This is a genomic window from Erwinia tasmaniensis Et1/99, assembly GCF_000026185.1.
GTDB lineage: Bacteria > Pseudomonadota > Gammaproteobacteria > Enterobacterales > Enterobacteriaceae > Erwinia > Erwinia tasmaniensis.
This window is the reverse complement of record NC_010694.1, coordinates 2,819,145-2,876,337: the sequence shown is the minus strand read 5'-3', so window position 1 is coordinate 2,876,337 and position 57,193 is coordinate 2,819,145. Positions and strand designations below refer to the sequence as shown.

Sequence of the window (57,193 nt, the reverse complement as noted above, 5' to 3'; positions counted from 1 at the left end):
GACTTAGCGAGAAGTGGAAATCCCCGCGGATATGCCAGTGCCCAAACGTCAGTTCCCTGGTTCCCCCGCGCAGCCCGTTTTCACAGGGGAAGACATAAGGTGTGCTCAACGCCCCCAGCGGCAGCTGCCAGCGTGAGAATTCTGCCGCCAGTCGACGATCCGGGTAGTTTTCATGCGGGCCGAGGCCCAGCCAGCACACCTCTTCCGCTACCTCCGCCAGCTGGCAGTGCAGGCCGATACGCGCCGGCTCGGGCAGTCCGGCCGCAATATCCACCTCGACTTCCAGCAGCATCTCACCCTGTCGATTTATCCGATAACATTTGCGGCTGAGGAAGCGTGGCTCGCCATCAGCCAGCCAGGCCTGCTCGCTGCGGATCTGTACGCCATCGTTCAGGATGTCTGTCTGTAGCCGCAACAGCTGACTTTCAAGCCGGTAATAACCCGCCCGCTGCCAGCGTTCTGCCCACGCATGTGGGTCGATGCGGTTGGCTTCACTGATGCCGATATCATTGTCCAGCGGCGCACGCACGAACAGATCGCGCAGCGGGGATAGCAACTGCGGTTTGTCCGCCTGTAGCCACTGGATAAGTTCACCGCTCTGACGGCAGAATTGCCAGCGTTGCCCGGCTTGTACCACCTCAATCAGCTGTGACTGCGGGTGCAAACGAGGTTGCTCACCCGGTACGTCAGGCTTCGGCAGTGATAGTGCCGCAGGGAGTTGCCAGCCATCCCACGCCACGCGATGGTTGGCCGGTGACCACGCGGTGGCCGCGGGCTGGATCACTTCGACCCGCAGCCACAGTTCTCCTGCCAGCGATGGAAGTTCACCCAGCATCAGGCTGACGGTGCCTTCCGGGGGAAGGTTCAATGTTATCTGCCCCCCGGCAACCTGTTCCCCATGATGCTCAATGCGCCAGCATAGCCGCTCGTTGTCGCTGTGACGGAACAGATACTCGCTGGTGATGCCCAGAGTTATCGGAGAGGTGTTTTCCAGCTGAAACTGGAAAAACTGCTGGGCGCGCTTAGCCTCAAACAGGGCGGGATGTGGGCTGCGGTCGGCGAAGACCAGCCCATTCATGCAGAACTGTCGGTCATTCGGCATGTCGCCAAAGTCACCGCCGTAGGCCTGCCAGCTGCTGCCATCGGCGGCTTGGCGCGTGAGGTTCTGATCGGCCCAGTCCCAGACAAACCCGCCCTGTAGGGGAGGATACTGGCGAAAAGCCTGCCAGTAGCGGCTGAAACCGCCCAGACTGTTACCCATAGCATGGGCATACTCACAGAGGATCAGTGGGCGAGTCTCTTCCGGCAGGGCGATCCATTTTTTAATCGACCATTTTGGCACGGCTTCAAAAGGTTGATCCCGATCGACCCTCGCATACATCGGACAGATGATATCGCTGGCGGCAGTGTCGGCTCCGCCGCCTTCATACTGTACCGGCCTGCTGGGATCGTCACTCTTTATCCAACCATAAAGGGCATCGTGGGTGCTGCCGTGACCAGACTCGTTGCCCAGCGACCAGATAATAATGCAGGCATGGTTGCGGTCGCGTTGCACCATGCGGGTTACCCGCTCGCTGAAAGCAGAAAACCAGCTGGGATCGTCCGCAAGCCGGTTCATCGGTTGCATTCCGTGCGTTTCAATATTCGCTTCATCAACCACGTACAGTCCGTAGCGGTCGCACAGGCGATACCACAGCGGATGGTTCGGGTAATGGGAGCAGCGCACCGCGTTGAAGTTATGCTGCTTCATCAGCAGAATATCGGCGATCATTGCTGGCTCATCCATGACCTGACCGCGATCCGGATGATGTTCGTGACGGTTGGTGCCGCGGATCAATAGCGCTTTGCCGTTGAGCTTAAGCAGACCGCCGCTCACCTCTACCTGACGAAAGCCAACGTCGCAGGCTTCTGCTTCAATCAAGGTACCGTCGGCATCCAGCAGCGCGATCACCGCCCGGTAGAGATGCGGGGTTTCGGCGTTCCACAGCAGGGGCTGATCAATTTGCAGGGACAGGCGCGTGCGGTCGAGATAGCGCCCACGTTCGTCAACCACCGGCGTACCAAACGGCTGCTGATGCTGCGCAATGAGCGTATCGTCGCGCCACAGCGTCACCTTGAGTTGATAAGCGCTGGCATCAGTCAGGGAGCAGAGTGCCAGCACCCGGAGCTGTGCGCTGCGGTATTCAGGACTGAGACGAGTATCAATGTGAATATCGTCCAGCCTGACGTGCGGTTTATGCAGCAGGCTGACGCTGCGGAAAATCCCGCTCATGCGCCACATGTCCTGGTCCTCCAGATAGCTGCCATCACACCAGCGGAGCACCATCACGGCAATGCGATTTTCCCCCTCGAGCAGGCGTTGACTGAGGTCGAATTCGGCCGGCAGCCGACTGTCCTGCGAGTAACCGATAAACTCGCCGTTGCACCACAGGTAGAAAGCCGAATTAACCCCGTCAAAGATAATTCGCGTTTGGCCACTCTGAAGCCATGCGGGCTGGCAATGAAAGGTGAGTGAATAACAGCCGGTCGGATTGTCGTCAGGAACCCGTGGCGGATCTGTCGGTATAGGGTACTGCACGTTGGTATAAATCGGGGCGTCGTAACCTGACAGCTGCCAGTTAGAGGGTACGCTTAAGCGGCCAACCTGCGGCAGGTCGCCGTTAATCCAGGCGTCCGGAACAGCCTGCGGGCGGTCGAAATAGCTAAAGCCCCACTCCCCGTCCAGCAAACGTTGACTTGGGCTGGCCAGGTCGCCGCGCGCCGCATCCGCATTGCGCCAGCTGGCAAGCGGTGTGTGGGCTGGCAGACGGTTAAGCTGGGTGAGTGCCGGGTTTTCCCAGTGACGCTGGGCTAATAACTGCTGCAAGGTCAGGGGATCGGTTTTTGCCATCGTTTACGCCTCATCAAAGTTATGCGACCAGATTGAGGCTGGAACCGTTTGATAGAAAGGCAAAAGGGATCAGGATGTGATGGCTATCGCAACATTGAGGATAAAGATAATCTGTAAAACAGGGTGTTAACACAGGTTTTTCCTGGGAAATTAGCAGAAAAGCGTTAAGCATGTTCACTAAAAGTAAATAGCGCCTGAAAGCGGATAATTCTGCATTGTGAGCGGCACGCAGCGCGCTTAGTATCAGCGCGAAATGTCATTCATGTTGTTACGAGGTTTATTATGGCGAGTATGATTAAAGCAGTGAGCGTGATTGCACTGGTAGCGACCTTAAGCGGATGTCTGTTTCCGCCTCCGGGTGGTGGTGGCGGCGGTGGTGGTGGAGGCTGGGGCGGGGGAGGCCCACGCGGTGGATTTATGCAGCAGGGGCGCTAGACGATGTCTGCCAGGGCCAGCCGCTGGCCCTGAAAACGCCGTCCGCACGATGAACACGCAGCGCAACATCCAGATACCAAGTGGTCCTCCATCCCCCGGTGCCGACTTACTCAGCGCGCGATGAACGGGACAATCCGTTCATATCTCGGTGTTATTTCGTTATTTCATTGCGAATCGGTCAAACCCCATCTTTCTACTCGCCGAAAAGAAAATTTATGCCACACTCAATTATGGACTTATAACCATTGTGGAAAGGGATAAAAATGAAACTTCAGCTATTAATGGCGACAGCTTTGCTGTCAATGACGGTTGCGGGCTATGCAGGAGCCGCAGAGAAAACCGCCCAACAGCAAAAGATGACCGTATGTAATCAACAGGCGGGAGAGAAGTCGCTGAAAGGCGGTGACCGCAAGAGCTTTATGAGCAGCTGTTTGAAAAAAGACAGCAAGGCTGATGGCATGACGCCACAGCAGCTCAAGATGAAAACCTGTAATTCTCAGGCCGGTGAAAAAATGTTGAAAGGCGACGCACGTAAAACCTTTATGAGCAGCTGCCTGAAAAAAAGCTAAAATAATGTGGGTCAAACGACCCACTCATTTATCCCGCCGTCAACGGGTTATCCGGACTTAGCTGAATCTGGTACTGATTATCGTGCCGCTACGGCATACGCCGACGGGCCGGGCAGGGTTCTCCGGATTTACGGCTTGCTCATCCGTTCTGACTTAGCCATACATTGCTGCATGGCTTCAATCACCGCAGAACGTAACCCTTTTTGCTCCAGCACTTTGACCGCTTCAATGGTCGTTCCGCCCGGCGAGCACACCATATCCTTGAGTTCACCCGGATGCTTACCGGTTTCCAGCACCATTTGTGCGGCACCTTTTACCGTCTGGGCAGCAAACTGATAGGCCTGGGCGCGGGGCATTCCGCCTAGCACTGCCGCATCGGCCATCGCTTCGATAAACATAAAGACGTAAGCCGGAGCGGAGCCGCTGACGCCAACGACCGCGTGGATCAAATATTCAGGCACCAGCGCCGCCTGGCCAAAACCGCTAAAGATTTGAACCACCTCATCCGCTTCTTCCTGGGTCACCAGCACATTCGGGGTAACCGAGGTCATCCCCGCATTTACCAGAGCCGGGGTATTTGGCATAACGCGCACGATTTTACGGTCATGTCCAAGAACGGAAGCCAGCGAATCTAATGTGATCCCCGCCGCGATAGAAACCACTACCGTCTCTTTATTCAGGCTGCCGACAATATCCTTGAGTACTGACAGCAGCATATTAGGCTTTACCGCACCAAACAGAATATCGGCCTGTTCTGCCACCTGGCGTGCGCTGTCTGCCGGGGTGATGCCGTACTGCTGCTGCATCGCCTGATTCGTCGTCGGCTTGTGGTCAAACACCCAGATATTTTCTGCCTTAATCTGCCCGGCCTTGATCATGCCGGCAATAATGGCTTTGGACATGTTGCCACAGCCAATAAAACCAATTTTCTTTTCCATATCATTCTCCCTGCTTAACATTGTCGTGAATAGCTAACGGATGCCATAACGTCACCTTAACCCAGCCGCCGGGATGCTTAAAGCCTAAAAGCGATCGTCTATCCCTTGAGCAGCTTAGCGGGTCGGGGAGCACTTTGTGGGATCGCGATCAGATTAAGTTTGCCATTCTGCTAAAGAATGGGAAGATCGGTCCGATCCCCGACTTTAAAAAAGGAAATACTGATGCCAATCTGGGTGGATGCCGATGCGTGCCCGAAAGTGATCAAAGAGGTGCTGTACCGTGCTGCGGACCGCGAGCAGATGATGGTGACGCTGGTGGCTAACCAGTCTCTTAGCGTTCCGCCGTCGAAGTTTCTGCGAACCCTGCGCGTGGCGGCCGGTTTTGACGTGGCGGATAACGAAATTGTCCAGCGGGCGCAAAGCGGTGATTTGGTGATCACCGCCGATATTCCCCTGGCGGCAGAAGTCATGGAAAAAGGGGCGATAGCGCTTAATCCACGCGGTGAGCGCTACAGTGTGGCAACCATACGCGAGAGGCTGACGATGCGTGACTTTATGGACACCATGCGGGCCAGTGGGGTGCAGACCGGCGGGCCGCCGGCGTTGAATCAGCGCGATCGTCAGCAGTTTGCTAATGAGCTTGATAAGTGGCTACAGCAGCAGCGCAAATAGTGATAACAGACTCCCCTCCCGCCGGGTGGGAGAGGAGCGGTCGGCGTTATACGAAACTGTCGTCGTCGAAGTCGTTGTCGTTAAAACCGTCGTTACCGTTGTCGTTAGCGTAATCCTGCTGTCCGCTGTCCTGATCCAGGAAAGAGGCGTTGTCGCTGCCGTTGAAGGTATCCAGATTGTTACTGAAATCCGTTTCGGGCATTGCAGGTTCATTAATGATATTGACGATTTCTTCCGGCTGAGAATGGTGGAACATGCTGGTCAGCATGTCTGCCAATACCACGCCACCCGCTACGCCCGCAGCGGTTTGCAGCGCGCCGCCGAGGAAACCTCGTCCGGCGGAAGGCGCCGCCGCCGCAGGCTGCTGTTGAGGCGTCTGTGCAGGTTGAGAGCCCCAGCCAGAAGAGGGCGCGGGTGCCTGCTGCTGTGGCTGAGAACGACTGCCGCCGCCGAACAGCCCGGAAAGAAAGCCGCCGCTGCTTTGTTGCGGCTGCTGAGGCTGATTAAGTCGGGCCTCCAGCTCGCTGATGCGGCTGTTCAGCTGCTTCAGCGCCGCTTCCTGGATCAGGATTGTTTGTGCCATGTAGTAGGGCGCGCCGGGCTGTTGCTGCACCTGTTGTTGAATTAATTTTTCTGCCGCGGCGTCACGCGCGGCGGACTGAGATTCAGCCTGTTTCAGTCGGCTAAACAGGTTTTCAATTAATTGTTGTTCCTGGCTCTGCATAAAGATTTCTCCGAAAACGTGCGATGGACACCATAGTGTCAATACCGTCAGGAAAGTAAATAATCCTGGAGTAAGGAAATGTTGCGGCAATACTGAATGATGTTAATCAGCGTAAACAAATGATTGCCACCAAACTTTAGCAGTTAAATCTAATTTTAATCGCTATCAGATCCTATCCACCTGTAAATAAATCCTTACTGCTGGTTCTGATAGAAAATGTCCGGTAGTATGTTATCTGCTGGATTATTTTTCTCCCCTCTGCTATGCGATTGGCGTTAGCAGCATTCGCTTAAGGAAGCGCCTGATATGTCATTACCCATTTATCTAATCGGCGCACGCGGCTGCGGGAAAACCACCGTTGGCCAGGCACTGGCTCTGGCATTAGGGTACGACTTTTGTGATACCGATCATTACTTACAGCAGGCCCGTCAGCAGACCGTTGCTGATATTGTGGCTATCGAAGGCTGGGCGGGATTTCGTGCACGCGAAGCCGAATCCTTAAAGGCGGTGACCGCGGCCAGTAAAGTGATTGCCACCGGTGGCGGCATGGTCCTGGCAGAAGAAAACCGACTGTATATGCGCGAACACGGCAGGGTCATTTATCTGAATGCCAACGCCCTGGTGTTGGCGGCTCGCCTTGAGGCCTATCCGCTGGCAGATCAGCGCCCAACCCTGACAGGCCGACCCGTTGCCGAAGAGATGGTTGAAGTGCTGGCGGCCCGCGATGCCCTGTATCAGCTGGCAGCACACCATATTATTGATGCGATGCAAACGCCAGATGCGGTTGTTAATCAAATCGTTAGCTCTCTTTCTCTCGCCCGCGCCAGCTAAATCCTGTCTCTGCCTGCGCCCGGTTTTACCGGGTGCCCGGCTACATTTGTGCCTTTCAGCAAGATAAAACGCTGTGATTGTCTATACTTGACCTGTTTGGCCACGGGCCATGAAAGACACTGACACTGAAGAGGGAACCATTATGCCAGGCAGACCGCCATATCCACGCCAAGCCTATATTGTACCGGTTGAAAAGGGAACACCTGAGAAAGCCGTCACATGGTATGAGTTACGTGCCGACCATCCCAAACCCAACTCGCTGATTAGCGAACATGAAAGCGAGCAGGAAGCTCTGGATGCGAAAGAGCGGTACGAGGATGAATCCAAAGGATAACGCGATGGCAGGGAGGCCATTTTTAATGACTAACAAATAAATCATGCATTATTTCATGTTTTCTTCTACAGAATAATTAACTGTAGGCGGATCTCTTTTCCACTAAACGTTTTTTATTAATTTAATGGATAAGGGTTTTTAATTCTGAAATTGTGTTTTCCCTCTGGTTTGCTACTTCGTTTTTAATTAATTTCGTGAGCTGACGAAAAATTATCTCTTGACCTTAATGTGGCCTGTCTTTATTTTTAAATAAATTAAACGGGAACACGATTTCCTTATAATGGAACTTGTCGATATGACCACATTGGAAAATTCTGTTGCAATTCTCAAATTATTTAAGCATATCGATCTGACACAGGAACAGCCTGGCCTGACTTTTACTGATATTGCTGAAGCGTTGAGTCTCCCTAAAAGCACCGTTTCCCGCCTGCTGTCGACGATGGAAAGTGAAGGCTTGCTGGAGCGCGATCCCCAAAGCCGCTGTTTTCGCCTCGGTCGTATGTTGTTGTCTCTGACCAGCCGTTATCTTTCCACACCGCTGGTGGATTGTGCTTCGCCAATGATGGTGAGACTGGCGGCGGAAACAAGTTGTACGGGATATATTTCGGTGCTGGACGGGCGCGAAATTATGGTTATGCGCCTTTTTCAGGGGCGAATGTTTATTCAGTTAGTGACGCCCCCCGGTAGCCGTATGCCTGCAGCCCATACGTCCGTAGGTCGGGCGTTGCTGGCACGGCACGGCGATGACTTCGTGCGTAACTTGTATCGGGATGACTGGCAGGTGAGTTCGCCAAACTCCCCTCAGACGGTTGAGCAGCTGCTGACAGAGCTGGACCGTATTCGTCAACGGGGATGGTCGCTGGCACGAAATGAAACGTTGCACGGTATCAGCTCACTGTCGACCACCGTGACGAATAAAATCCTGGGGGAAACCGTGGCGCTGTGCCTGTCGTTTCCTTCATTAACCTAGGAACAGCCTTATTTACCCGCCACGCTGGACGCGCTCCAAGTCGTCACACGCAAACTGTCTGGTCAATATAGTGACCACGGCTGGCCCGGAACTGCTGTTTCTTCCATCGAGCAATAATGGCCTTATATTCTTAAATGATATGAGGAACGCCTCACCAGGGCAATTGTAGTGCTGTTTTCAATATTACTATTTTAAAAGCCCAAAAGAGGCTAAATAAAAAATATCCCCCTGAAAGGTTCGGGGGGATATTTCTATTATAGGTATAAATTAAACGTTTTTGATAAGGATATCCAAAGGAGAAAATATGAAAAAGGAAAATCCGTTAAAAGACTTTAGCATTGTGGTGATGCTGATCCTGCTTTCAGTGCTGGGTGCCATTATTGGCATACAGCTATTAACAACCCTGGGCATGACGCCGAACACATCTATCATTGGCGCACTGTTAGCGATGCTACTGGCGCGAATACCTTTTCAGGCCTTCCAACGTTATCGTTCCGTCCATACGCAAAACCTGGCTCAAACGGCCATTTCTTCCGCCACCTTCGGTGCGGCCAACAGCCTGCTGATGCCGATTGCCGTACCCTGGGTAATGGGCCAGCCGCAGCTGATTTTGCCTATGTTTGTCGGTGTCAGTGCGGCCATGTTGCTGGATGCTTATCTGTTATACTGTCTGTTTGATACCCGTGTATTTCCTGCCAGCAATGCCTGGCCGCCGGGGGTCGCTGCCGCGGAGGCGATTAAGGCGGGGGATAAGGGCGGCAGCCATACCCGGCTGCTGCTGGTTGGTGTGGCGGGCGGCATTGTTGGCTCGGTGCTGAAAGTTCCGATGGCGGCGCTGGGTACCGCATTCATCGGCAATATCTGGGCGCTCGGCATGTTTGGCATTGGCCTGCTACTGCGCGCCTATGCGCAGCCGGTTGCTGGCGTGGATATTAATGCGAACTATATCCCTCATGGCGTGATGATGGGGGCAGGGCTGGTGGCTCTCATCCAGGTGGTACGGGTTGTTCTCGTTAAGAAGAACGACAGCGCGCGTTTTTCCAGCCCGGATAGCGAAGTGCGCACAGCGCTTCGCTTAGGGTCGGTAAGTTACTTGCTTATCGCCGGGCTGCTGGCGCTGGGCGCTGGGCTTTGGGCCGAAATGTCATTCCCTGCGCTGCTGGCCTTTGTGGTTTACGCCGCCTTTGCTGCATTTGTTCACGAACTGTTGGTGGGCATTGCGGCCATGCACTCCGGCTGGTTTCCTGCGTTTGCCGTGGCGTTGATTACCCTGATTATTGGTATCCTGATGGGCTTCCCGCCACTCGCACTCTGCGTACTGACAGGCTTTACCGCCGCTACCGGTCCTGCATTCGCCGATATGGGTTACGATCTCAAAGGCGGTTTTGTGTTGCGCGGTTATGGTCAGGATCTGTGCCAGGAGCTTTGGGGGCGACGGGTCCAGCTGTTTACTGCGCTGATCGCCTTTGTGGTGTCCATTCCTGTGGTGTGGTACGCCCACGCCAGTTTTTTCAGCCAGGAACTGATCCCGCCGGTGGCACGCGTCTACGCCAAGACTATCTAGGCCGGCGTCGATCCGGGGATTGCATACCGCCTGCTTTTATGGGCGATCCCAGGGGCGCTGCTCCAACTTATCGGCGGGCCTCAGCGTCAGATCGGCGTACTGTTAGCGACAGGACTACTCATTTTCAATGCGATGGCAGGCTGGGCCGTCGTGGTGGGCATCATTTTGCGACTGATTATTTCGCGTATCTGGGCTGGGCATGGGCGTACGCCGATGGAGGTGATGGCGGCAGGATTTATTGCCGGTGACGCGCTCTACAGTTTCTTCAGTTCCCTTCTCATCAGCAGCGTTAAAAAATAATGACCGACGGGAGCAGAGACGGATGAGTTTGCAGCAGACTTTGCAGGTTTTCGAACTGTTTGATAGTGCCAGCGTCACCGGTGCCGACGTGGTCGAACTGTTTGCCGATTATCCCGCGGTCGATGTGAAAACCTGGCGCGTAAGCGGGCCCAAGGGTTTTACCGACTTTATTCGTATCACCCTGCCCGGCAGACAGGGAAAAATCCAGGGGGGAAGTGCCGCAACTTTGGGCATCATCGGACGGTTGGGCGGCATAGGTGCCCGCCCCGCGCGTATCGGGTTGGTTTCCGATGCCGATGGTGCGATCGCAGCCGTCAGCTGTGCGCTGAAGTTAGCAAAGATGCAGCGTCAGGGCGATATCCTGCCCGGAGACGTGATTATCTCTACCCATATTTGCCCCCATGCCCCAACACGCGCCCATCATCCTGTGGATTTTATGGACTCGCCCGTGGATGACGCCATTATCCATCAGCATGAAGCGATGCCGGGCGTGGACGCTATCCTTTCTATCGACACCACGAAAGGTAATCGCATCCTTAACCATAAGGGCTGTGCGCTGTCGCCAACGGTTAAGCAAGGGTACATTCTGCGCGTGTCGGAAGATCTGCTGCGGATCATGGAGATGACAACCGGCCGCCCGGCCGTCACCTTCCCTGTCACCACTCAAGATATTACGCCGTATGGCAACGGCGTGTATCACCTGAACAGTATTATGCAGCCAGCCACGGCAACGGATGTGCCGGTGGTGGGGCTGGCAATCTGTAGCGAGTCGGTGGTCCCCGGCTGCGGTACTGGCGCGAGCCATGAGATCGATATTGCCGTGGCCGTGAAGTTTGCGCTGGAAGTGGCAAAGGAGTTTGGAGCAGGCGGCTGCGCCTTCTACAACGGTGAGGAGTACGCGCGCCTGCTGAGCCTGTACGGAAGTCTTGGGCATTTGACGACACGGAAATCAATGTGATGAAGACAAACCTGGTCACCTTAACCATCGGACAATCGCCGCGCATCGACATTCTGCCGATGCTATTAACGTATTTACCAGAAGCACAGATAGCCCACGCCGGGCTTTTGGATGGCCTTAGCCGCCAGCAAATTGAACAAGAATTCGGTAAGCAGGATGGCGATCGGACTCTGGTATCCAGGCTTAACGACGGCAGTCAGGTTTTGCTGGCATCACATAAAGTGGAGCGCGGCCTGCAAAAGTGTATTTTGCAGCTTGAGGAGCAGGGTTTTGAGACTATCCTACTGTTGTGTACCGGCGTATTCGATCGTCTGCACACCAACCGGGCCATGCTGCTAAAGCCGGATCGCATCGTTCCACCACTGATCGCAACGATCGTTGGCGATTTGCAGGTCGGGGTGGTGGTGCCGGTGGTGGAACAAACGGCAGAGCAGGCCAGCAAGTGGAAGGTACTGTCCCATCCTCCCTGTTACGCCGTTGCCAGCCCCTATCAGGCCGGCGATGGATCGTTGTTGGACGCGGCGCTGTCATTGCAGGAGCAGGGAGCGGAAGTGGTGGTTCTCGACTGCATCGGCTATCAGCAGCGGCATCGGGACAGGCTACAAAAGATATTGGGCATACCGGTACTGCTGCCGAATACCCTCGTTGTTAAGCTGGCAGCAGAAGTGCTGGTGCAGGTGCGCTGAACAGGATGCGCAATTATACGTGACAGCCGTTTGATATTGGTTCTACACTGCCAGTCTACCTTTGTCTGTGATTACAAGGATATTATATGCTCAATGTGAGTGAGTATTTCGATGGTAAAGTGAAGTCGATAGGTTTTGAAAGTGCCAGCGCCGGTCGTGCCAGCGTAGGAGTGATGGCCGAAGGCGAATACACTTTTGCCACCGCTCAGGCGGAGGAGATGACCGTTGTTAGCGGTTCGCTGAAGGTACTACTGACGGGTGAAACCGACTGGAAATGGTATCAGGCAGGTGAGGCGTTTAACGTACCGGGCCATAGCGAGTTTTACCTGCAGGTGGCAGAACCGACGGCATACCTGTGCCGCTATCTGAAAGACTGATATTACAGCCTCTGGGCTGAAAAATGAGCGGCATCCCTGCCGTCTGCGTCCTATTTACGCACCAGGGATGCCGTGGGTTCAAGCTTCTCGCTTTTAACGCTGTGCTTCTCCGCCCAACGCCTCCACGGTATTGCTGATCAACGCGGCCAGTTCACCGGTCATCAGGATAAAATCAGCGTCAAAACGTCCGGTCACGTCTTCCCTGTCAATATCATCATTCTGTTCGCGGAGAATATCGGAAAATTTCAGGCGTTTAATTGAGCCATCGTCAGACAGGATCATCTGGATACGCTCCTGCCAGTCAAGCGCCAGCTTGGTCACCAGTTTGCCGGCCTCAATATGGTTCGCTATCTCGTCGCACACCAGGTCCTGCTTTTTACAGCGGATCACGCCACCATCTTCCAGAATTGCCTTCAGTTCGGCTTCATCCATCAGAGCGAAACCGGCCGGTAGCTCCCCGGAGCGCACCCATTCGGTCAGCGTCAGCTCTATCGGGCTTTCCAGCGTCAGCGGCACCACCGGCAGTGAACCGAGGCTCTTACGCAGCAGGGCAAGGGTATCCTCCGCTTTTTTCGCGCTGGCGCAGTCGACCATAATCAGGTTATTCACGGTATCGATCCAGACACAGGTCTGGCTGAAACGACTAAAAGCACGCGGCAGCAGGCTGTGTAACACTTCGTCTTTAAGCGAGTCTTTTTCGGTTTTCTTCAGCTTGCGAGACTGTTCGGCTTCCAGCTTGCTGATTTTAGCCTCCAGCGCCTGCTTGATTACCGGTGAAGGCAGCATTTTCTCCTCTTTGCGTGCGCAAATCAGGATTTGTCCGTTGGTGACGTGGGTCAGGTCTTCGCCGTGCGCACCCAGCGGTGACACCCAGCCGGTTTTGGCCATATCCTGACTGCCGCAGGGCGTGAAGGAGAAAGCATCGAGCTGTTTTTCCATTTCGTCTGCTACCAGCGGGATATCGCGATTAAGGCGATAAACCATCAAATTTTTAAACCACAGCATGCTGTATTCCCTCTCCGGGCGCGCACCGGGCGCGCGAGTTCAAAGTCAGCGCGCATGATAGCGAATCGGCGGCGGCGTTTCATTGCCTTTCCGCATCTGGCGGCCGCAGTAGCCCCATTCGCGAGGGGCTGGCTGGAAAGGTCGGCGCGGATCGGCCCGCACCGCAACGCTTATTCTCCCTGTAGCATCGCATCATGCGGGGCGTTATCGCGCTGATTTTTGGTCATCAGGAACCACAGATAGCCCGCCAGCATCAGGGCGGCAAAGACCAGACCGATCAGAGGGTTAAACCACAGCATGGCCACCATGCAAACGCCTGCCAGCAGCAGGGCAACCGCCGGAACAATCGGGTATCCCGGCGCGCGGAAAGTTCGCTCCAGCCGCGGTGCGGTGCGGCGCAGGCGGAAAAGGCTTAGCATACTCATGATGTACATCACGATGGCACCAAACACCGCCATGGTGATCATTGCCGCCGTCAGCGTCATCCCCTGTAGGTTAATCCAGCCGTCGCTGAAGATTGCCGCGATGCCAATCACCCCACCGGCGATAATGGCGCGATGCGGCGTCTGAAAGCGTGACAGTTTCGCCAGACCGGCGGGCAGATAACCGGCACGAGACAGAGCAAAGAACTGGCGTGAATAGCCGAGAATAATGCCGTGGAAGCTGGCAATCAGACCAAACAGCCCGATCCACACCAGCATATGCATCCAGTTGGAGTGCTCGCCGACAATCATTTTCATCGCCTGCGGCAGCGGATCGTTGATATTGGACAGCGCCCGCCAGTCGCCGGCACCGCCGGCCATCAGCATCACGCCAATCGCCAGTACCACCAGCGTCAGGATACCGGCAATGTACGCGCGTGGGATGGTGCGTTTCGGATCTTTCGCCTCTTCGGCCGCCATCGCCGCGCCCTCAATCGCGAGGAAGAACCAGATGGCAAACGGGATGGCGGCAAAAATACCGGAAAGCGCCGGCATGCCGAAGTGCTCTCCGCCCGCCCAACCGTTGGCAGCAAAGTTCGCCATACTGAAGCCCGGAGCCACTACGCCCATAAACACCAGCAGTTCCAGCACCGCCAGAATGGTCACCACCAGTTCAAACATCGCGGCCAGCTTTACGCCGAGAATATTCAGCGTCATAAACACCACGTAGGCCCCCACTGCGGCATATTTGGGGTTGAGTTCAGGATACTGCACGTTGAGATAGGCGCCGATTGCCATCGCGATGGCCGGGGGAGCAAAGACGAATTCAATCAGGGTTGCCATACCGGCAATCAGTCCGCCGGTTTCACCGAACGCACGGCGACTGTAGGCAAACGGGCCGCCTGCATGTGGGATGGCGGTGGTCAGCTCGGTAAAGCTAAAGATAAAGCAGGTATACATGGTGGCGATCATCAGCGTTGTCAGCAGAAATCCCAGCGTTCCCGCCACGCCCCAGCCGTAGCTCCAGCCAAAATACTCCCCGGAAATCACCAGACCTACCGCAATGCCCCATAAATGCAGGGTGCCCAGCGTTGGCTTTAATGTGGTTGTCATATCGTATCCCCCTAGTGTTTGTCTGCTGATAATGCAGCCGCCCGCCGGGGGAAACTTGACGCCGGCGCGATGATTTTGCGCTCTGCGGTCAACTGAGCGGTAAAAAAAGCGTCAGCTGTACGCTGCGGTCAAAATTGGGTCGTCTGCGGTCAAGCTGAAAAAGAACGACGATCGGATGCTGTGACTTCAGCCCAATACCGACCCCGGAGTCAGACTATGACCGCTAAACAATATGACACCCTGAGTAACGCCGCGCTGTTGCGTCTGGCTGAACAGGCACTGGCACGCTATCCGGCGGCCTTACAGGGTAGCCTCAGCCTGCTGTGCCGCTCGGAAAATGCCACCTTTCTGCTTCAGGCGCGGGGTAAGCGCTACGCGCTGCGCCTGCATCGGGCGGATTACCACCAGCGCGCTGATATTGAAAGCGAACTGCACTGGCTGGACGCCCTGCGCACAGGTGGCATTGACGTGCCACAGGCGGTGACAGACAGTGAGGGGGAAACGGTGCAAACCCTGATGATGAAAGATGGATCGGTGCGGCACGCGGTGCTGTTTCACTGGATCGAGGGCGAGATGCCGGGAACGGATGTCGATCCTCGTGCGTTTCAGCAGCTGGGCCATATCACCGCCCGCCTGCATCAGCACAGCCGCAGCTGGCAGCGTCCGGCTGGCTTTCAGCGCATAATCTGGGATCATCAAACGATGGTGAGCCCGCAGAGCCACTGGGGAGACTGGCGTGATGCGCCCAATCTGCGCGTAGCGGATCGTGGGATTGTGGAAGAGACCCTGGAGCGGGTGGGATCGTCGCTGGCTGAATTCGGCAAGGATGCACGCAATTACGGTCTTATCCATGCCGATCTACGCCTCACTAATCTGCTGTTGCACAAGGGGGAAACCCGAGTGATCGACTTTGATGATTGTGGTTTCGGCTGGTATCTGCACGATCTGGCGGCGGCAATCAGCTTCGTTGAACATCATCCGCGCGCCGCCGAGTGGATTGACCACTGGGTGCGCGGCTATGAGCAGGTTGCCCATATTAGCGATGCCGAAATGGCGAGGGTGCCAACGCTGCTTATCCAGCGCCGCATTCAGCTGCTGGCGTGGGCCGGCTCGCATGCAGAAACCGAAATGGCGCAGAGCCTCGGCCCGCAGTGGGCGGATCATTCCGTGCGTTTGTGCCGTCGCTACCTTGAGGCGCAACGGCTGCCGGTCGGCGCGTAGCCGCTGCACCGTTGATGAGCAGCCCTGCGCTCCGGCGGTGCCGATCGTCCGTTCAGGCCGCCGGAAAGCGATGATTTTCCTTGATATGGCGGCTGGTACGGAAATTGCTGTGATTAGCCTATCCACCGCAGTATGAGGCAATCACCATGATGCAAAGTAATCTGGCCAGAACGGAAGTCAGCCATGTTCTGAACGGCGGAAGCGCCTGTAACCGTGGCGTGCTGGCCGCCGCCGCCAGCGGGTTGAGTGACTTTATCTGTGATAACGGTGGCGATGCAGACCGTATTTTTGGCGTAAGCGGTATCGATCCGGAGCTGCTGGCGCAGCCAACGCTGAGCCTCGGTCTGGTTAACTATTGCCGGGTGATGGAAGAAGCGGCGCGCTACTCGGATTGTGATAACTTCGGTTTACACTACGGCAAGCAGTTTAAACCGCAGTCATTAGGTCTGATCGGCTATATCGGTTTGTGCAGCCCGACGCTGGAACAGGCGCTGCATAATGTCACCAGCGCTTTCCCCTGGCACCAGCACGATACCCTGACGCGCCTGGTCGATAAGGGTGACAGCTGGCGTCTGGACTACCAGGTGCGCCACGGTGCTATCCTGTGCCGCCGCCAGGATGCCGAACTGACGCTGGGGATGTTTCTGAATCTGATCCGCCACGTTGCGGGAAAAAACTGGGCGCCGCGTGAGGTGCATTTTGAACATCCCCGACCGGCCCAATGGCACGAGCACTGCAAGGTGTTTGATGCCCCGGTCTTTTTCGATCAACCCTTCAACTCGCTGGTAATTGCCAAGCGCGATGTGACGCGCCCGATGCCCGACAGCGACCCGCTTTTATTGGGCGTGATGCAGGATGCGATACGTCGTCTGAATAACCGTTCCGTGCAGCAAAATATTGTCGAACGGGCGCGGGTACAGGTTCATCAGGCGCTGTTACAGGGGGAGCCGGTGCTGGAAGAGGCGGCGGATAAAATGGGACTATCAAGCTGGTCGCTGCAGCGCCGTCTGCGGGAGGAGGGGATCAGTTTCACCGCGCTGGTCGACAACGTGCGCTGCGAGTTGGCGAAGCACTATTTGCTGCAGCACCAGCTGCCTATATCCGAAATGGCGCTGCTGCTGGGCTACTCGGAAGTCAGCGCGTTTTCCCGCGCTTTCCGCCGCTGGTTTGGCATCAGCCCGCGCCAGTGGCGTCAGGAAGAGCGGCTCATCCCCTCGGTACGCAGCACCAGGGCGCGCTGATTACCGCCATATTTCATGCTGAAGTCACAACGTTGACCGTGATAATTCTCTATATGGTCAACATTATCCTGTATCCGCTGCGGCATGGTCGCCAGTCAGGCAGGCGCACGGTCATCAGAACCCGGAACGTGTCCCGGGTTAGCGCTATCGATAATATTGAAATGATCTATCAGTTGGCCCGACACCGCAATTATCTTAGTAGCGTCTGAATTCAGATGTTCTAAAAATTCATGCTATGACTAACTCTCATGATATGTCGCAGTCGGAAACATACACCGTAGTATAATAAGCATCCCATTGTTTTTTGGACAAAGCCGGTATTTCTAACTTTGGGTATTCAGGCATTATTTCTGTGTTCTCGATCCGGTCCCCATTTTGGGCCGGTCTCGGCTGTGTTGTAACAGGCGTAGTGGGAGGGAAATCTTCTCTACTTTTGTTGAAGGGAATGCCCTGAAATTGAGTGCCATGTTTATTCGTTGTAATGTACGCGGGCATCTTTGCAAAACTTTCTTTTTCTATAGCAGGCTTATGGATATTTTTGATTGTTCCCGGCACGGTGCTGGCTCCACGAGGAAGACCCTGAAACGTATTGCCATGCCTGTTCAGTGGGTTATATATTGGTGGCTTTTTAGAAACCTTTTTTTCTATATAAGGACTACGGATGTTTTTTATTATTCCTGGCTTGGTCGTTGCTTTACGAATCTCACCGTGAAACGCATTTCCATGTCTGTTTAATAGGGCAGGGGAAGGTGCCACAGAGCTAAGGGAATTCAGAATTTCTTTTTTTAAACCCGCATTAAGCTGACAGATTATTGATAATAACCTGTCAGTAGTTATGTTTCTTGTTTTTGCTACGGTCATTGTAGTGATTCTTTTTTAACTCAAGGATGCCTTTAACTTAGAGTAAAGACGGGCTTCTTTCTTTCAAAATACGCTAAAATTTTGGTGTGCGAATGATTCAAGATAAGCGATACGTTTATTCATTGGTATTCATTTATCCAAAAGAAACGTTGAGAGTCTGGATGTCGATATTATTCTCTCGAGGCTGTGCTGGCGGCCAGGTCGGATACCACACTGATATGAAAAACCATTAAAGATAATATTAAGACGCAACATCATCTTTTATTGGCGGCGGTGTTTGGCGGTAACCTCACCGGCAAACACTGCCGCCTGACACTCGAATCATGGCCGTCAGCAGGGCCCTGATTAACCGCCGGGCAGGTCCAGCCTGCTGTAACCTAGCCCGTTAATCTTCCTCACTCTGATCTGCACCGGAATGCGCTCTTTCATTGCCTCAACGTGGCTGATCACCCCGATGGTTTTACCGCTGGCGTTAAGCGCATCCAGCGCATCCAGCGCGCTGTCGAGCGTTTGGGCATCCAGCGTGCCGAAGCCTTCATCAAGGAACAGCGATTCAATGCGCGTTTTATGACTGACCAAATCAGAGAGCGCCAGCGCCAGCGCCAGGCTGACGAGGAAGCTCTCGCCGCCGGACAGCGTGCGCGTATCGCGCCGGGTTTCGCCCTGCCAGGTGTCGACCACCTCTAATTCCAGCGCCTCCTGCGACTTGCGCTGGAGCAGGTATCGACCGTGCAGGCGGCTTAGCTGATTGTTCGCCAGCCACACCAGATGGTCGAGGGTTAACCCCTGGGCAAAGCGGCGGAACTTACTGCCGTCTTTGGAGCCAATCAGATCGTGGAGATAGCTCCAGTCTTCCAGCTGCTGCTCGTTGGCGGCCACCTGCGCCAGCAGCGACTGTTGCTGTAAGCGGCGTGCTGCATCGTGGTCGAGCTGCTGGCGCAGTTGCCCCTGCCGACTGGCCAGTTCGCGCAGTTGCTGACTAAGCGCCTCCAGGCTGGCCTGTAGGATCTGCTGCTGCGCAGTCAGGTTTTCCGGTTGCTCAACGCGTTTTACTGCCTCATCCAGCCGTGAATGCAGATTAACCAACTGTTCATTTAGTGATTTATGCTGTCCGGTCAGAGTATTTATCCGGTCTTGCAGCCGTTGCCACTGTTGCTGCTGCTGATGCAGATTGTGCTGATGCTTTTCTGACTCGCCGTTGAGCTGCTGCCTGACGCTGGTGACCAGTGCATTGCCAAACAGCCGCTGGCGCTGCTGCTGGCATTCGCTCAGAGTTTGCTGCTGTTGCCGACTGCGCGCATCCAGCGCCTCAAGACGCGACTGCTGCTGCCTCCGCTCCTCCTCCAGCGCCTGCTGACGGCTGCCGAGCGCCGCCAGTTCCGGTGCCAGCGTGGCCAGCTCGGCGGCGTTCTGCTGCCACTGTTGCCACTGCTGCTCACGGATCTGTAGCCAGCCCTGATAGTCACCGTCTTCCGGTAGCTGAAGCTCCAGCGGCGCGAGGCTGGCGGCCAAATCGCCACGCAGCTGGCGTGCGCGCTGCCGATCCTGCTCCAGCTGTTGCTCCAGCTCGCTCAGACTGTGACGAGTTGTCGTCATCTCCTGCTGGTGCAGGGCAGTCTGTCGTTCAAGCTGCTGCCAGGCCTGCTGCTGCTGATACAGCGACTCCTGCTGCTGCTGGCAGTGGCGCAGCGCCTGCTCCAGCCGGTTGAGCTGTTGCTGAAGTTCGCTTTCCTGCTGCTCCTGCTGCGCCAGCCAGTCGTGGGCCTGCTGATGTTGATCCGGGGAGAACGCCAGCGCCAGCAGTGCGGCTGCGCCGTGCCACTGCTGTTCCAGCTCCGTTGCCTGACGGGCAAGATCGTCATCATCCTGCTGCTGGCGCTGCGCCAGCTCCTGCTGCTGTTTTAGCTGTGCTTTACAGGCGCTGCCCTGTTCGCCGAGCACCCGCACTTCTTCTTTCAGGCCGTTGAGCCGTTGCTGATTTTCCGATGGCTCCAGCGCCCGATATTCGGCAATCGCCGGATGATTTTCTGACCCGCACAGTGGGCAGGGTTGCCCCGATTCCAGCAGCGCGCGCTGCTGCTCCAGGTCGGCAATGCGCTGCTCCAGCCTGCAACGTTTGTCGAGATCCTGCTCATGCTGGCGTTTCTCTGCCCAGCGGGTGCGCAGGGTTAGTAACTGCTCACTGCATTGCTGTATCTGCTGTGCTAACGCCTGCTGCTCCTGCTTTAGCCGGCTGCGGCGTTCACCGAGCTGCCGCCATTGCGGCAGCAGCGTAGCCAGCAGCTGGCGGTGCGGGCGCAGACGGCTAAACTGCTCCAGCGCGTTGCGCAGGCTCTCCTGCGGGTGCTGCTGTTGTAACGGGGCCAGCGCCTGCTGCGCCTGATTCAGGCTGTGCTGCGCGGCATCAAGCTGTTGCTGAAGCGGGGCTGCCTGTTGACTAAGCTGTTGTAGAGCCTGTTCCTGCTGCTGCACCGTTTGCTGTTGGAGCTTTAGCCGTTGGCTTAGCGCTAAAAGTGATTGCTCACTTTGCTGCTGCTGATTGAAGCGTTCACGCCACAGCGGTAGATGCTCGCCGTAGTGGGAAAAATGGGGATGCGCTTCGCGCCACTGGTTCAGCAGCTGCTGCTGCGCCTGCTTATCCTGCTGGATCTGCTGGTTTTTAGCGCTCTCCGTCAGCCGCGCTGTTAGCAATTGTTGGTGCTCACTTTGCTCTCTGGCCAGCTGCTCAGACTGTTCTTGCAGCGTGGCGAGCTGGTGATCCAGAGGGATAACCTGTTCGGCGATCAGGGTTTCCTGCTGCTGGCGATGCTGCTGATGATCGTCATAAGCCTTCAGCGCCTGCTGCTGCTCAAGATCTGCCGCGCCAAGCTGCCGCTTTGCCTGCTCTATCTGCTCATCCAGCTGCTGCCGCTGATGGGAAAGCTGCTGCTGCTCCTGCTGTAACCTTTCCAGCTGTTGCAGCTGCTGTAACGCCTGCTGCTGGCCTTGCTGTTGTGAAGTGAGTACCCGCTCATCGTCTAACAGCTGTGCTAACTGGCTGGTCAGGCTCTGCTGCTGTTCCGCATCCAGCAGATCCATCGCGCCAGCCTGCGCGCGCAGCGCGTCCAGCGCCGTCTTTGCCTCTTTGTGGCGCTCAAATACCGCTGACGACAGACGGCCATAAATCTCGGTGCCGGTCAGTTCTTCCAGCAGCTCGGCGCGCTTGTTGGCATCGGCATTGAGGAAGGCGGCAAACTGGCCCTGCGACAGCATCATCGACTTGGTAAAACGCTCGAAATCCAGCCCGGTCAGGCTGGCGATATTTTCCAGCTTGTCTTTCACCTTGTCGGCGACGATGTGATTGTCCTCGCAGCGCGCCAGTTCAACGCGCGGTGCCTGCAGGTTGCCATCAACGGCACCGCGCGCGCGGTTTTGACTCCAGAAGGCGCGCCAGGCAACGCCTTTTACTTCAAATTCCACCTCTGCGAGACATTCTGCGGTATCGCGCGTCATCAGGTCGTTCTGTGACTGGGTGATGTTTTTCAGGCGCGGGGTTTCGTGATAGAGCGCAAGGCAGATAGCGTCAAGCAGGGTGGTTTTCCCCGCGCCGGTCGGCCCGGTAATGGCAAACAGGCCGTTGCTGGCAAAGGGTTCCGCCGTGAAGTCGATTTTCCATTCGCCCTTCAGCGAGTTGAGGTTTTTAAAGCGCAGGGTGAGAATTTTCATAATGTTGGCTCCTCATGGCGCACCGCTTCCAGCGTCTGGGCAAACAGCGCGCTGGCGCGTGCCAGCCGCTCAGGCTGCTCGGGTTCTGACTCCAGCCGCCGTGCAAACACCTCCTCAACGCTGAGTTCACTGAGCGTTTCATTGTTCTGGCGCGATATCACCTGTTCACGCTGTTCGCGGCTGCGGCGCAGCAGCACCACCTCCACCGGCAGCGCGGTGGTCAGTTCCTGGATGCGGCGCTGTAGTTCGCTGAGGTAAGCGTCGGTGACGATTTCAATGTCCAGCCAGACGGTTTTGCCCTGTGCATCCGGCTCTAGCTGCGCCAGCTGCCGTTCTATCTGCGCCAGGGAGCCTTTGATCATCTGCATCGGCTGGAATAGCGGGATCGGCAGCGCGCGGACCTGGCTAAGCTGGCCTTCAGTAAAATCAACCAGCATCACGCTTTTCGCTGTGCCCAGCTCGTCAAAACTCAGCGGGATCGGCGAGCCGCTGTAGCGGATGTGGTCGCTGTCGGCAATGCGCTGGGCGCGGTGAATATGGCCGAGGGCGATGTAATCCGCCGGAGGGAAGAGGTCAGCCGGAAAAGCGTCCAGCGTGCCGATATAGATATCGCGTACCGCATCGCTTTTGGTGACGCCCATGGTCGTCAGATGGCCGGTGGCGATAATCGGTAGCGCCAGGCCGAGCGCATTGCGCTGTGCCAGTGCTTCCTGCCAGCAGCGCTGATAATGCTCGCTGATGGCTTCCAGCAGACTTTGCTGTTTTTCGCGCCCTGACTGCCCGCTCTGGCTGCGCAAAATATCACGCGGACGTAAGAAGGGAATGGCGCACAGCAGAGCGCCCGGCTGCCCGTCGCGGCGGTTCAGCACCAGCACCTGCTGACGGATATCCTCAGCGGCGGCGGCGATCACCCGGGTATTCAGGCAGGCCAGCAGTTCACGCGATTCATTAAGCATAGTGACCGAATCGTGATTGCCGCCCAGCACCACCAGCTGACAGCCGGTTGGCTGTAGCTTTACCACAAAGCGGTTGTAGATCTCGCGTGCGTAACTCGGTGGGGAACCGGTATCGAAAATATCACCGGCGACGATGATGGCATCGACCTGCTGCGTTTCTGCCTGTTCCAGCAGCCAGTCAAGAAATGCCTGATGCTCTGCCGCACGGCTTTTGGTATAGAAAAACTGGCCAAGATGCCAGTCGGCAGTATGAATGATGCGCATGGTGCTCCCTTCATGGCAGAAACGCGAAGCGGTGATTATAAACATATTGCCGTGCAGATATTTAATTCGTTTCGTCCGTCCTTGCCGGGCGTGCTTTTTTCATAAAACTGTCATAAAACTGACGCATAATGATGCCGCATATCCCGTGACAATCTGTCACAGCAGCAGGAGCAATAATGGCAAAGCGCATTCTGGTGGTTGAAGATGAAGCCCCAATCCGTGAGATGTTGTGTTTCGTTCTGGAACAAAATGACTATCATCCGATAGAAGCCGCGGATTATGACAGCGCGGTCAGTTTGCTGATTGAACCCTGGCCGGATCTGATCCTGCTGGACTGGATGCTGCCGGGGGGATCGGGCATTCAGTTTATTAAGCACCTGAAGCGTGAAGCGATGACGCGCGATATCCCGGTCATGATGCTGACCGCACGCGGCGAAGAGGAAGATCGCGTACGCGGGCTGGAAGTCGGTGCCGATGATTACATTACCAAACCGTTCTCGCCGAAAGAGCTGGTGGCGCGCATAAAGGCCGTGATGCGGCGCATTTCGCCTATGGCGGTGGAAGAGGTGATTGAGATGCAGGGGCTGACGCTCGACCCGTCGTCACACCGCGTTATGTCGGCTACCCAGCCGTTGGAAATGGGGCCAACCGAATACAAGCTCCTGCACTTCTTCATGACTCATCCAGAGCGCGTCTACAGCCGTGAGCAGTTGCTAAACCATGTCTGGGGGACTAACGTGTATGTCGAAGACCGTACCGTCGATGTTCATATTCGCCGTCTGCGCAAGGCGCTGGAGGTGAGTGGGCACGATCGTATGGTGCAGACGGTTCGCGGAACAGGTTATCGTTTCTCTGCACGTTATTGATCGCTCGCACGGAGTCTGAATCGTGTTGGAACGCCTCTCCTGGAAGAGATTATTGTTTGAGCTGCTGCTCGCCTGCCTGCCCGCGCTGATCGTAGGACTGCTGGCGGGCGGATTGCCCTGGCTGTTGCTGGTGGCGGTGCTTTGCGTGCTGGGCTTTCATTTCAACAACCTGCTGCGGCTTTCGCACTGGCTGTGGGTCGACCGTAGCATGACGCCCCCCAGCGGGCGCGGCAGCTGGGAACCTCTTTTTTACGGCCTGTACCAGATGCAGGCGCGCAACCGACGCCGACGCCGTGAGCTTGGCCATCTGATTAAGCGCTTTCGCAGCGGGGCAGAAACGCTGCCGGATGCGGTGGTGCTGACCACTGAAGAGGGCACGATTTTCTGGTGTAACGGACTGGCCCAGCAGATTTTGGGGCTGCGCTGGCCGGAAGATAATGGCCAGAATATCCTTAACCTGCTGCGCTACCCGGAGTTTACCCGCTATCTGCGCCAGCGCGATTTCGCGCATCCGCTGACGCTGGTACTGAACAACCAGCGCCATCTTGAATTTCGCATCATGCCCTACAGTGAAGGGCAGTGGCTGCTGGTGGCGCGTGACGTGACGCAAATGCACCAGCTTGAAGGCGCGCGCCGCAACTTTTTTGCCAACGTCAGTCACGAGCTGCGCACGCCGCTAACGGTGTTGAAGGGTTATCTGGAGATGATGAGTGATTCGGCGCTGGAAGGTGGCCTGCGTGACAAAGCGGTGCAAACCATGCAGGAGCAGGCAAAGCGTATGGATAGCCTGGTGGCGCAGCTGCTGACGCTGTCACGCATCGAGGCGGCTCCGGCAACCGACCTGCAGGAAATCGTCGACGTGCCCATGATGTTGCGGCTATTGCAGCGTGAAGCGGAAACGTTAAGCCACGGGCGTCATCACATTCAGTTTGTCAGCGATCCGAACCTACGCGTGTTTGGCAATGACGAACAGCTGCGCAGCGCGATGTCTAACCTGGTGTACAATGCGGTGAATCACACCCCGGACGGCACCCGCATCACCATCAGCTGGCAACGCACCGTACAGGGGGCAGAGTTCAGGGTGGAAGATAACGGCCCGGGCATTGCGCCAGAGCATTTACCGCGCCTGACGGAGCGCTTCTATCGCGTGGACAAGGCGCGATCCCGCCAGACCGGGGGAAGCGGTTTAGGTCTGGCTATCGTCAAACATGCGCTAAGCCACCATAACGCGCGGCTGAATATCAGTAGCGCCCCCGGCGAAGGAGAAACCTGCTTCAGCTTTCAGCTGGCCCCCAGGTTAATTGTTGATGCAACAGCGGGCGCAACCGCAGGGCGTTAGTCACAGGGAACCCGGAGCATGAAAAATTTTATCGCACTGACGCTGCTGCTGGTCAGCGTGCTGGCTCATGCCAAAGAGGGCATGCTGGCGGGCAATCTGAACAGCGTTGGGTCTGACACGCTTGGTAATCTGATGGCGCTGTGGGGAGACAATTTTAGCCGCCAGTATCCGGGGGTTAATGTGCAGATCCAGGCGGCGGGTTCGTCAACGGCTCCGACCGCGCTGGCCGCCGGGGCAGCACAGCTGGGCGCGATGAGCAGACCGATGCAGACGGCAGAGCGACAGCTGCTGGAGGACAGATACGGTTATCCCCCGCTGGCCGTACCGGTAGCGATTGATGCGCTGGTGGTGGTAGTGAATCAGGATAATCCGTTAGCCGGAGTGAACGCACAACAGCTGGATGCGATTTTCTCGGTGACCCGCCTGTGCGGCGCACTGTTCACGCCAAAAACCTGGGGCGATCTGCAACTTAAGCAGCCAGGCTGGACGCAGCGTGGCATACAGCGCTTTGGCCGCAATTCCGCTTCCGGAACCTGGGGTTTTTTCAAACAGCAGGCGTTGTGCAACGGTGATTTACGCCAGGATGTCGGGGAATATCCCGGCTCCGCTGCGGTGATACAGGCGGTTGCCGGTTCGCTAAACGGGATTGGCTATGCCAGCGCCGGGTTTCATCTTAGCGGCGTTAAGGTGCTGCCGGTGGCGCGGGACGATCATAACTGGATAGCGCCCACGGCCGAAAATATCCGCAGCGGCCGCTATCCCTACGCGCGTCCTCTCTATATCTATGTCAACAAGGCACCGGGAAAACCGCTGGAGCCGCTTACCGCCGCGTTTCTTCGTCTGGCGTTATCCGGCGCGGGTCAGGGGGTGGTCAGTCAGGCTGGCTACCTGCCGTTATCAGAAGCGCAAAGACAACAGGCGCTGGCGATGATTGCGCAATAACTTCGGGAAGACAAATCAGAGATGCAAAGGTTGGGTCGTCATTGACCGGCCTTTCGCCAATGAAAAGCCGTGAGTACTCCCTCGAACGTGTGCGTTTCCCACATCATGAATATTCCTCACGAACCATGAATTTTCCTCGTTTGCGGCGTTGGCATTCTCATGACACTGTTACCGGCATGGATTTAGACGTCCAGAAGTCTAAATATAACTAACGGTGACAGTTGCGCAACGCAATGATGCGCCCATGTGCAGGCCAGGAGTCGCTATCATGACAACATCCGTACCTTATCGTGCCGAAGTGGTGGGCAGTTTTCTGCGCCCGGCGGCGATTAAACAGGCGCGTGAGCAGTTTGCCGCCGGTAATATTGACGCGGCTGAACTACGCAGCATTGAAGATGAAGCGATCCGCAACGTGGTCGCCAGCCAGCGTTCCAGCGGCCTGCAGGTCGTCACCGACGGCGAATTCCGCCGTGCCTGGTGGCACTTTGACTTTTTTGACGGTCTGGATGGAGTAGAGCGCTATGAAGCAGAGCAGGGCATTCAGTTCAACGGCGTGCAGACTAAAGCGCGTGGCGTGAAAGTGACCGGTAAGCTGGGCTTCAGCGATCATCCGATGTTAGAAGATTTCCGCTTTTTGCAAAGCATCAGCGGGGATGCCGTGGCCAAAATGACCCTCCCCAGCCCCAGCGTGCTGCATTTTCGTGGCGGACGTCAGGTGATTGATGCGCAGGTTTATCCCGATCTGGCGGTCTATTTCGACGACCTTGCGCAAACCTGGCACGACGCGATCCAGGCTTTCTACGATGCAGGCTGTCGCTATTTACAGCTGGACGATACCGTTTGGGCCTATCTCTGTTCTGACGATCAGCAACAGCAGATCCGCGAACGCGGTGATAACCCGCAAGAGCTGGCCCGAACCTACGCCCGCGTGCTGAATAAAGCCATTGAGGGTAAGCCGGATGATTTGAAAATCGGCCTGCACGTTTGCCGGGGCAATTTTCGCTCAACCTGGATATCCGAAGGGGGCTACGAGCCGGTGGCGGAAATTCTGTTTGGCGGGGTTAACATTGATGCCTTCTTCCTTGAATATGATAATGAGCGTTCGGGCGGTTTCGAGCCTTTGCGCTTTATCAAAAAAGGCAGGCAGCAGGTGGTGCTGGGGCTTATCACCACTAAAAGCGGGGAGCTGGAGGCGGCGGATACGGTTGAAAAACGTCTGCGCGAGGCCGCGCAGTTCGTTAGCCTGGATCAAATTTGCCTCAGCCCACAGTGCGGCTTTGCCTCCACCGAAGAAGGGAACAGCCTGACGGAAGAGCAGCAATGGGCCAAGCTGCGCCTGGTGGTGGAGGTGGTAAACCGCGTTTGGTAAAAATGGCATCACTTTGTGCACAAGGCGCGTATTTATGCGCCTTTCGCGCTTCCCTGAACGTCTTATTGAGAAATTTGACGCCACATAGTGTAAAAAAAATACAAATCATGTAACGATTTTTGGGCGTGATCTAATTATATGCACTGGTTATGCAGTTTTTTGCGCTATATTCATCTACTTTGCCGATCCCGTATTGCCTTTCCCCGCTATAAACGTTCTACTTAGGCCCGTTTCTCGTCATTCCCCTGAATATAGAAAATAATCATCTTATATTCACTCTCTGTCGCGATGTAATCAGTATTTTCGACTGCATCCTTCTGATTTTGTGACCTATTAAGAGCATGCGGGGTGATTGGCCGTAAAATTATTCAGTGAGCAGGGATTGCCCCTGCTGCTGAAGTTTGACGAGCGGCACTGACATCACGACTTTTAACACCACCACAGGCAGCACGTTTCTTATGACGCATCGTTTAACTTCAAAAGATATTCTGGCACTGGGCTTTATGACTTTTGCCCTGTTTGTCGGCGCCGGGAACATTATCTTCCCGCCGATGGTAGGTATCCAGGCCGGAGAGCATGTCTGGCATGCCGCCCTGGGCTTCTTAATCACTGCTGTTGGCCTGCCGGTTATTTCGGTCATTGCCCTGGCGCGCGTGGGGGGAGGGATTGATGCCCTCAGCTCGCCCATCGGTAAAGTGGCTGGCGTGGTGCTGGCGACCGTCTGCTATCTGGCCGTCGGACCGCTGTTTGCAGCACCGCGTACCGCCACCGTTTCGTTTGAGGTGGGTATTGCACCACTGACCGGCGATGGCGCACTGCCGCTGTTTATCTACAGCCTGGTCTATTTTATCCTGGTGATTGGCATCTCGCTTTATCCGGGAAAACTGTTAGATACCGTTGGCCATATTCTGGCTCCGCTGAAAATTTTTGCCCTGGCCGTATTAGGCCTGGCTGCACTGCTGTGGCCAGCAGGAGGGATTGCGCCTGCCAGCGTTGAATATCAGCGTGCGGCGTTCTCCAACGGCTTTGTGAACGGTTATCTGACGATGGATACCCTCGGTGCGCTGGTATTCGGTATTGTGATAGTTAATGCCGCCCGGTCGCGCGGCATCAGCGAAGCAAAATTACTGACTCGCTATACCGTGATCGCTGGATTGATTGCCGGTGTCGGCCTGACGCTGGTTTATCTGGCTCTGTTTAAACTGGGTGCCGATAGCGCAAGCATTGTCGATCAGAGCGCTAACGGCGCGGCCATTTTGCATGCTTATGTGCAGCATACCTTCGGTGCGATGGGCAGCTTCTTCCTTGCTTCACTAATTTTTGTCGCCTGTATTGTGACTGCCGTTGGTCTGACCTGTGCCTGTGCTGAATTCTTTGAGCACTATTTGCCTTTCAGCTACCGCCAACTGGTGTTTATTATTGGCGCGTTTTCGATGGTGGTTTCCAATCTTGGTCTTAGCCATCTTATCCAGATCTCAATTCCAGTTTTAACCGCGATCTACCCGCCGTGTATCGTGCTGGTGCTGTTAAGCTTTACCCTGAGCTGGTGGAAGAAAAGCACAAGGATTGTTGCGCCAGTCATGCTGGTCAGCCTGCTGTTTGGTATCGTTGACGCAATCAAAACCACTAATTTAAAGGCGATGCTTCCAGAATTTACCCAAAACATGCCGCTGGCGGATCAGGGTTTAGCATGGTTGCCGCCTTCACTGGTGATGCTGGTATTGGTGGCCGTCTACGATCGCGTTTCAGGCCGCCAGTCGGTTACTGCGCATCAACAATAGCGTTGTAAAACCTCCCCTTACCCCAGCGGTGAGGGGTCGACAGGTGGAAAAATGACAAAAATGACTCTAAAAAAGGGATTGAGTACGCGCCATATTCGCTTTATGGCGTTGGGTTCAGCCATTGGTACCGGTCTGTTTTACGGATCGGCCGATGCCATTAGAATAGCCGGTCCCGGCGTGCTGCTTGCCTATCTGGTCGGGGGCCTGGCGGCATATATCATTATGCGCGCGCTCGGCGAAATGTCCGTTAACAACCCTCAGGCAAGTTCCTTCTCGCGCTATGCACAGGACTATCTTGGTCCGCTGGCGGGCTATATCACCGGCTGGACCTACTGTTTTGAAATCCTGATTGTTGCCATTGCCGATGTGACCGCATTCGGTATTTATATGAGCGTCTGGTTCCCCGATGTGCCGCACTGGATCTGGGTTTTGAGCGTGGTACTGGTGATTGGCGCGATCAACCTCGCCACGGTGAAGGTGTTCGGCGAGGTGGAGTTCTGGTTGTCGCTGTTCAAAGTTGCCACCATTATTGTGATGATTGTTGCAGGTATCGGCATTATCTTTTGGGGCATCGGTAACGGTGGCCAGGCGACCGGTATCAGCAATCTGTGGACCCACGGTGGCTTTGTACCCAACGGCTGGATTGGCGTGGTGCTTTCACTGCAAATGGTCATGTTTGCCTTTGGTGGGATAGAGATCATTGGCATTACCGCCGGGGAAGCGAAAGACCCGGCGGTATCGATCCCGCGCGCCATTAATACCGTGCCACTGCGCATCCTGGTATTCTACGTGGGTACGCTGTTTGTCATCATGTCGATCTATCCCTGGAATCAGGTCGGCACGAGCGGCAGCCCGTTTGTCCTCACTTTCCAGCATCTGGGGATTGCCGCAGCGGCGGCAGTGCTTAACTTCGTGGTGATCACCGCCTCACTGTCGGCGATCAACAGCGATGTGTTCGGCGTTGGACGTATGCTTTACGGTATGGCAGAGCAGGGCCACGCGCCAAAAATGTTCACCAACGTGTCGGAGAGAGGTGTTCCCTGGGTGACGGTGCTGGCAATGATGCTGGCGATGCTGGTTGCCGTGTATCTCAACTACCTGATGCCGGAAAAAGTGTTTCTGGTGATTGCTTCGCTGGCGACCTTCGCAACCGTCTGGGTATGGATAATGATCCTGTTCTCACAGATTGCGTTTCGTCGTACTTTGACGCCAGAGCAGCAAAAAGAGCTAAAGTTTCCGCTGCCGGGAGGTTCCCTGACCGCGGCTATCGGCATTGCTTTCCTTGCCTTTATTATCGGCCTGATCGGCTATTTCCCTGATACCCGCGTATCACTTTATGCTGGTTTTGCCTGGATAGTGCTGCTGCTGGTGAGCTGGCAGTGGGTTAAACGCAGAGCAGGTTAATATGGCGTAAAAGAGCAGGGGCGAACCGATGGTTCGCCCCTTTTTTTGTCAATAACCGGGCGGAATAAGTAACGACTTGTCGATATCATGTTTGCTGCGTTTGCAGCATGCGGTCATAAGGAGAGAGCGTTCCGACGACGATCTGATGGCATCCTGCCATGCCCATCTCGCTGATGGGTTTGTTGTCGCCCCACCACAGACCCAGTGCCTCCGCCATTGCTGGCGTCGTGTCCTGGCCGCTGGGATAATATGGCATAACTATGATTGGACGGCCTTTAGCAGCAATGACTGGAGAGGCTTGGGTGGAAATTTGGCATAAAAAAAAGCCCGCCGCAGCGAGCTTTATTCAAACAACAACCGAGCTGTTACAGCTTAGAAGCGTTTTCTGACAGGTACTTAGCGACGCCATCCGGAGATGCGCCCATACCTTTTTTGCCTTTTTCCCACTGTGCAGGGCACACTTCGCCATGCTCTTCGTGGAACTGCAGCGCGTCAACCATACGCAGCATTTCATCAACGTTACGGCCCAGCGGCAGATCGTTCACCACCTGGTGACGAACCACGCCCGCCTGGTCGATCAGGAAAGAGCCACGCAGAGCAACGCCCGCTTCCGGGTGTTCGATACCCCAGGCTTTCTGGATTTCACGTTTGATGTCCGCAACCATTGCGTACTGAACTTCGCCGATGCCGCCTTTGTCGACCGGCGTTTTACGCCATGCGTTATGCACGAACTCCGAGTCGAAGGAAACGCCGATCACTTCCACACCGCGTTTCTGGAACTCTGCATAGCGCTTATCGAACGCGATCAGTTCAGAAGGGCACACGAAGGTGAAGTCCATTGGCCAAAAGAACACAACGGTGGCTTTACCAGCGGTGTGTTTTTTAAAGTTAAAGTTTTCTACAATTTCACCGTTGCCCAGCACAGCTGCGGCAGTAAAATCAGGGGCTGGACGAGTAACCAGGACCATTATTCACTCCTGTTGAAGTCATTAAATTAGGGGGATAAAAGATGTCGGCATTATACGAGGCGCGTCCAGCCATGAACCAGCGAGACACGCCGATTATTGAGATAGGGGATACCTATCAAAATTACGGTTAAGTATAAAGCGAGGCCATACGATAACCTGTTTTAGTCAAAGGGCAAAGAATAAAGCGCTACGACTTTTTCTTACAACTCGCGCCGCCCGGCCTGTGCCATCATTTGCGGGTACAGTTGCCAGAACAGTTCTTCAAGCTGTTGATAGTTATCGATGAAGTCCTGATAACTGTCTGCCAGAGCGGCCAGCTTCGGTCGGCGGCTGGCCATACCCTCTAATACCTTCAATAAGAAAGCCGGATCGGCATAACGCTCTATCCAGCGTTCGCGCCATAACCAGGCGTTAAGAGTCTGAAAGCGAGTCGGCGTGTTTGTCAGCTGTGGTTCAATCACACTGCGAGCCTGCGCCAGGAAGGCCGGCAGGGAGATATCCGGCACCAGCCTATTCCAGTGATGTGACAAAAAGTGGTCCCAGACAACATCAAGCGTAATCGGTGCCACCCGGCGGGTTTCACTCCGGAAAAGCTGGCGAGCCTGGCGGACTTGCGGCAACGCATCCGTCAAAGCATCAATACGGCGGTGCAGGCTGATGCCATCAGCAATGGGGATGGGCCACTGTTGATAAGGATTGCCGCGCACGTAATCGGCCATCAGATTGCCGAGCAGTGAACTGTCGGCAAGTTGGGCCAGGTGAAGGTGGGCAAGATAGTTCATGACGTTATTCTACCTCATATGCGGGCGATATAACGCACCTTGTTTAGCTACGGCCCGTTTTAAGCTAGACTATGCGCCCTGAATTCCCAGACTGTGAATGACCATGCGCGTTGCTGATTTTACTTTTGAGTTACCCGAATCCTTGATTGCCCACTATCCGCAGGCCGAGCGTAGCGGATGCCGCTTGCTGTCGTTAAATGGTTCTGATGGCGCGTTAACGCATGGTGTATTTACCGATTTGTTGCACAAGCTCAATCCTGGCGATCTGCTGGTGTTCAACAACACGCGGGTGATCCCGGCGCGCATTTTCGGTCGTAAGGCCAGCGGCGGAAAGATTGAGGTGCTGGTGGAGCGCATGCTGGATGACACGCGGGTACTGGCCCATGTGCGTTCATCTAAAGCACCCAAGCCCGGCAGCGACCTGCTGTTGGGGGATGATGAAAGCGTGCAGGCCACTATGCTGGCACGACACGATACGCTGTTTGAAATTGAATTTAACGATGCGCGCCCGGTGCTGGATATTTTAAACAGTATCGGCCATATGCCGCTGCCTCCTTATATCGACCGCCCCGACGAAGATGCCGACCGTGAGCTTTATCAGACCGTGTACAGCCAGAAGCCTGGCGCGGTGGCGGCCCCAACGGCGGGCCTGCATTTCGACGAGCCGTTGCTGGTAGCGTTACGTGAAAAAGGGATTGAAACGGCTTTCGTTACTCTGCACGTCGGTGCAGGTACGTTCCAGCCGGTGCGTGTCGATACCATTGAAGACCATATTATGCATGCCGAGTATGCCGAGGTGCCGCAGGATGTGGTTGATGCGGTGCTGGCCTGTAAGGCGCGTGGCAATCGGGTCATAGCGGTTGGGACGACTTCAGTGCGTTCATTAGAGAGCGCGGCGCAGGCCGCGGAAAATACGCTAATTGCACCATTTTTCGGCGATACGAAAATCTTTATTTATCCTGGTTATCACTACCAGGTGATTGATGCGCTGGTGACCAATTTCCACCTGCCAGAGTCGACGCTAATTATGCTGGTTTCCGCTTTTGCCGGTTATAAGCATACTATGCGCGCTTACCAGCAGGCTGTTGCTGAACAGTACCGCTTCTTCAGCTACGGCGATGCGATGTTTATTACCCGTAATCCACAGGCGTTTGCCGAGATACCGGGTTAGTGAATTCCCCCGTGGGCGGGGCATTCCCGCTCCCAGCAACCATTTACATCAGACTGTATTTCTGGTGGAGGCAATGTGAAGTTTGAATTAGACACGACAGACGGGCGCGCGCGCCGTGGCCGTCTGGTTTTTGAGCGTGGGGTAGTAGAAACTCCGGCATTTATGCCGGTAGGCACCTACGGCACGGTAAAAGGCATGACGCCGGAAGAAGTGCAGGACACTGGCGCTCAGATCATTCTCGGCAATACTTTCCATTTATGGTTACGCCCTGGGCAGGAGATCATGAAGCTGCACGGCGATCTGCATGATTTTATGCAGTGGAAAGGGCCTATTCTTACGGACTCCGGCGGTTTCCAGGTATTTAGCCTGGGTGATATCCGCAAAATTACTGAGAAAGGGGTGCATTTCCGTAATCCGATTAACGGTGACGCGATTTTCCTCGATCCGGAAAAATCGATGGAAATTCAGTACGACCTCGGCTCTGACATTGTAATGATCTTTGATGAATGTACGCCGTACCCGGCCGATTGGGATTATGCCAAGCGTTCAATGGAAATGTCGCTGCGCTGGGCGCAACGCAGCCGCGACCGTTTTGACTCCCTGGGTAATAAAAACGCGTTATTTGGCATTATTCAGGGCAGTGTTTACGAAGATTTACGAGATGTGTCGGTTAAAGGATTGGTAGATATCGGCTTTGATGGGTACGCTGTGGGCGGCCTGGCGGTCGGTGAGCCTAAGGAAGATATGCACCGCATCCTGGAGCATGTCTGTCCGCAGCTTCCGCAGGACAAGCCACGCTACCTGATGGGCGTCGGTAAGCCTCAGGATCTGGTGGAAGGTGTACGACGCGGTGTGGATATGTTCGACTGCGTTATGCCGACCCGCAATGCACGTAATGGGCATCTCTTTGTCAGCGACGGCGTGGTAAAAATCCGCAATGCGAAGTACAAAGACGACATCTCGCCGCTCGATGCCGAGTGTGATTGCTATACCTGCCGCAATTATAGCCGTGCCTATCTGTATCATCTTGACCGCTGTAATGAAATTTTGGGTGCACGTCTGAATACCATTCATAACCTGCGCTATTATCAGCGCTTAATGGCGGGTTTACGCCAGGCTATTGAAGAGGGTAAATTAGAGCACTTTGTTAGTGAATTCTACCAACGGACGGGAGCGGCGGTTCCGCCAATCACGTCTGATAATTAAACGATGAGGGAATTTTAATGAGCTTTTTCACTTCTGATGCCGTGGCAGCCGCAGCACCTTCTCAGAGTAGTCCGTATTCTCTGGTGATAATGCTGGTGGTGTTTGGTCTGATTTTCTACTTTATGATCTTACGCCCTCAGCAAAAACGTGCGAAAGAGCACAAAAAACTGATGGACTCAATTGCTAAAGGCGATGAAGTTCTGACCACGGGTGGTTTAGTCGGACGCGTAACCAAAGTAGCTGAAACGGGCTATGTGGCTATTGCCCTTAACGATACGACTGAAGTTGTCGTCAAGCGTGACTTTGTTGCTGCCGTTTTGCCGAAAGGTACGATGAAGGCGCTTTAATTTTTTGATTTCCCTAAGGGAACTGCCGTGTTAAATCGTTATCCTTTATGGAAGTACATCATGCTGATCGTCGTGTTACTCGTCGGTCTGCTGTATGCACTCCCTAACCTTTATGGTGAGGATCCGGCTGTTCAGATCACTGGTGCGCGCGGAAGCGCCGCCAGTGAGCAAACGCTGGTCCAGATCCAAAGCGCTTTAAAACAAGACAATATTCCAAGTAAATCCGTTGCTCTGGAAAATGGCGCTATTCTGGCGCGTTTCGCTAACACCGACGTGCAGCTGCGCGCGCGTGAGGCGATAATAAAAGTTCTCGGCGAAGATTATGTGGTGGCGCTTAACCTCGCTCCTGCAACGCCAGCCTGGTTAGCAATGTTGTCCGCAGAGCCGATGAAACTCGGTCTCGATCTGCGTGGTGGTGTCCACTTCCTGATGGAAGTTGATATGGATACCGCGCTGGGCAAGCTTCAGGATCAGAACATCGACAATCTACGTAGCGACCTGCGCGAGAAAAGTATTCCCTACATTAACGTGCGTAAAACCGCTAATTATGGTCTGGAAATTCGCTTCCGTGACGATAAAGCGCGTGATGCCGCCATTAGTTATCTGACCACTCGTCACCGCGATATGGTGATCAACAGCAGCGGCAGTAATGCCCTGACGGCGGTAATGAGCGACGAGCGCATGCGTGAAGCGCGTGAATATGCCGTTCAGCAGAACATCAATATTCTGCGCAACCGTGTTAATCAGCTGGGCGTGGCGGAACCTCTGGTGCAGCGCCAGGGATCGGATCGTATCGTAGTTGAACTGCCGGGTATTCAGGATACGGCGCGCGCCAAAGAGATCCTGGGAGCAACGGCAACGCTGGAGTTCCGACTGGTCAATACCAGCGTGGACGCAACATCAGCCGCAAACGGCCGTATACCGGGCGATTCGGAAGTAAAAGATACGCGCGAAGGGCAGCCGGTTGTGCTGTACAAGCGGGTGATCCTTACCGGTGACCACATTACCGACTCCACATCCAGCACCGATGAATACAATCAGCCACAGGTGAATATTTCTCTGGACAGCGCTGGCGGCAATATCATGTCCAACTTTACCAAAGACAGCGTAGGTAAAGCGATGGCGACCCTGTTTGTTGAATACAAAGACAGTGGTAAGAAAGACGCCAATGGCCGTGCGATTCTGGAAAAGCATGAAGAGGTGATTAACGTTGCCAATATCCAGTCACGACTGGGTAACAGCTTCCGTATTACCGGTATCAATAACCCGAACGAAGCTCGTCAGCTTTCGCTGCTGCTGCGTGCCGGTGCGTTGATTGCGCCAATTCAGATTGTGGAAGAGCGTACCATTGGTCCAACGATGGGTGCGCAGAACATCACCCAGGGGCTGGAAGCCTGCCTGTGGGGGCTGATTGCTTCTATCGTCTTTATGGTGGTGTGGTACAAGAAATTCGGCCTGGTAGCCACCAGCGCACTGCTGGCTAACCTGGTGCTGATCGTCGGCATTATGTCGCTGCTTCCTGGCGCTACGCTAACAATGCCGGGTATTGCCGGTATTGTGTTAACGCTGGCGGTAGCAGTCGATGCTAACGTACTGATTAACGAGCGTATCAAGGAGGAGCTGCGTAACGGACGTTCCGTACAGCAGGCGATCCATGAGGGTTATAAAGGCGCGTTTTCCAGTATCGTGGATGCCAACGTGACCACGCTGATTAAAGTTATCATTCTGTACGCAGTGGGTACCGGCTCGATTAAAGGGTTTGCTATCACAACTGCGATTGGTGTGGCAACTTCCATGTTTACCGCGATTATCGGCACCCGTGCCATCGTCAATCTGATGTATGGCGGCAAACGCATTAACAAGTTGTCTATCTGAGGAGTGCGTTGTGGCACAGGAACATAGTGTTGAACAAATGAATCACGGGCGTAAAGTCATCGACTTTATGCGCTGGGATAAACTGGCGTTCATCATTTCTGGAATATTGCTAATAGTAGCAGTAGCCATCATTGGTGTTCGGGGCTTCAACTGGGGACTCGATTTCACCGGCGGTACGGTCATTGAGATCAATCTTGAACAGCCGGCCGATCTGGATATGATGCGTGAAAGCCTGCAAAAAGCCGGTTTTGCCGAGCCGCAGGTGCAAAACTTTGGCAGCAGCCGTGATGTGTTGGTGCGTATGCCGCCGGCTGAAGGCAATGCGGGTGAAGCGCTGGGCAGTAAGGTGCTGGGCGTCATCAACGAAGCAACCGGACAGAATGCGACCGTCAAACGTATCGAGTTTGTCGGCCCCAGCGTGGGGAGCGATCTGGCTCAGGCGGGTGGGATGGCGCTGCTTTCGGCGCTGATTGCCATTCTGTTCTATATTGGCTTTCGCTTTGAGTGGCGTTTGGCGCTAGGCACCGTACTGGCGCTGGCACACGATGTGGTCATTACGATGGGGCTGCTCTCTATGTTCAAGATTGAGATAGACCTGACTATTATCGCCTCGTTAATGTCGGTTATTGGCTACTCGCTCAACGATAAGATCGTGGTATCGGACCGTATCCGTGAGAACTTCCGCAAAATCCGTCGCGGTTCTTCTTACGATATTACCAATATCTCACTGACGCAGACGTTAAGCCGAACCATCATCACCTCGGTAACCACGTTGGCGATGGTCGTGATCCTGTTTATCTTTGGCGGCGCATTGTTGAAAGGCTTCTCGCTGACGATGCTGATCGGGATTACCATTGGTACTATCTCGTCGATTTATGTCTCTTCAGCCCTGGCGCTGAAGCTGGGCATGAAACGTGAGCATATGATCCAGCAGAAAGTGGAAAAAGAGGGCGCGGACCAGCCTTCGATTCTTCCTTAACGCGATGCGGTCAGAATGGCGGCCACCCCAGGGTGGCCGTTTTTTTATGGTGCAAAAGCTGATGAGCCGATCAGCATCAGGCCATGAACGCGAACATAGCCGAGTTTCTCCGGTGGGAAACCCTGCAGATACAGCATAACCCCCGCTTCACGAGGCGGCGGTAAAGCGGGTTCAAGCCGGAAGGTTTCACTGCGGCTTTGCGCGCTTAGCGGTCTGCCGCTGCTCTCGTCAAGGCTACCCCATTCGACCCGGCCGGTGAGTGCGGCCAGCCGCGCAGCATCGGCAACACTCAGATGCAGCAACGCGCACGTCCCGCCATCTTGCCTGGTGATATTGCTTAACCACAGGCGCAGTTGGCCTGCCTGACTCTGCAATAGCACTGGGGTTTTGGCGGCGGGGACTAACCAGGCACCCTGAAGCGAGTTCTGGTTAAGCAGGCTTTGGCGCTCAATCGCGGTTGCCTGAAGCGTAAGATGGCCCAATTCCTGACTCAACCGGCTCACCTGATGGTGGAGCCGTTGCGTCTGACGGTCGGGCGGAGAGGACAGACATCCTGACAGGAGCAGGGCGGCTGACATTGCCCCTACGCGCAGTGTGATCACGTCCTCTCCCCGATCGATCCGTTACTGAGGGATGCGCAGCTTCTGACCTGGATAAATTTTATCCGGGTGGCTAAGCATTGGCTTATTTGCCTCGAAGATTTTGTTGTACTGATTGGCGTCGCCGTAAACGGATTTGGAAATGGCGCTCAGCGTATCGCCTGATTTCACCGTGTAATAATCAGATTCATTGGCAGCGGGCGCATCAGTAACGACCTTGTCATCTACGCTGCTGATGCCCTTGATATTGCCTGCGGCGACCAAGATCTTCTCTTTCTCTTCCTGGGTCAGGCCTTCGCCGGTGACAACGGCTTTGTCACCGTTAACCTCGACCTTCACTTTGTCAGCGCCCGGAATACCCTGCTTTTTCAGACTATCTTCAATGGCCGTGCCCTGAGCGTGTGCATTTCCGGCGAACGCATCCAGGATCTTCTCACCTGCATCTTTAACAAAATCAAACAGTCCCATTTTTGACTCCTTTTTGGTGAAACCCCGGAATGGGGGGTACACAAAGCATAGACCTGTTTTTCACTTTTGTGGGGCGGGCATCTAGATCAGCGAATGCAAGTCCGTGTGAATGATTCAGTTGTTATCCACTCCAGGGTACACTGATAGCCCTCTGCTGAATAATCAGGACAGACTTATGCATTGCCCATTTTGTTGCGCCGTGGATACTAAAGTGATCGACTCCCGCCTGGTTGGGGAAGGCTCCTCCGTGCGCCGCCGACGCCAGTGTGTGGTTTGTCACGAACGCTTCACTACGTTTGAAGTCGCAGAGCTGGTGATGCCACGGGTGGTTAAGAGCAACGACGTGCGTGAACCCTTTAATGAAGACAAGCTGCGCAGTGGATTGATGAAGGCGCTGGAGAAGCGCCCGGTTAGCTCGGATGCGGTGGAAAATGCCATCAGCCACATCAAAAGTAAGCTGCGTGCCACCGGTGAACGCGAAGTGGCCAGTAAATCGATCGGTAGCCTGGTCATGGACGAGCTAAAAAAACTGGATAAAGTGGCCTATATCCGTTTTGCATCGGTATATCGCAGCTTTGAAGATATCCGCGAATTCGGCGAAGAGATCGCCCGCTTACAGGACTGACAGGATGCGCGATGAAGTTTATATGGCCCGGGCGCTGGAACTGGCGCGCCGTGGCCGATTTACCACCACGCCGAATCCCAATGTAGGATGCGTGCTGGTACGTGATGACCAGATCGTGGGAGAAGGCTATCATCTGCGTGCCGGTGAGCCGCACGCGGAAGTTCACGCGCTGCGTATGGCGGGTGAAAAATCGCGTGGCGCTACCGTCTATGTGACGCTGGAGCCGTGTAGCCATCATGGCCGTACGCCGCCGTGCTGCGATGCGCTGATTGCGGCTGGCGTTAAGCGGGTTGTTACCGCGATGCAGGACCCGAATCCGCAGGTGGCAGGTCGTGGCCTGTATCGTCTGCAGCAGGCGGGCATCGAGGTCAGCCACGGGCTGATGATGCAGGAAGCGGAAGCGTTAAACCGTGGGTTTCTCAAACGTATGCGCACCGGCTTCCCTTGGGTGCAGCTTAAACTTGGCGCCTCGCTGGATGGGCGCACGGCGATGGCCAGTGGGGAAAGTCAGTGGATAACGTCCCCCGAAGCAAGACGCGATGTGCAAAGACTGCGCGCGCAAAGCTCGGCTATTCTCAGCACCAGCGGCACCGTGCTGGCCGATAATCCGGCGCTCACCGTCCGTCATGATGAACTGGATAGCGCCAGCCTGGCGGACTACCCGGTCAACCTACTGCGCCAGCCGATACGCGTTATCGTTGACGGACAGAACCGCATTACCCCACAGCATCGGCTTATTGCCCAGCCGGGCGAAACCTGGCTGGCGCGCACCTCCAGCTGTCCGCAGCAGTGGCCGGAAAACGTCAGTCAGCTGATCGTACCACGCCATCAGGATCGCCTCGATCTGGTCTCGATGCTGATGCTGCTGGGCAAAAAACAGATTAACAGCCTGTGGGTGGAGGCCGGAGCGCAATTTGCCGGTGCATTACTCCAGGCAGGCGTTGTCGATGAGCTGATCGTCTACATGGCTCCTAAACTACTTGGCGATGCCGGGCGCGCCCTGTGCCAGCTGCCGGGACTGGAAACGCTGGCCGCCGCACCGGCGTTTACCTTTAGTGATATTCGTCAGGTGGGGCCTGATCTCAGGCTCACGTTGACCCCGTTATGACGGCTTGCGCAAAAACGAGCAGGTCGTCAAAGAGTGTGATAGAATCCGCCCCCCTGCGGGGCCAAACAGAACCCTGGAAGGAAGATTATGAACGTTATCGAAGCTGCTGTTGCTACTCCTGACGCGCGCGTTGCCCTGGTGATTGCGCGTTTCAACAACTTTATCAACGACAGCCTGCTGAGCGGTGCTCTCGATGCCCTGAAACGAATTGGTCAGGTCAAAGATGAGAATATCACCGTGGTATGGGTTCCTGGTGCTTATGAACTGCCCGTGACGGCGCGTGCGCTGGCCAAAACCGGCAAGCATGACGCGGTTGTGGCTCTTGGCACCGTGATCCGTGGCGGTACTGCCCATTTTGAATTCGTGGCAGGTGAGGCCAGTTCTGGTCTTGCCAGCGTTGCCATGCACAGCGATATCCCGGTTGCCTTTGGCGTGCTAACGACTGAAAATATCGAGCAGGCCATTGAACGCGCCGGAACCAAAGCGGGCAATAAAGGTGCTGAAGCAGCCCTGACCGCTCTGGAAATGATTAACGTATTGAAAGCCATTAATGCCTGATTTAAGGGGAATTTTGTGAAACCTGCTGCTCGTCGCCGCGCCCGTGAATGTGCTGTTCAGGCACTCTACTCCTGGCAGATATCCAAAAATGACATCGCGGATGTTGAATACCAGTTTCTGGCGGAACAGGACGTTAAAGACGTCGATATTACTTATTTCCGTGAGCTGGTCGGCGGCGTTGCAACTAACAGTGCATACCTCGACGGCCTGATGAAACCATACCTGTCGCGTCAGCTTGAAGAGCTGGGCCAGGTGGAAAAGGCGATCCTGCGTATCTCGCTGTTTGAACTGAGTAAGCGTTCAGACGTGCCCTACAAGGTTGCCATTAATGAGGGGATCGAGCTGGCAAAAGTGTTCGGTGCTGAAGACAGTCATAAGTTTGTCAACGGCGTGTTGGACAAAGCCGCTCCGCAGATCCGCCCTAACCGCAAATAATCCTCAGAGGCCGTGCAATCCGGCCTCTTCTTTTACCCCCGGAATGCAATATGTCATGTGGCGAATTTGAACTGATTGCGCGCTATTTTGATCGCGCGACATGCTCCCGTCGCGATGTGGAAAAAGGCATCGGTGACGACTGTGCGCTACTCAGCGTACCGGAAAAACAGACTCTGGCTATCAGTACCGACACGCTGGTATGCGGCGTGCACTTCCTGCGTGATATTCATCCTGCCGATCTTGCATACAAAGCGCTGGCGGTTAATCTTAGCGACCTGGCGGCAATGGGCGCAGATCCCGCATGGCTGACGCTGGCACTGACGCTGCCGCAGGTCAACGAAAGCTGGTTAAAAGCATTTAGCGACAGTCTGTTTGAATTGCTGGATTACTACAATATGCAGCTGGTCGGCGGCGATACCACGCGTGGGCCGCTCAGCATGACGTTAGGCATTCATGGACTGGTGCCGCAGGGAAGAGCATTAAAGCGCAGCGGTGCACGTATCGGCGACTGGATCTACGTCACGGGGACGTTAGGCGACAGCGCTGCCGGCCTTGCGCTGCTACAGCATCATGTGAAAATCGACGATCCGGTCGCCCACGAAGCGCTGATTAAGCGTCATCTGCGGCCGATGCCCCGCGTTCTGCAGGGGCAGGCATTGCGCGATCTGGCCAGCTCCGCCATCGATCTGTCCGATGGGCTCATCTCCGATCTCGGCCACATCCTACAGGCCAGCGCCTGTGGTGCCCGGCTTAATCTTGACGCCTTACCCCTTTCAGAGGTCGTGAAGCAAAACTTTCCCGCGCAGCAGACGCTGCACTGGGCGTTGAGCGGCGGTGAAGATTATGAACTCTGCTTTACCGTACCGGAAATTAACCGTGGCGCGCTTGACGTAGCGCTGGGGTATCACGGCGTTCCTTATACCTGCATCGGGCAGATTGCTCCGCAGTCAGATGGGCTAACGTTGCTGCAAAACGATCGGCCCGTTGAAATTAACCTGAAAGGATTCGATCATTTTGGCTCGCGCTAAGGATATGGCTAAAAGCCGTCTGAAAATGAGCAATCCGTGGCATTTACTGGCCACCGGATTCGGCAGCGGTTTAAGCCCCTGGATGCCGGGCACCATGGGGTCGCTGGCGGCGATCCCATTCTGGTATCTGATGAGCTTTCTGCCGCAGGATCTCTACTCGCTAGCGGTGCTGCTGGGTATCAGTATTGGCGTGTATCTTTGCCATCGTACGGCGAAGGATATGGGCGTGCACGATCACGGCAGCATCGTCTGGGATGAGTTTATCGGTATGTGGATCACGCTGATGGCCATTCCGGTTAACGACTGGAGGTGGGTGCTGGCAGGATTTTTGCTGTTCCGCGTGCTGGATATCTGGAAACCCTGGCCCATCCGCTGGTTTGACCGCAACGTGCACGGCGGGATGGGAATTATGGTGGATGATATTATCGCCGGGGTGATATCAGCGGCTATTCTCTACTGTGCCGGGCATTACTGGCTGATTTAATGCCAGGCTGCGCTCACCTACTCCCCGCAGGGAGTAGGTGAAAGGTTATTGTGCCAGCCAGTCGGCGATCTGCCGTTGGATACCGTCGGCATCCAGCTGATAATCGCTACGGATCTCATCCTGCGTGCCCGGAGGAATAAATTCATCGGGTAGGCCAATATTCAGCACCGGGATCGCCCGGCGTTTAGCCATCAAAAGCTCATTCACGCCGCTTCCGGCACCGCCTTTGATTGATCCTTCCTCAAGCGTGATCAGTGACTGGTGCTGTGCCGCCAGCTCCAGCACCAGCGCTTCGTCCAGCGGTTTGACAAAACGCATATCCACCAGCGTGGCATTGATGGCTTCCGCCACCTCGGCCGCCTGCGGGAGCAGCGTACCAAAGTTAAGAATGGCCATTTTCTCTCCGCGGCGTTTGACCACGCCTTTGCCTAGCGGCAGCGAAGCCAGCGCTTCAAGCGGTGCGCCGGTGCCATTGCCACGCGGATAGCGCACCGCGCTTGGGCCACCCTGGTGGTGATAACCGGTATACAGCATTTGGCGGCATTCATTCTCATCGCTTGGCGTCATAATCACCATATCAGGGATACAGCGCAGGAAGGCAATATCAAAGGCCCCCTGGTGAGTCTGCCCGTCAGCACCGACGATGCCGCCACGGTCGATGGCAAACAGCACCGGCAGTTTTTGAATGGCGACATCATGGATCAGCTGATCGTAGGCGCGCTGCAGGAAAGTGGAGTAGATCGCCACCACCGGCTTATAGCCGCCGATAGCCAGTCCTGCTGCAAATGTAACCGCGTGCTGCTCGGCAATCGCCACATCGAAATATTGCTGGGGATAATCGCGCGAGAAGCTGACCATTCCGGAGCCTTCGCGCATCGCCGGGGTGACGGCCATCAGCCTGTCATCAGCGGCGGCGGTTTCACTCAACCACTGTCCGAAAATTTTTGAATAGCTCGGCAGACCTTCAGCACTTTTTGGCAGCAGCCCGCTGGCCGGATCGAACTTAGGTACGGCATGCCAGCTGATCGGATCTTTTTCCGCCGGGGCATAGCCTTTCCCCTTTTTGGTCATGACGTGCAGGAACTGCGGGCCTTTCAGCGCGCGCATATTACGCAGCGTGTGCACCAAAGCCAGCACGTCGTGGCCATCTACCGGGCCGATATAATTAAAGCCCAGCTCTTCAAAAAGGGTGCCCGGCACCACCATTCCCTTCAGGTGTTCTTCGGTACGTTTCACCAGCTCCTTGATGGGAGGCAGGCCGTCGAGGACTTTTTTGCCGCTCTCACGCAGACGTGAGTAGGTTTTTCCGGACAGAATTTGTGCCAGCCGGTTATTAAGCGCGCCCACGTTTTCAGAGATCGACATTTCATTGTCGTTCAGCACCACCAGCAGGTCGGCCTTACAGTCTCCGGCATGATTCATCGCTTCAAACGCCATCCCGGCGGTGATCGCGCCATCGCCGATAACACAGGCCGTTCGACGGCCTTGCGCTTCTTTACCGGCGGCAACCGCCATACCTAACCCTGCACTGATAGAGGTTGATGAGTGACCCACATTGAGCACATCGTATTCACTTTCATCACGCCACGGGAAGGGGTGCAGCCCGTTTTTCTGACGGATAGTGCCTATCCGATCGCGACGCCCGGTGAGGATCTTGTGGGGATAAGCCTGATGTCCTACGTCCCATATCAGATGGTCAAACGGCGTGTTGTAAACGTAATGCAGAGCGACGGTCAATTCCACCACGCCCAGCCCGGAAGCAAAATGACCGCTGGAGCGGCTTACGCTGTCGAGCAGATACTGCCGCAGCTCGTCACAGAGTGTTGGCAGGCTCTCTTTCGGTAGCAAACGTAATTCTTGCACCGTACTTGCCAGAGCAAGCGTCGGGTATTTTGCAGTTTCAAAACTCATCAGTGACTCATTTAGAGGTTATTTATCGCGTTCGATTATAAAGCTTGCCAGCGCGCGTAACGCGGTCGTGTTGTAAGACTGTGCGGCAAGTGTCTCTAACGCGTTGAGGGATTCTTGATAAAGATCCCATGCTTTCAGCCGCGCATTTTCAAGCCCCATTAGTGCCGGGTAAGTACTTTTGCCCAATTGCTGGTCGGCACCCTGCTGCTTTCCAAGCACCACGGTATCACCGATAACATCAAGGATGTCATCCTGAACCTGAAAGGCCAGGCCAATCGCATCGGCAAAACGGTCAAGAGCGGGCAGAGCGGCACGACCAGGGGCACCTGCGGAAAGGGCGCCGAGTCGAACGGCCGAACGGATCAGCGCGCCGGTCTTATGCCTGTGGATCTGCTCAAGTTCGTCTAGCGTGACCCGTTTGCCTTCGGCCGCGAGATCCAGCGCCTGACCGCCGCACATTCCGGCTACGCCGCTGGCCTGGGCCAGTTCAGACAGCATGGCAACACGACTTTCCGCCGTGACTCCCGGCATCGGGGCGTCAGCAAGTATCGAAAAGGCGAGCGTCTGGAGCGCATCGCCTGCCAGAATCGCCGCATCCTCACCAAACTTGATATGACAGGTAGGCTGGCCGCGGCGCAGGCTGTCATTATCCATCGCGGGCAGATCGTCATGAATAAGTGAATACGCATGAATACATTCGACCGCTGCCGCCGGCGCATCCAGCGCGGCATCGTCTGCGTGCAGCATGTTGCCCGTCGCGTAGACCAGGAAGGGGCGTAAACGCTTGCCGCCCAATAATGCGCCATATTCTATCGCGTTAACCAGAGGAGTACTCTGAAAAGGCAGTTGTGAAACAAATCCCTGGATCGCTGCGTTGACTCGCTGATAGTGGCTGGTGAGTAAGACGTTAAAATCCATTACTCTTTTTCCGGCGTGAAGGGCGTCAGCTCAGCATTTTTATCATCGCTCAGCAAGATTTGTACCCGCTGCTCGGCCTGTTGAAGCACCTGCTGCCCGGCACGCGCTAGCTGCACGCCGCGCTCAAATTCATTCAGCGCTTCTTCCAGCGCAAGATCGCCGCTTTCCAGGCGGCTGACAATCTGCTCCAGCTGCTGCAGGGAGGCTTCGAAACTGACAGACTGTTGAGTTTTTTTTGGCATTTCTAATCCTGACTGTGCATTTTCATCAGAGAATGCTCATGGTAGCCGACTCTAAATGATTAGCAAAATATCCCCTGCAAATTTTGTGTTATCGGGGACGGCCCTGCCGGCGGCAGATGGATCAGCAGCCGTCAGACAAAGATGGTATACTCATGGCGGATGCAAAGGGCGCAGGCCAATTTGCGAGACTTTGATTTTAACAGTTAAGTGCCCCCCCATCAGCACTTAATTGCCTAACGAATAAATGCCGCCATGAAGTTTATCATTAAGTTATTCCCTGAAATTACAATTAAAAGCCAGTCGGTACGCCTGCGTTTTATTAAAATCCTTACCGGAAATATTCGCAATGTTCTGAAACCTTACGATGAAACCCTTGCCGTGGTTCGCCATTGGGACAATATCGAAGTTCGCGCCAAAGATGAAAGCAAGCGTGCGGCTATTGTTGCAGAACTGACGCGCATTCCGGGCATCCATCATATACTGGCGGTGGAAGATCGCCCCTATACCGACGTGCACCACATTTTTGAGCAAACTCTTGAAATGAACCGTGAACGCATTGAAGGCAAGACCTTCTGCGTGCGCGTGAAGCGTCGCGGTAAGCACGAATTCAGTTCACAGGACGTTGAGCGCTACGTTGGCGGCGGCCTGAATCAGCACGTGGCCAGCGCTCAGGTGCAGCTTAATCGCCCGCAGGTGACGGTCAATCTGGAAATTGAAGACGAACGCCTGATCCTGGTCACCGCCCGTTACGAAGGTATCGGCGGTTATCCTATCGGCACCCAGGAAGATGTGCTGTCACTGATTTCCGGTGGTTTTGACTCAGGCGTCTCCAGCTACATGCTGATGCGCCGTGGCTGCCGTGTGCACTATTGTTTCTTTAATCTCGGTGGTGCAGCGCATGAGATCGGCGTGCGTCAGGTTGCCCACTATCTGTGGAAGCGCTACGGCAGCACACACCGCGTCCGCTTTGTGGCGATTAACTTTGAGCCGGTGGTCGGCGAGATCCTGGAAAAAGTGGATGATGGCCAGATGGGCGTCGTGCTGAAGCGTATGATGGTCCGTGCCGCCTCCAAAATTGCCGAGCGCTACGGCGTGCAGGCGCTGGTGACCGGTGAAGCGCTGGGGCAGGTTTCCAGCCAGACGTTGACCAACCTGCGACTGATCGATAATGCCAGCGACACGTTGATCCTACGCCCCCTTATTTCGCACGACAAAGAACACATCATCAAACTGGCGCGTGAAATTGGCACCGAAGATTTTGCACGGACTATGCCGGAATATTGCGGCGTTATCTCAAAAAGCCCAACGGTCAAAGCGGTTAAGGCGAAGATCGAGCACGAAGAGCAGAACTTCGACTTTGCCATTCTTGAGCGGATGGTTGAGGAAGCAACGAACGTAGATATTCGTGAAATCGCCGAGAAGGCGCAAGAGGAAGTGGCTGAAGTCGAGACCGTAGCCTCGTTTTCTCATAATGACGTGATACTGGATATTCGTTCCAACGATGAGCAGGAGGCGCGTCCGCTGGAAGTGGAGGGTGTGGTCGTGAAATCGCTGCCGTTCTACAAGCTGGCAACGCAGTTTGGCGATCTCGACCAGAGCAAAAGCTGGCTGCTGTACTGCGAACGCGGCGTGATGAGCCGTTTACAGGCGCTCTACCTGCACGAACAGGGCTTTAAAAACGTGAAGGTTTATCGCCCTTAGTTCGGCCAGCTCCCTCCGGGCTTAGCCGTACCGCGTACCCGGCCAGACCTGTCATCCTTACCCGATTGCTATATTGGGTGATGGTGCGCTGGCCGGACGCAAAACTCACCGCATCGTCGATGCCTGATGCGCGCACTGGCAAAACGATAAATTTTAATCGCGGTAATCATAGATCCCGGCAGCCACAACCAGCTGCGCGGCGACTTCACGCGCCGTTTCTTTACCTACCAGCAAATCAATGAGCTTCAGGGCAAAATCAATGGCGGTGCCTGGCCCCTGGCTGGTCAGCAGATTGACCCGCCGATCCCACACCACGCGTTTGTCCATCCATTTCTCTGATGGGATGTTATCCTTCAGCCCCGGGTAGCCAGTCATATTCCCTACCGGGAACAGATTGTGCGGGACCAGCACGGTTGCGGCGGCGGCACAGATTGCGGCAACGATGCGCCCTGACTGATTGAAGTGACGGAGAGTTTCCACCAGAAGGGGGCTGTCCCGAAAGCATTCAGCCCCTTTAAGGCCGCCCGGCAAAACGATGGCGGCAAAATCTTCATCGGCGACTTCCACCAGCGGCGCATCGGCCAACAGCCTGACCCCGCGTGAGCAAATGATTTCACAGTTGCCGTCATCAGCAACGCTGGCAGTGACCACTTTCAGCCCGGCGCGCACCAGCAAATCGATGGTGGTGACCGCCTCGGTTTCTTCACTCCCAGGTGCCAGGCAGACCAGAACCGATGGTTTCTCGATCATAATTTTGTTCCTTTCGCTTAATAAATTCATAAAGGCGGGTGTTATGAGGGGTATTCAAACCCTGAGCGCGTGCGCGACGAATGACGTAGCCGTTGATATAGTCGATTTCGGTGCGGCGCTGGGCGCGAATGTCCTGGAGCATAGAGGAAGTATTGGCGGCGGTGGTACGAATCACCTCCAGCACATAGTCGATAAGCCATTCGCGCGATATATGCTGGCCTTCACGCTCCATAACGGCGGCTACCTCATCGCTCAGGGACTCAATCTCCTGACGATGTTCAGCCAGTTCACCATTGGTGCAGTCATAAAAAACCGTCAGGGGGTTAATCACGCAATTAACCGCCAGTTTTTGCCACGCGGCGGAAGCCACATTATTGTGCCAGGCAACATCCGGCAGAGCGCAGTGCAGCACCTCGGCTAAATCGCTTAACTCGGCTCCCGCCGCAGTGGTGGGGCCGATGTGGGTAATGCCGGAGGCGACATGAATAATTACCGTGCCGTCACGCTTTGCGGCGTGGGTCGTCACGCCGCGTAAGAGTGGCTGATGCAGGTTTTTCAACTCCTCCAGGGTTCCCATACCGTTATGCAACAGCAGTATCGGGCAGCGTTCGGGGAGAGTAAATTGCAGACTTCTCACGGACTCGGAGACCTGCCAGGCTTTCAGTGTGACGATCAGGAGTTGGCTCTCGGCTAGAAAAACCGGGTCATTGGCGATAAAGGTCTTATTAATCGTCGCACCTTGCAGATCGATCACATTCACCGAACAATAGGGTTGCGGAACCCGTAGCCAGCCCTGGACCTCGTGCCCCTGCCGTTCAAGCGCGGCTAGCCAGATTTGCCCTAAGGCTCCACATCCCAGTACGGTAATTTTCATTGTTCCTCCCCGCATGCGGGTTGCTTGACCAGCTTGAAGCATACCTGCTTATTATTTTAGCTTTCAGCTTCGGTGGTTTTATTTACCCGCTGCAAGCGGGTATTATGCCTGTCACTTTAGTATCAGGAGAATAGATCATGCCATCTTTCGATATCGTTTCTGAAATTGATATGCAGGAAGTGCGTAACGCGGTAGACAATGCTAACCGTGAGATATCCACACGCTTTGATTTTCGCGGCGTTCAGGCCAGTTTCGAGCTGAATGAAAAAAGTGAGTCGATCAAAGTCTCTAGCGAATCTGATTTCCAGGTAAAACAGCTGGTTGATATCCTGCGCGAAAAACTGTTAAAACGCGGGATAGAGGGCGGGGCGCTTGAGGTTCCGGAGCAGATTGAGCACAGCGGTAAAAGCTGGATCGTCGATGCGAAAATGAAGAAAGGCATCGAAACCGATATCGCCAAAAAGCTGGTTAAGCTGATTAAAGACAGCAAGCTGAAAGTACAGTCGCAGATTCAGGGCGATGAAGTCCGTGTGACCGGTAAATCACGCGACGATCTGCAGGGCGCGATGGCGCTGGTACGCAAGGGTGAATTGGGGCAGCCGTTCCAGTTTAAGAACTTCCGCGACTAGCTGACGTTTTCGGTTGGTGCTGTGCTTATCCTGACATACTGTGCGTATGTCAGGATTTTACTGACAGGGAACTCAAACCCGGTGGCGGTTATCCCGCAATCAGTTTCTCCAACTCGGCGCGGTTGGTAACCTTGCTGTCAATTTTGACGTAGGCGCTCTGCTCTTCGGGCACGATAAACACGTCTGACACGCCATTATGTGATTTTAATTTCTGTTCCAGGCTCAGTTTATCCAGACCACAATGCTCAAGAGTGATCCGCAGGCTGCTGACATAGGGCGGTTCCTTCATGCTCAGGCTCAGTAACAGCCAGGCGACCGCAATCAGCGCGCCGAGCAGGAATACGCTCTGCGCATCAATATGGCCAAATACCCAACCGCCCATACTACCGCCAATCGCCACGCCAATGAACTGGCTGGTGGAATAGAGACCCATCGCGGTGCCTTTATAACCTGGCGGGGACTCTTTACTGACCAGCGATGGCAGTATCGCTTCCATCAGATTAAAACCAATAAAGAACAGCTGAACGCCGAGAACCAGCGTCCAGAAATGATTACCCGATCCCCACAAGACGATTTCAGCCACCAGCATTAGCGCCACACAGCAGACAAACACACGCTTCATCCTGCGTTTTACTTCGGCGTAGATAATGAAGGGCAGTACGGCAGCGAACGCGATCAGCATGGTAAAAAGATAAACTTTCCAGTGTTCGCTGGCGGGGAACCCTGCTTGTTCAAACTGGCCGGGCAGGGCAACAAAGCTCGACATCAGCAAAATATGCAGGCAGAGAATACCGATATTGAGCTTAACAAGACGGCGGTTGGCGAGAACATCACGAATGCTGCCCTTGACGATGCCCGATTCACGATTGAGCACGTGGCTTGACGCCGAAGGTACCACCAGCAGGGTGATAGCAATGCCGCATACGGCCAGAAGGGCAATCATCCAGAACAGTGCGTGCAGGCCCAGCGCATGGGTGATTATCGGCCCCAGCACCATAGCAATGGCGAAGGTAATGCCAAAACTGATACCGATAAACGCCATCGCCTTGGTGCGGTTCTGTTCACGCGTCAGGTCTGACAGCAGAGCCATAACGGCGGCGGCAATCGCGCCGGAACCCTGTAGCGCGCGGCCGAGGATCACTCCCCAAATAGACGTTGTCATGGCAGCGATAACGCTACCGATGGCGAAGATCAGCAGTCCACCGATAATTAACGGTTTACGGCCAATGCGGTCGGAGAGAAGCCCGAAAGGAATTTGAAAAACGGCCTGCGCTAAACCGTATATGCCGATGGCTAGCCCAATAAGCGTTTCACTGGCTCCCTGTAATGCCATGCCATAGGTGGTAAGAACGGGAAGTACCATAAACATTCCCAGCATACGCAGGGAAAAAACCGTCCCTAAACCCCAGGTTGCACGCAGCTCAACCGGAGTCATTTTATTATCGTTCATGACTACCTCAATGCTCTTAGTTGCTCTATTTTATGCGTCAGGGCAGGGCGGGTAAAATATTACTTTTTAAGCATTTATGACAAGAAGAAAGGGCGCGAAATCGCGCCCTGTGCAGAGATGTGGCCTGCGGTTAACCGATATAGGTAAGCAGGTCTTTCGAGGCTGGAGTCATAAAGTCGATGGACATCATCACGCTCAGCGCGGTGATAGCCACAATCGAGAACACGAACAGTTTACGCGCCCAGACACGATCGTTCTGGGTTTTGTAACCTGAAAGCGCCATTCCCAACCACCAGACGCTAACGGCGGACGCCACCACCAGGTACTTGTAGCCAGCGTAGCCCACCAGGGTCAACATCAGCGTGGCAACCATAAACGCGATGATATACACCGTGATATGGTTTTTGGCTACCGAAATCCCTTTTACCACCGGCAGAACCGGAATGTTGGCGGCCTGGTAATCTTTAAAGCGGAAGATGGCAATCGCATAAGAATGCGGCATCTGCCACAGGCTAAAGATAGCCAGCAGGATCAGGGCACCTGCATCAAACTGTCCGGAAACCGCACAGTAGCCGATGACCGGCGGTGCGGCTCCTGACAGGCTGCCAATCAGCGTGCCGTAGACGGAGTTGCGTTTCATGTACAGGCTGTAAACGCCGACATAAACCACAAACCCCATCACCGCCAGCCACATCGCCAGCGGGTTTGCTCCGAAATACAACAGCGCGAAGCCAGCAATACCTAACACGGTTGCATAAACCAGGCTTAATTTCGGAGAGATGAGGCCTTTAACCAGCACCCGATTCTTGGTTCTCTCCATTTTTTTGTCGATGTCACGGTCGATAAAGTTGTTATAAACACAACCCGATGCGACCACCAGCGAGACACCGACTAAAGTGGCGAGAAACAGGGAATAGTCGATGCTGCCTTTAGAAGCCAGCAGGAATCCCCCGATAACAGAAATTAAATTCCCGAAAATAATTCCTGGTTTTGTCACTTGCAGGTATTGCTTAATCATCACAGTAGCTCGGTTAATGGCTCATCATGTTGTAGTTGAGGTTCCACATGATCCACAGCGAGCCGACAACAACAATCAGGATGATAAGTGCTGCAAACACGATAGCAATCAGGTTCCAGCCCCCCTCGGACTTACTGTCCAGGTGCAGGAAGTACACCAGGTGCACCAGCACCTGGACAACTGCACACACCAGAACCACGGCGAGGATGGTCGCTTTAGAAGCGCCACCGTCCATCACCATCCAGAATGGGATACCGGTCAGAATGATCGACAGGATAAAGCCGATCATATAAGACTTCACGCTACCATGAGAAGCGCCATGTTCAGTTGCAGGATGGCTCATTACATCACCCCCATCAGGTAAACAATGGTGAATACGCAGATCCACACAACGTCCAGGAAGTGCCAGAACAGGCTCAGACACATAATACGCGTACGGTTGCTGTCGCTCAGACCGCGTTTAGCGACCTGATACATCAACACCAGCATCCAGATCAACCCGGAAGTCACGTGCAGACCGTGCGTACCTACCAGCGTAAAGAAGGCTGACAGGAAGCCGCTGCGGTCAGGACCGAAGCCTTCGGCAATCAGGTGATGGAATTCATAGATTTCCATGCCGATGAAGCCCAGACCAAACAGGAAGGTCATCGCCAGCCAACCAATGACCGCACCTTTCTGACCCTTGTTCATGTTGATGACGGCAAAACCATAGGTAATGGAGCTCAACAGAAGCAGGGCGGTTTCCACCAGTACGAACGGCAGTTCAAAGATATCTTTTCCTGCCGGGCCGCCTGCGGTGTTGTTAACCATGACACCATAAGTCGCAAACAGGGTTGCGAAAATGATGCAGTCGCTCATCAGGTAGATCCAGAAGCCAAAGACTTTGTTGGCTCCCGCATCGTGATGCCCATGCTCCGCATGGGCGTCGTGGTGTTTAGTGAGAGTTTCAGTCGACATTTTTCAGACCTGCTTTGCTAATTTCGTCAAAGTGCTGATTCTCGATTTTTTCGATCTCGGCAACAGGAACATAGTAATCCACGTCTTCGTCAAAGCTCTTGACGATCCAGGACACGATCATGCCCAGGAATGACAGGCCTACCAGCCACCAGATGTGCCAGATGGCAGCAAAACCGAAGATCAGGCTGAAGAAACCGATAACCACACCCGCACCGCTGTTCTTCGGCATGTGAATTTCAGCATAGTGGGCCGGACGCTTGTAGGCTTCACCTTTTTCCTTCATTTCCCAGAACGCATCACGTTCGTGAACTTCAGGAACAATAGCAAAGTTATAGAACGGCGGTGGAGAAGAGGTTGCCCACTCCAGAGTACGCGCGCCCCACGGGTCACCGGTCAGGTCACGATTCTGCTCACGGTCACGTACCGAGACGTAGAACTGAATCAGCTGACAGGCAACGCCACAGGCGATGAGCGCAGCACCGCACGCGGCAATAACCAGCATTGGGTGGAACTGCGGGTCGATATCCTGGCTGAGACGGCGCGTCATACCCATAAAGCCCAGTACATACAGCGGCATAAAGGCGACGAAGAAGCCGATTATCCAGAACCAGAATGCCCGGATACCCCAAGTTTCATTCAGCGTAAAGCCGAATGCTTTCGGGAACCAGTAAGTCACACCCGCGAAGCAGCCAAACACCACACCACCGATAATCACGTTATGGAAGTGAGCAATCAGGAACAGGCTGTTGTGCAGCACGAAGTCCGCACCCGGCACGGCCAGCAGAACCCCGGTCATACCACCTACAGAGAAGGTGACCAGGAAGCCTACGGTCCACAGCATCGCAGAGTGCATCTGAATGCGGCCCTGGTACATGGTGAACAGCCAGTTAAAGATCTTAACACCGGTCGGAATGGCGATAATCATCGTCATAATACCGAAGAAGGCGTTAACGTTGGCACCCGCGCCCATGGTGAAGAAGTGGTGCAGCCACACGATAAAGGACAGGATGGTAATGACTACCGTTGCCCATACCAGTGAGGTGTAACCAAACAGACGTTTTTTGGAGAAGGTAGCAACCACTTCCGAGAACACACCGAAGACCGGCAGAACCAGAATATAAACTTCCGGATGACCCCAAACCCAGATCAGGTTGACGTACATCATCATGTTGCCGCCCATATCATTGGTAAAGAAATGGAAACCAAGATAACGGTCGAGGGTCAGCAGGGCCAGGGTCACGGTCAGAACCGGGAACGCGGCGATGATCAGCACGTTGGTGCACAGGGAAGCCCAGGTGAACACCGGCATTTTAAACATGGTCATGCCGGGCGCGCGCATCTTCATGATGGTCACGAAGAAGTTGATACCTGTCAGGGTTGTACCAATACCGGAAAGCTGCAGACTCCATATCCAGTAGTCAACGCCGACTCCCGGACTGTATTCCGCCCCCGAGAGTGGAGGGTAAGCCAGCCAGCCCGTTTGCGCGAACTCGCCCACACCCAGTGACAGGTTAACCAGCACCACACCCACAGCGGTGAACCAGAAGCTGAGGTTGTTCAGGAACGGGAAGGCCACGTCGCGTGCGCCGATCTGTAGAGGAACAGCGATGTTCATCAGACCCACAACAAACGGCATCGCTACGAAGAAGATCATAATCACGCCGTGGGCGGTGAAAATCTGATCGTAGTGGTGCGGTGGCAGGAATCCGGCTTCACCCGCAGAGGCGAGCACCTGCTGGCTACGCATCATTACCGCATCGGCAAAGCCGCGCAGCATCATGACAAATGCCATGATGATGTACATGATGCCGAGTCTTTTGTGGTCAACAGACGTCAGCCACTCGGTCCAGAGATATTTCCATTTACCGAAGTAGGTCAGTGCTCCGGCAATGGCAAGACCGCCAAGAATAATGGCGGCGATCGTTACCACGATAATCGGTTCGTGGTAAGGAACGGCATCCAGGGTTAATTTTCCTAACATCGTATTATTCCTCGGCTCCCGCGTGAGCGGTATTGCTCATATCCATGCCTTCATGGCCTGCACCGTGAGACATTTCCATGCTTCCGCCGTGGTTCATCTGGAACTGGCCAATAACATCTTTGAACAGTTCAGGTTTCACACTTGAGAAGAATTCCACCGGGTGATTTTCGCTAGGCGCAGCCAGCTTGTTAAAATCATCCATTGTCATGAGGGTTTCTGGAGATTCTTTTGCTTTTGCAACCCACTGGTCGAAGGTAGCTTCGTCAGGTGTCGCAATCGCTTTGAACTTCATACCAGAGAATCCACGACCGCTGAAGTTGGAAGAGATACCGTTAAAGGTGCCGGCTTCATTCGCAATCAAATGCAGCTTAGTCTGCATTCCCGCCATAGCGTAAATCTGGCTACCGAGGGTAGGAATAAAGAAGGAGTTCATGACGGTATTAGAGGTGATCTTGAAGCTCACAGGACGGTTAGCCGGGAAAGCAATCTGGTTAACGGTAGCAATACCCTGTTCCGGATAGATGAACAGCCATTTCCAGTCAAGCGATACGACTTCGATCACAACAGGCTTAGCATCAGATTCCAGTGGTTTACTTGGTTCCAGAGCGTGAGTGGATTTCCACGTCAGGATGCCAAGAAAAACAATGATCAAGATGGGAACAGTCCATACCACGGCTTCCACTTTGTTAGAGTGTGACCAGTTTGGGCTGTATTTTGCGTTAGTGTTGGATGCCCGATACTTCCAGGCGAACACCACGGCCATCAAGACTGCTGGGATAACGACGATCATCATCAGGCCGAAAGCCGTCAAAATCAGCGAACGTTGCTCCATCGCAATCTGTCCTTTGGGATTCAATAACGCACTATCACAACCACTTAATAAAACCATGCTTGCGATTAATGACAGAATCCCCAAACTTTTATTGTATTTACTGAGTCTCATTTAACGACCTCAATGACAAGGGCTCTATTGTCGTTTAAGTGTGGCTGCATTTTACGGGAAGGTTTCTGTACTGTAAACCTGCAACAGGTTGTGTCAGCAGGGTGTTGACACCTTTTGCAAACGCTGTCACATCTGTTGCCGAAGGTGACAAAATGTGAATGCTGGCAAAGGGTTGGCGCTAATATAACAAAATCTGATTTAAATAACCTTACAGAAAGTGTAATTGCTATAACCAGTCGATATTGCCCCAATTATTTAACATAAAATTATCATAATGACCGTTGATTTTAACTTACGCTAGTTACGCACCGGTTATTAATAAAGCAGGGCTGGGTGACAATTGATAAGTTTTACTTAGTCAATTGCCCCCTAAAACGGAAAAAAAATTCTTCTGGTAAATTTAACATTGGTCGGACGATGGTCTCCGTCCTGGCTCACATTAACGGGGC

53 protein-coding genes and 2 pseudogenes (1 of these 55 running past the window's edge) are annotated in these 57,193 nt (G+C 54.7%); 31 read left to right on the top strand and 24 right to left on the bottom strand.

The features are described 5' to 3' along the window. Positions 1-2,890, bottom strand: the 5' portion of a protein-coding gene (locus tag ETA_RS13995) for a beta-galactosidase (protein WP_012442279.1). Its footprint begins 191 nt before the window's first position; 2,890 of the gene's 3,081 nt are visible here — the first part of the coding sequence; the start codon lies at positions 2,888-2,890; its stop codon lies beyond the left edge, outside the window. 282 nt (positions 2,891-3,172) lie between these two features. Here ETA_RS13995 and ETA_RS20180 point away from each other — a divergent pair, with 282 nt between their 5' ends. Both ETA_RS20180 and ETA_RS13990 read left to right on the top strand, forming a co-directional pair. Further along, the gene (locus tag ETA_RS20180) at positions 3,173-3,325 is read left to right on the top strand and encodes a hypothetical protein (protein ID WP_167310305.1); all 153 of its coding nucleotides are present in this window, start codon (positions 3,173-3,175) and stop codon (positions 3,323-3,325) included. A gap of 263 nt (positions 3,326-3,588) precedes the next feature. Next, on the top strand, positions 3,589-3,894 hold the full coding sequence (locus ETA_RS13990; protein WP_012442278.1) for a PsiF family protein: 306 nt from the start codon (positions 3,589-3,591) through the stop codon (positions 3,892-3,894). A gap of 128 nt (positions 3,895-4,022) precedes the next feature. Here the strand turns inward: ETA_RS13990 and proC are convergent, their stop codons facing one another. Continuing rightward, positions 4,023-4,832 carry a pyrroline-5-carboxylate reductase gene (gene proC / locus ETA_RS13985; RefSeq protein WP_012442277.1) on the bottom strand — a complete coding sequence of 270 codons (810 nt, stop codon included), beginning with the start codon at positions 4,830-4,832 and terminating at the stop codon, positions 4,023-4,025. A gap of 222 nt (positions 4,833-5,054) precedes the next feature. Between proC and ETA_RS13980 the strand changes: the two genes are divergently transcribed. Further along, positions 5,055-5,504, top strand: coding sequence for a YaiI/YqxD family protein (locus tag ETA_RS13980; protein ID WP_012442276.1), 450 nt, complete (start codon positions 5,055-5,057; stop codon positions 5,502-5,504). A 46-nt stretch (positions 5,505-5,550) separates the two neighbouring features. Here the strand turns inward: ETA_RS13980 and ETA_RS13975 are convergent, their stop codons facing one another. Next, the gene (locus ETA_RS13975; protein WP_012442275.1) at positions 5,551-6,228 is read right to left on the bottom strand and encodes a DUF2076 domain-containing protein; all 678 of its coding nucleotides are present in this window, start codon (positions 6,226-6,228) and stop codon (positions 5,551-5,553) included. A 306-nt stretch (positions 6,229-6,534) separates the two neighbouring features. On the opposite strand from ETA_RS13975, the gene aroL reads away from it, so the two are divergent. From aroL to ppnP, 7 genes and pseudogenes are all read left to right on the top strand, one after another. Further along, on the top strand, positions 6,535-7,059 hold the full coding sequence (aroL, locus tag ETA_RS13970; RefSeq protein WP_012442274.1) for a shikimate kinase AroL: 525 nt from the start codon (positions 6,535-6,537) through the stop codon (positions 7,057-7,059). A gap of 142 nt (positions 7,060-7,201) precedes the next feature. Continuing rightward, positions 7,202-7,393 carry a YaiA family protein gene (locus tag ETA_RS19360; protein WP_012442273.1) on the top strand — a complete coding sequence of 64 codons (192 nt, stop codon included), beginning with the start codon at positions 7,202-7,204 and terminating at the stop codon, positions 7,391-7,393. 295 nt (positions 7,394-7,688) lie between these two features. Continuing rightward, positions 7,689-8,480, top strand: a pseudogene (locus ETA_RS13965) (IclR family transcriptional regulator). A gap of 187 nt (positions 8,481-8,667) precedes the next feature. Next, positions 8,668-10,227: pseudogene (locus ETA_RS13960) on the top strand (OPT/YSL family transporter). A 22-nt stretch (positions 10,228-10,249) separates the two neighbouring features. Beyond that, on the top strand, positions 10,250-11,185 hold the full coding sequence (locus ETA_RS13955; RefSeq protein WP_012442269.1) for a DUF1177 domain-containing protein: 936 nt from the start codon (positions 10,250-10,252) through the stop codon (positions 11,183-11,185). Next, positions 11,185-11,871, top strand: a complete 687-nt coding sequence (locus ETA_RS13950) for an AroM family protein (protein ID WP_012442268.1) — start codon at positions 11,185-11,187, stop codon at positions 11,869-11,871. The genes ETA_RS13955 and ETA_RS13950 overlap by 1 nt, the downstream gene beginning before the upstream one ends. Positions 11,872-11,957: 86 nt before the next feature. Further along, a complete protein-coding gene (ppnP, locus tag ETA_RS13945) occupies positions 11,958-12,248 on the top strand; it encodes a pyrimidine/purine nucleoside phosphorylase (RefSeq protein ID WP_012442267.1) in 291 nt (96 codons plus the stop codon). 93 nt (positions 12,249-12,341) lie between these two features. On the opposite strand, the gene rdgC is transcribed toward ppnP, so the two are convergent. Both rdgC and eat read right to left on the bottom strand, forming a co-directional pair. Then, a complete protein-coding gene (gene rdgC, locus ETA_RS13940) occupies positions 12,342-13,253 on the bottom strand; it encodes a recombination-associated protein RdgC (RefSeq protein ID WP_012442266.1) in 912 nt (303 codons plus the stop codon). A 170-nt stretch (positions 13,254-13,423) separates the two neighbouring features. Further along, on the bottom strand, positions 13,424-14,788 hold the full coding sequence (gene eat, locus ETA_RS13935; protein WP_012442265.1) for an ethanolamine permease: 1,365 nt from the start codon (positions 14,786-14,788) through the stop codon (positions 13,424-13,426). 216 nt (positions 14,789-15,004) lie between these two features. On the opposite strand from eat, the gene ETA_RS13930 reads away from it, so the two are divergent. Continuing rightward, positions 15,005-16,009, top strand: a complete 1,005-nt coding sequence (locus ETA_RS13930; RefSeq protein WP_012442264.1) for a phosphotransferase enzyme family protein — start codon at positions 15,005-15,007, stop codon at positions 16,007-16,009. A gap of 146 nt (positions 16,010-16,155) precedes the next feature. Beyond that, positions 16,156-17,250, top strand: coding sequence for an AraC-like transcriptional regulator QhpR (gene qhpR / locus ETA_RS13925; protein ID WP_049778760.1), 1,095 nt, complete (start codon positions 16,156-16,158; stop codon positions 17,248-17,250). 246 nt (positions 17,251-17,496) lie between these two features. Here qhpR and ETA_RS13920 read toward each other — a convergent pair whose 3' ends face one another. From ETA_RS13920 to sbcD, 3 genes are all read right to left on the bottom strand, one after another. Continuing rightward, positions 17,497-18,111: a hypothetical protein gene (locus ETA_RS13920; RefSeq protein WP_012442262.1), complete on the bottom strand. Its 615-nt coding sequence runs from the start codon at positions 18,109-18,111 to the stop codon at positions 17,497-17,499. A gap of 345 nt (positions 18,112-18,456) precedes the next feature. Beyond that, the gene (locus ETA_RS13915) at positions 18,457-21,816 is read right to left on the bottom strand and encodes an AAA family ATPase (RefSeq protein WP_012442261.1); all 3,360 of its coding nucleotides are present in this window, start codon (positions 21,814-21,816) and stop codon (positions 18,457-18,459) included. Next, the gene (gene sbcD / locus ETA_RS13910; RefSeq protein ID WP_012442260.1) at positions 21,813-23,036 is read right to left on the bottom strand and encodes an exonuclease subunit SbcD; all 1,224 of its coding nucleotides are present in this window, start codon (positions 23,034-23,036) and stop codon (positions 21,813-21,815) included. Before sbcD ends, ETA_RS13915 begins: the two co-directional genes overlap by 4 nt. Positions 23,037-23,212: 176 nt before the next feature. Between sbcD and phoB the strand changes: the two genes are divergently transcribed. The 6 genes from phoB to proY all read left to right on the top strand — a co-directional run bounded on the left by phoB (position 23,213) and on the right by proY (position 30,737). Continuing rightward, positions 23,213-23,902 carry a phosphate response regulator transcription factor PhoB gene (gene phoB, locus ETA_RS13905; protein ID WP_012442259.1) on the top strand — a complete coding sequence of 230 codons (690 nt, stop codon included), beginning with the start codon at positions 23,213-23,215 and terminating at the stop codon, positions 23,900-23,902. Between the two features lie 22 nt (positions 23,903-23,924). Then, positions 23,925-25,241, top strand: a complete 1,317-nt coding sequence (gene phoR, locus ETA_RS13900) for a phosphate regulon sensor histidine kinase PhoR (RefSeq protein WP_012442258.1) — start codon at positions 23,925-23,927, stop codon at positions 25,239-25,241. Between the two features lie 18 nt (positions 25,242-25,259). After that, complete coding sequence (locus ETA_RS13895) at positions 25,260-26,183, top strand: PstS family phosphate ABC transporter substrate-binding protein (protein ID WP_012442257.1); 924 nt, start codon at positions 25,260-25,262, stop codon at positions 26,181-26,183. A 268-nt stretch (positions 26,184-26,451) separates the two neighbouring features. Continuing rightward, entirely contained in the window at positions 26,452-27,552 is a 1,101-nt protein-coding gene (locus ETA_RS13890) for a cobalamin-independent methionine synthase II family protein (protein WP_042959071.1), read from the top strand. A 458-nt stretch (positions 27,553-28,010) separates the two neighbouring features. Beyond that, positions 28,011-29,333, top strand: a complete 1,323-nt coding sequence (brnQ, locus tag ETA_RS13885) for a branched-chain amino acid transporter carrier protein BrnQ (RefSeq protein ID WP_012442255.1) — start codon at positions 28,011-28,013, stop codon at positions 29,331-29,333. Between the two features lie 51 nt (positions 29,334-29,384). Continuing rightward, on the top strand, positions 29,385-30,737 hold the full coding sequence (gene proY, locus ETA_RS13880; RefSeq protein ID WP_012442254.1) for a proline-specific permease ProY: 1,353 nt from the start codon (positions 29,385-29,387) through the stop codon (positions 30,735-30,737). A gap of 85 nt (positions 30,738-30,822) precedes the next feature. Here proY and ETA_RS20600 read toward each other — a convergent pair whose 3' ends face one another. From ETA_RS20600 to ETA_RS13870, 3 genes are all read right to left on the bottom strand, one after another. Continuing rightward, entirely contained in the window at positions 30,823-30,954 is a 132-nt protein-coding gene (locus ETA_RS20600) for a hypothetical protein (protein ID WP_269446400.1), read from the bottom strand. 148 nt (positions 30,955-31,102) lie between these two features. Further along, on the bottom strand, positions 31,103-31,705 hold the full coding sequence (locus ETA_RS13875) for a peroxiredoxin C (protein WP_012442253.1): 603 nt from the start codon (positions 31,703-31,705) through the stop codon (positions 31,103-31,105). 200 nt (positions 31,706-31,905) lie between these two features. Then, positions 31,906-32,487, bottom strand: coding sequence for an acyl carrier protein phosphodiesterase (locus ETA_RS13870; RefSeq protein ID WP_012442252.1), 582 nt, complete (start codon positions 32,485-32,487; stop codon positions 31,906-31,908). Between the two features lie 103 nt (positions 32,488-32,590). On the opposite strand from ETA_RS13870, the gene queA reads away from it, so the two are divergent. The 5 genes from queA (at position 32,591) to secF (ending at position 38,065) form a co-directional block, all read left to right on the top strand. Then, on the top strand, positions 32,591-33,658 hold the full coding sequence (queA, locus tag ETA_RS13865; protein WP_012442251.1) for a tRNA preQ1(34) S-adenosylmethionine ribosyltransferase-isomerase QueA: 1,068 nt from the start codon (positions 32,591-32,593) through the stop codon (positions 33,656-33,658). 75 nt (positions 33,659-33,733) lie between these two features. Then, entirely contained in the window at positions 33,734-34,864 is a 1,131-nt protein-coding gene (gene tgt, locus ETA_RS13860) for a tRNA guanosine(34) transglycosylase Tgt (RefSeq protein WP_012442250.1), read from the top strand. Between the two features lie 17 nt (positions 34,865-34,881). Beyond that, a complete protein-coding gene (yajC, locus tag ETA_RS13855) occupies positions 34,882-35,211 on the top strand; it encodes a preprotein translocase subunit YajC (protein WP_012442249.1) in 330 nt (109 codons plus the stop codon). Between the two features lie 27 nt (positions 35,212-35,238). Then, positions 35,239-37,086 (top strand): protein translocase subunit SecD, encoded by a 1,848-nt coding sequence (gene secD, locus ETA_RS13850; protein ID WP_012442248.1) that lies wholly within the window; start codon positions 35,239-35,241, stop codon positions 37,084-37,086. Between the two features lie 10 nt (positions 37,087-37,096). Beyond that, on the top strand, positions 37,097-38,065 hold the full coding sequence (secF, locus tag ETA_RS13845; protein WP_012442247.1) for a protein translocase subunit SecF: 969 nt from the start codon (positions 37,097-37,099) through the stop codon (positions 38,063-38,065). Between the two features lie 44 nt (positions 38,066-38,109). Here secF and ETA_RS13840 read toward each other — a convergent pair whose 3' ends face one another. After that, positions 38,110-38,667 (bottom strand): SadB/YajI family lipoprotein, encoded by a 558-nt coding sequence (locus ETA_RS13840; protein WP_012442246.1) that lies wholly within the window; start codon positions 38,665-38,667, stop codon positions 38,110-38,112. Positions 38,668-38,688: 21 nt separating this feature from the next. After that, positions 38,689-39,132 carry a peptidoglycan-binding protein LysM gene (lysM, locus tag ETA_RS13835; protein ID WP_012442245.1) on the bottom strand — a complete coding sequence of 148 codons (444 nt, stop codon included), beginning with the start codon at positions 39,130-39,132 and terminating at the stop codon, positions 38,689-38,691. A 175-nt stretch (positions 39,133-39,307) separates the two neighbouring features. Here lysM and nrdR point away from each other — a divergent pair, with 175 nt between their 5' ends. From nrdR to pgpA, 6 genes are all read left to right on the top strand, one after another. Continuing rightward, positions 39,308-39,757, top strand: coding sequence for a transcriptional regulator NrdR (nrdR, locus tag ETA_RS13830; protein ID WP_012442244.1), 450 nt, complete (start codon positions 39,308-39,310; stop codon positions 39,755-39,757). Positions 39,758-39,761: 4 nt separating this feature from the next. Then, the gene (gene ribD, locus ETA_RS13825) at positions 39,762-40,865 is read left to right on the top strand and encodes a bifunctional diaminohydroxyphosphoribosylaminopyrimidine deaminase/5-amino-6-(5-phosphoribosylamino)uracil reductase RibD (protein WP_012442243.1); all 1,104 of its coding nucleotides are present in this window, start codon (positions 39,762-39,764) and stop codon (positions 40,863-40,865) included. Positions 40,866-40,952: 87 nt separating this feature from the next. Continuing rightward, complete coding sequence (gene ribH / locus ETA_RS13820) at positions 40,953-41,423, top strand: 6,7-dimethyl-8-ribityllumazine synthase (RefSeq protein WP_012442242.1); 471 nt, start codon at positions 40,953-40,955, stop codon at positions 41,421-41,423. A gap of 15 nt (positions 41,424-41,438) precedes the next feature. Continuing rightward, on the top strand, positions 41,439-41,858 hold the full coding sequence (gene nusB / locus ETA_RS13815) for a transcription antitermination factor NusB (RefSeq protein WP_012442241.1): 420 nt from the start codon (positions 41,439-41,441) through the stop codon (positions 41,856-41,858). A 50-nt stretch (positions 41,859-41,908) separates the two neighbouring features. Then, positions 41,909-42,886, top strand: a complete 978-nt coding sequence (gene thiL / locus ETA_RS13810) for a thiamine-phosphate kinase (RefSeq protein WP_012442240.1) — start codon at positions 41,909-41,911, stop codon at positions 42,884-42,886. Positions 42,887-42,890: 4 nt separating this feature from the next. Then, positions 42,891-43,370 carry a phosphatidylglycerophosphatase A gene (pgpA, locus tag ETA_RS13805; RefSeq protein WP_012442239.1) on the top strand — a complete coding sequence of 160 codons (480 nt, stop codon included), beginning with the start codon at positions 42,891-42,893 and terminating at the stop codon, positions 43,368-43,370. A 45-nt stretch (positions 43,371-43,415) separates the two neighbouring features. Here the strand turns inward: pgpA and dxs are convergent, their stop codons facing one another. Genes dxs through xseB form a run of 3 tightly spaced genes read right to left on the bottom strand, consistent with a single transcriptional unit; the run spans position 43,416 to position 46,441 of the window. Then, positions 43,416-45,281, bottom strand: coding sequence for a 1-deoxy-D-xylulose-5-phosphate synthase (dxs, locus tag ETA_RS13800; protein ID WP_012442238.1), 1,866 nt, complete (start codon positions 45,279-45,281; stop codon positions 43,416-43,418). An 18-nt stretch (positions 45,282-45,299) separates the two neighbouring features. Beyond that, positions 45,300-46,199 carry a (2E,6E)-farnesyl diphosphate synthase gene (gene ispA, locus ETA_RS13795; protein ID WP_012442237.1) on the bottom strand — a complete coding sequence of 300 codons (900 nt, stop codon included), beginning with the start codon at positions 46,197-46,199 and terminating at the stop codon, positions 45,300-45,302. After that, positions 46,199-46,441 carry an exodeoxyribonuclease VII small subunit gene (gene xseB / locus ETA_RS13790; protein ID WP_012442236.1) on the bottom strand — a complete coding sequence of 81 codons (243 nt, stop codon included), beginning with the start codon at positions 46,439-46,441 and terminating at the stop codon, positions 46,199-46,201. Before xseB ends, ispA begins: the two co-directional genes overlap by 1 nt. Positions 46,442-46,693: 252 nt before the next feature. Between xseB and thiI the strand changes: the two genes are divergently transcribed. Then, complete coding sequence (thiI, locus tag ETA_RS13785) at positions 46,694-48,142, top strand: tRNA uracil 4-sulfurtransferase ThiI (protein ID WP_012442235.1); 1,449 nt, start codon at positions 46,694-46,696, stop codon at positions 48,140-48,142. Positions 48,143-48,295: 153 nt separating this feature from the next. Here the strand turns inward: thiI and yajL are convergent, their stop codons facing one another. Next, positions 48,296-48,892, bottom strand: a complete 597-nt coding sequence (gene yajL, locus ETA_RS13780; protein WP_042959064.1) for a protein deglycase YajL — start codon at positions 48,890-48,892, stop codon at positions 48,296-48,298. Continuing rightward, the gene (panE, locus tag ETA_RS13775) at positions 48,846-49,766 is read right to left on the bottom strand and encodes a 2-dehydropantoate 2-reductase (RefSeq protein ID WP_012442233.1); all 921 of its coding nucleotides are present in this window, start codon (positions 49,764-49,766) and stop codon (positions 48,846-48,848) included. The genes yajL and panE overlap by 47 nt, the downstream gene beginning before the upstream one ends. 137 nt (positions 49,767-49,903) lie before the next feature. Between panE and ETA_RS13770 the strand changes: the two genes are divergently transcribed. Continuing rightward, the gene (locus ETA_RS13770) at positions 49,904-50,395 is read left to right on the top strand and encodes a YajQ family cyclic di-GMP-binding protein (protein ID WP_012442232.1); all 492 of its coding nucleotides are present in this window, start codon (positions 49,904-49,906) and stop codon (positions 50,393-50,395) included. Between the two features lie 88 nt (positions 50,396-50,483). Here ETA_RS13770 and ETA_RS13765 read toward each other — a convergent pair whose 3' ends face one another. From ETA_RS13765 to cyoA, 6 genes are all read right to left on the bottom strand, one after another. After that, positions 50,484-51,845 carry an MFS transporter gene (locus ETA_RS13765; protein WP_012442231.1) on the bottom strand — a complete coding sequence of 454 codons (1,362 nt, stop codon included), beginning with the start codon at positions 51,843-51,845 and terminating at the stop codon, positions 50,484-50,486. Between the two features lie 130 nt (positions 51,846-51,975). Then, complete coding sequence (gene cyoE, locus ETA_RS13760) at positions 51,976-52,863, bottom strand: heme o synthase (protein WP_012442230.1); 888 nt, start codon at positions 52,861-52,863, stop codon at positions 51,976-51,978. Positions 52,864-52,876: 13 nt separating this feature from the next. Then, positions 52,877-53,206, bottom strand: a complete 330-nt coding sequence (locus ETA_RS13755; RefSeq protein WP_004156287.1) for a cytochrome o ubiquinol oxidase subunit IV — start codon at positions 53,204-53,206, stop codon at positions 52,877-52,879. Then, positions 53,206-53,820, bottom strand: coding sequence for a cytochrome o ubiquinol oxidase subunit III (locus tag ETA_RS13750; protein ID WP_012442229.1), 615 nt, complete (start codon positions 53,818-53,820; stop codon positions 53,206-53,208). The genes ETA_RS13755 and ETA_RS13750 overlap by 1 nt, the downstream gene beginning before the upstream one ends. Next, entirely contained in the window at positions 53,810-55,801 is a 1,992-nt protein-coding gene (cyoB, locus tag ETA_RS13745; RefSeq protein WP_012442228.1) for a cytochrome o ubiquinol oxidase subunit I, read from the bottom strand. The genes ETA_RS13750 and cyoB overlap by 11 nt, the downstream gene beginning before the upstream one ends. Before the next feature lie 4 nt (positions 55,802-55,805). After that, positions 55,806-56,744 carry a cytochrome o ubiquinol oxidase subunit II gene (gene cyoA, locus ETA_RS13740; protein ID WP_012442227.1) on the bottom strand — a complete coding sequence of 313 codons (939 nt, stop codon included), beginning with the start codon at positions 56,742-56,744 and terminating at the stop codon, positions 55,806-55,808. Between the last annotated feature and the right edge of the window lie 449 nt (positions 56,745-57,193).

Bases quoted from the DNA above. Each gene is read 5' to 3' on its own strand.
- brnQ (WP_012442255.1), top strand. From the start codon at position 28,011: ATGACGCATCGTTTAACTTCAAAAGATATTCTGGCACTGGGCTTTATG.
- ETA_RS13750 (WP_012442229.1), bottom strand. From the start codon at position 53,820: ATGTCGACTGAAACTCTCACTAAACACCACGACGCCCATGCGGAGCAT.
- yajC (WP_012442249.1), top strand. From the start codon at position 34,882: ATGAGCTTTTTCACTTCTGATGCCGTGGCAGCCGCAGCACCTTCTCAG.
- proY (WP_012442254.1), top strand. From the start codon at position 29,385: ATGACAAAAATGACTCTAAAAAAGGGATTGAGTACGCGCCATATTCGC.
- aroL (WP_012442274.1), top strand. From the start codon at position 6,535: ATGTCATTACCCATTTATCTAATCGGCGCACGCGGCTGCGGGAAAACC.
- cyoB (WP_012442228.1), bottom strand. From the start codon at position 55,801: ATGTTAGGAAAATTAACCCTGGATGCCGTTCCTTACCACGAACCGATT.
- ETA_RS13915 (WP_012442261.1), bottom strand. From the start codon at position 21,816: ATGAAAATTCTCACCCTGCGCTTTAAAAACCTCAACTCGCTGAAGGGC.
- ispA (WP_012442237.1), bottom strand. From the start codon at position 46,199: ATGGATTTTAACGTCTTACTCACCAGCCACTATCAGCGAGTCAACGCA.
- qhpR (WP_049778760.1), top strand. From the start codon at position 16,156: ATGATGCAAAGTAATCTGGCCAGAACGGAAGTCAGCCATGTTCTGAAC.
- thiL (WP_012442240.1), top strand. From the start codon at position 41,909: ATGTCATGTGGCGAATTTGAACTGATTGCGCGCTATTTTGATCGCGCG.
- panE (WP_012442233.1), bottom strand. From the start codon at position 49,766: ATGAAAATTACCGTACTGGGATGTGGAGCCTTAGGGCAAATCTGGCTA.
- pgpA (WP_012442239.1), top strand. From the start codon at position 42,891: ATGGCTAAAAGCCGTCTGAAAATGAGCAATCCGTGGCATTTACTGGCC.
- phoB (WP_012442259.1), top strand. From the start codon at position 23,213: ATGGCAAAGCGCATTCTGGTGGTTGAAGATGAAGCCCCAATCCGTGAG.
- ETA_RS13765 (WP_012442231.1), bottom strand. From the start codon at position 51,845: ATGAACGATAATAAAATGACTCCGGTTGAGCTGCGTGCAACCTGGGGT.
- ETA_RS13755 (WP_004156287.1), bottom strand. From the start codon at position 53,206: ATGAGCCATCCTGCAACTGAACATGGCGCTTCTCATGGTAGCGTGAAG.
- sbcD (WP_012442260.1), bottom strand. From the start codon at position 23,036: ATGCGCATCATTCATACTGCCGACTGGCATCTTGGCCAGTTTTTCTAT.
- rdgC (WP_012442266.1), bottom strand. From the start codon at position 13,253: ATGCTGTGGTTTAAAAATTTGATGGTTTATCGCCTTAATCGCGATATC.
- proC (WP_012442277.1), bottom strand. From the start codon at position 4,832: ATGGAAAAGAAAATTGGTTTTATTGGCTGTGGCAACATGTCCAAAGCC.
- ETA_RS13870 (WP_012442252.1), bottom strand. From the start codon at position 32,487: ATGAACTATCTTGCCCACCTTCACCTGGCCCAACTTGCCGACAGTTCA.
- ETA_RS13990 (WP_012442278.1), top strand. From the start codon at position 3,589: ATGAAACTTCAGCTATTAATGGCGACAGCTTTGCTGTCAATGACGGTT.
- ETA_RS13770 (WP_012442232.1), top strand. From the start codon at position 49,904: ATGCCATCTTTCGATATCGTTTCTGAAATTGATATGCAGGAAGTGCGT.
- ppnP (WP_012442267.1), top strand. From the start codon at position 11,958: ATGCTCAATGTGAGTGAGTATTTCGATGGTAAAGTGAAGTCGATAGGT.
- thiI (WP_012442235.1), top strand. From the start codon at position 46,694: ATGAAGTTTATCATTAAGTTATTCCCTGAAATTACAATTAAAAGCCAG.
- ETA_RS13950 (WP_012442268.1), top strand. From the start codon at position 11,185: ATGAAGACAAACCTGGTCACCTTAACCATCGGACAATCGCCGCGCATC.
- ribD (WP_012442243.1), top strand. From the start codon at position 39,762: ATGCGCGATGAAGTTTATATGGCCCGGGCGCTGGAACTGGCGCGCCGT.
- ETA_RS13875 (WP_012442253.1), bottom strand. From the start codon at position 31,705: ATGGTCCTGGTTACTCGTCCAGCCCCTGATTTTACTGCCGCAGCTGTG.
- ETA_RS13895 (WP_012442257.1), top strand. From the start codon at position 25,260: ATGAAAAATTTTATCGCACTGACGCTGCTGCTGGTCAGCGTGCTGGCT.
- ETA_RS13975 (WP_012442275.1), bottom strand. From the start codon at position 6,228: ATGCAGAGCCAGGAACAACAATTAATTGAAAACCTGTTTAGCCGACTG.
- ETA_RS13980 (WP_012442276.1), top strand. From the start codon at position 5,055: ATGCCAATCTGGGTGGATGCCGATGCGTGCCCGAAAGTGATCAAAGAG.
- ETA_RS13955 (WP_012442269.1), top strand. From the start codon at position 10,250: ATGAGTTTGCAGCAGACTTTGCAGGTTTTCGAACTGTTTGATAGTGCC.
- xseB (WP_012442236.1), bottom strand. From the start codon at position 46,441: ATGCCAAAAAAAACTCAACAGTCTGTCAGTTTCGAAGCCTCCCTGCAG.
- cyoA (WP_012442227.1), bottom strand. From the start codon at position 56,744: ATGAGACTCAGTAAATACAATAAAAGTTTGGGGATTCTGTCATTAATC.
- nrdR (WP_012442244.1), top strand. From the start codon at position 39,308: ATGCATTGCCCATTTTGTTGCGCCGTGGATACTAAAGTGATCGACTCC.
- ribH (WP_012442242.1), top strand. From the start codon at position 40,953: ATGAACGTTATCGAAGCTGCTGTTGCTACTCCTGACGCGCGCGTTGCC.
- lysM (WP_012442245.1), bottom strand. From the start codon at position 39,132: ATGGGACTGTTTGATTTTGTTAAAGATGCAGGTGAGAAGATCCTGGAT.
- ETA_RS20600 (WP_269446400.1), bottom strand. From the start codon at position 30,954: ATGGCGGAGGCACTGGGTCTGTGGTGGGGCGACAACAAACCCATCAGC.
- ETA_RS13920 (WP_012442262.1), bottom strand. From the start codon at position 18,111: ATGACCGTAGCAAAAACAAGAAACATAACTACTGACAGGTTATTATCA.
- dxs (WP_012442238.1), bottom strand. From the start codon at position 45,281: ATGAGTTTTGAAACTGCAAAATACCCGACGCTTGCTCTGGCAAGTACG.
- eat (WP_012442265.1), bottom strand. From the start codon at position 14,788: ATGACAACCACATTAAAGCCAACGCTGGGCACCCTGCATTTATGGGGC.
- ETA_RS19360 (WP_012442273.1), top strand. From the start codon at position 7,202: ATGCCAGGCAGACCGCCATATCCACGCCAAGCCTATATTGTACCGGTT.
- yajL (WP_042959064.1), bottom strand. From the start codon at position 48,892: ATGATCGAGAAACCATCGGTTCTGGTCTGCCTGGCACCTGGGAGTGAA.
- ETA_RS13890 (WP_042959071.1), top strand. From the start codon at position 26,452: ATGACAACATCCGTACCTTATCGTGCCGAAGTGGTGGGCAGTTTTCTG.
- ETA_RS20180 (WP_167310305.1), top strand. From the start codon at position 3,173: ATGGCGAGTATGATTAAAGCAGTGAGCGTGATTGCACTGGTAGCGACC.
- ETA_RS13930 (WP_012442264.1), top strand. From the start codon at position 15,005: ATGACCGCTAAACAATATGACACCCTGAGTAACGCCGCGCTGTTGCGT.
- cyoE (WP_012442230.1), bottom strand. From the start codon at position 52,863: ATGATTAAGCAATACCTGCAAGTGACAAAACCAGGAATTATTTTCGGG.
- queA (WP_012442251.1), top strand. From the start codon at position 32,591: ATGCGCGTTGCTGATTTTACTTTTGAGTTACCCGAATCCTTGATTGCC.